The following is a 57,671-nucleotide window of genomic DNA, read 5'->3' as shown; positions in this document are numbered from 1 at the left end:
ACGTAAACGACTCGGGAGGCCGGTGCGATTGCCTGGGCGATCTCGTGCGTGTTCGGGCTCGTCGGGATGCCGGTGCCGATATCGAGGAACTGGCGGATGCCGGCTTCCTGCGCCAGGAACCGGACGACGCGGTGCAGAAACCGGCGGTTCTCCAGAGCGGTGGTCCGGATCGCCGGGTAGATCTGCGCTACTGCGTCTCCGGAGGCGCGGTCGGCTTCGAAGTTGTCCTTGCCGCCGAGCCAGTAATCGTATCGACGGGCCGGGTGGGGTACCGAGGTATCGATCGGTGATGGTGGCGGGGGAGCAGTTCGACCATTGCTGTTCGGTTCGTCGTCCGTCTTCGACTGTCGCAAAGCAGCCTCCGTTGTCACGGTCTCCGAGGTCCGCCGCGGCCGTGACCGCTGCGTCGGAACGTGCGCGTGTCCTGGCCCGATCGGTGTGTGTCGGGTCATCGACTCCACGTGTGTCCCGGTGGACGCGGACGCTATGGGTCGTTGATCTTTCCGAGCTGTCGGCCGGAGCGCATTGACGACTGTACGAACTCGCTCGATACGTTGGGCGCCGGCGGAGGTGATCGTGTAGCGAGGTCGTTCGCGGCTGCTGCCCTCGGCCGTGATGAGGTGAGCTCGGCTGAGGCGCTCCAGACTCCGCGTCAATGCGCTGTCGCCGGGCCGCCGACCGCTCCACGCGGTCAGCTCGGCGCCCAGTTCGCTGTAGCGCAGTGGCGACTGTCGTTGCAGTGCGAACAGCACGCCGACATCCCAGATGTTACGTACCAGTTCTTCGGCGGTCTCGACGTCTCTGAAGTCCATGGGCCCCCCGTTTGCGCCTGCCGTACGTCGTATGCGCGTCCACTATCGTCGATCAGATATTGCCAAAGTACTCAACGTCGGCTATTCGGCTACGGCTCGTCAAGGTCAATTTCTGCTTGCGATTACGGCGGCCTCGCGGCTGTGAGTCAGTGAGGAGCGGGAGGTGATGTGATCACATCCGCGCTGCATGTAACGCTGCGTTGTTCCTTGGATTCTCGTGCTGCTGGACTTTATTGGTCATCATGGCGAATCGCGTTGAAGTTTCCGCTGTTCCATACGTCTCGTTCCGCGCAAAGTGACGCCCCGTGGTCCTGGGTAGGGACGCGGGCGTGAGCACTGTGCGTTACGTGCACGTGCAGCGCGCACCCGGCGCGCGCACGATGCGCGCCGTAACTGGTTGTAGCCGATCAACAACAATATGCGATATGACGGAAGCTGTGGGAGGTAGGGGATGTATGGGCGCTCATCACGGCCGTCGCGACGACGTCGGTCCACCGCACGCGAGAGACGCTGCTCCAAACGAACGGCTGGTCCGTGCAACCCCCGTCGGTGGAAGACGAAGGTGCAGGCATAGGCAAGCCGGCGGGTAGTCCGAAGCCGATCGGCTCCATTGCACATGCATCGAGCGGGCACGATGGCGGAATGGCCCGCCATCGCGACGCAGAACTGCGGTACCCGTACAGCGCGGTTGCAAGCGTACGAGCGTGGTGCCCACCGTCGTGTCTGGGAGGTTGACATGGTTCGCCGTCCGCGCCGTCCGAACGAATTGGTCGCGCTTTCGATGGTGGGACTGTGCACCTTGACTGCGTGTACCAGTAAGGATCCGTCTTCGACGCCTACGTCACCTGCGACGTCCAGTGCGCCGACGCCGACGCCGACCGTTGACCCGAGCGTCGCGCGGGCGGTGCAGTCGGCGATCGGGGCGTACAACGGTTACATCCGGTACTGGGCAATCGCATCGCAAGCGGCGGACCCGAACAACGCCGACCTGGCGCGCTACGTCGCCGACCCGCTGCTGAGCCTGACCCGTCACAACATTCAGCGGTTGCGCGACAACGGTCAGGTCCAGCTCGGCGCTCAGACGGCAACGATCATGAGTACGCAGGCTGATCTCGACGCTGCCCAGCCGTCCGTAACCATCCACGCGTGCCTCGACTACAGCGCCTTGAAGCTGGTCTACAAGTCGAACAGCAGCCCCGTGCCCAACAGCGCCATCAAGACCCCGAAGGTCTCCTCCATCGCAACAGTGTGGCGCTACCAGACCGGCCAGTGGCTGGTCAGCAAGGCTGAAAGCGCGACAGATCCATGCTAGCGGCTCGTATTCGTTCGGCCGTGGGCGTCATCGCGGCTCTCGTGGGAGCGCTGCTTGCAGGTGAAGGTGCAAGCGCCGCGGTGGCAGCGTATCCGGTCCTGTTGGCGCCTCCGGGAGGCAGCGGGGGCTGCGACACGAGCGTCGACCCATGGTGCTGGTCCGACGGTCAGGGGCCGGGCCAGGGTGGCGGGGAGGCCGGCGGTGGCGGGTCCGGGTGTACCTGGAACGGGCAGAAGATGCCATGCACCGACCCGCAATTCGGCACCTACACCGGGGGCGGCTGCTACTGGAAGGCCATGGTTCCGCCGCCGCTGGCTCCGCCGCCCGGCGGCCAGGACCCCGCGACCGGCGCTTGGGGTACCAAGACCTGCTATCAAAGTTCCGGCAGTGACTACGTCACGCAGGTCTACTCCTGGAATCCCAACCCGCCGGACGGCCCGACACCGGCGCAACTGGCGCAGCAGGCGCTGGCGAAGCTGCACCTGCGGGGGGCGCAGATCGGCATCGCTCCCCAGCCCGGTGGCAGCGGTGCTGTGGGCCTGCCGGTGTGGATGTGGACGGCCGTCACGCCGGAAACCTGGGGTCCGCAGTCGGCCAGCGCGAGCGGCGGGACGATCACCGTCACCATCACCGCGAAGGCATCGCGCATCGTCTGGAACATGGGCGACGGCAGCATCCCGACGACCTGCACCAACCCGGGCACACCGTACTCCGCGCATTACGGCAACACCGACTCGCCAACGTGTGGATACCGCTATACCGAGCCGTCGAGCACGACGACGCATCCGCACGCCAAGTACCAGATCAGTGCCACGACGTACTGGACGGTCACGTGGACCGGTGGCGGGCAGACCGGCGTGCTCAACCCGACAAGCCAGGCGCAGAGCAGCATCGAGATCGGCGAGATTGTGGCGGTACGCGAATGATGACCATCAACCGCAGCACTGTCGACGTGGCGAGCGCAGCACCGGCGGCTGGGACGGCATCGCTGGCACGTCTGCCTCGACGACGCAGTCTGGGCATGTGGGCGCTCGGCGTTGTCCTGGTGGTCCTCGGCTCCGTCGGAGCGTACGTGCTCGTCGTCCAGGGCGGCATGACCCATCCGTACCTGGCCGTGAGCCACAATGTGCCGTACGGCGCGGCCATCCACGACAGCGATCTCACCGTGATCAACGTCAATGCGGCCGTCGGTCTGAACCCTATTCCTGCGGCGCACCGTGCTGAGGTGGTCGGGCAGCACGCGGCGGTGGACCTGTATCCGGGCACGCTGCTGATCCGGGACCAGCTCACGAAGACGGCGATTCCGGCGCCCGGCCAACAGTTGGTTGGCATCGAGCTAAAACCCGGTCACCTGCCTGCACGGGCGCTGAAGCCGGGCGACGCGGTCGTGTTGGTGGTTGTCCCACCGACAGGGCTGGCCGGCGTACCAGACCCGCAAAGCACGGCGGCGGCGCAACCGTCCAGCATCCCCGCTACCGTGGCAGGGACCACAGCGCCGGCAACCAACGGCAACGTGCGGGTGGACGTGGCAGTGTCAACGACCGACGGATCCCTAGTGGCGGCGATGGCCGCGGCCGGCCGCATCGTGCTCGTCGTGACCACGAGGAACTGACGATGGCGCTCATCGCGGTGTGTTCAGCGAAAGGTTCGCCCGGCGCGACCACGACCGCGCTCGCGTTCACATTGAGCTGGCAACAACGTGTCCTGCTGGCCGAGTGCGACCCGGCCGGAGGTGACCTCGCGGCGGGGTTCCTGCGTGAGGTGGACCTCGACAGCCGGGGGCTGGATCGGCTGACCTCGACGCTGGCCAGGCAGCCGTTGACCGACGTCATGCTGTGGAACGAGCTGGTCGACCTGGCACCCGACGGGAACTCGGCCAGGACCAAGCTGCTGTTGCCCGGCTTGGCCGACCCGGCGCAGGCCGCGACCTGGGCCGAGCCGCAACGGCATGGCCAAGCAGCTGGCTGGGACCAACTCGCGGCGCGGTTGCCGCTGATCCGCGACGGCGCGGAGGAGTACGACATCATCGCCGACTGCGGTCGACTCGCGGCGGCCCACCCGGCGACCCCGCTCATCACGCGGGCCGATCTCGTCCTGTTGGTGCTGCACCCCACGCTCATCAGCGCCCGCGCAGCCTCCACGGCGCTCCAGCATCTGCTCCAGCCGGGCCGCCCACCAGTCGCCCTGATCACCGTTGGCGACGGTGACTACGGCACCAAGGAACTGGCATTGGAGCTGCGCACGCCGGTCGCCGCGGCGCTGCCCGACGATTCCAGAAGCGCCGAGGCCCTGAACCAGGGCAGAGCACCCCGCTATGGCCGGCTGCTTCGCGCGGCTGCCCAGGCCGAGTCCGCAGTCCGGCGGATGTACAACGAAGACAGCACTCGCTCCACCAAACCATCGGTGTTCGGCCGTCGCCGCGTCAGCGAGGAGGCCAGCGTTGTCCACTAACGCACGCCCCGGCTCCGGCAGCAGCAACGGCCACCACCCCGACCCGTCCGTGCTGGGCGCCGCCATCCGCGCCCAGATCAACAGCCGCTTCACCACACCGCCACCGCCACCGGCGCCACTCGAGGAACCGACGCTGCCACCACGCTCCATCGCGCCACTCGACGACCTCGTCGTCCGCGCTCTGCACGAACAGGCAGCGCAGCTGCTGGCGGCGGAGTTCCGCAGCAACACCGAGCAGAGCCCGGAGGACCGGCGCGCGGTCGGCGAAGACATCTCAGCACAGGTCGTGCGCGCCTACATCGACGCTCGCCGGCAGACCGGCGAGCGGATCACCGACGAGTACGAGCAGCGGCTCCTCGACACCGTCCTGGCCTACCTGTTCGGGTTGGGCCGTTTGCAAGCAGCCACCGACGATCCCGAGGTCGAGAACGTCATGGTGCTCGGCCATGACCGGGTGCGGATCGAGTACGCCGACGGGCGGGTCGAGACCGGCCCGCCTGCGGCCAGCAACGATCATGAGCTGCTGCAGATGATTCAGCGCATCGCGTCGGTTGGCCAGCGGAACGAGCGTGCCCTGACGGCGGCGAAGCCGACCCTGCACATGCGGCTGCCGAATGGTAACCGGCTCGCGGCGATGCACGTCGTGACGGCGGCACCGGTCATCGTGACCCGGCGGCACAGGACGAAGAAGGTCAACCTCGACGAGATGGTCGATCTGGTGGCCATCGACCCGGTGTTGCGGCAGTTCATGGCCGCGATCGTCCGCGCCAACCTCAACGTCATCATCGCCGGGCCGCCCGGTTCGGGAAAGACGACCTTGATGCGGGCCATGGCGACGCAGATCCCGCGCACCGAGTGGTTCGCCACGATGGAGTCCGAGCTCGAACTCGGCTTGCACGAGACTGGCGAGTTCGACTGGGTGGTGGCGGTCGAAGCGCGTGAAGGTCACGGCGACCTCGGGCCGGACGGGCGCCCGGCTGGTGAGGTTTCGCTGGCGCGGCTGTTCCCGGACATGCTGCGGCTGTCGATGCGGCGAGTCCTGGTCGGTGAAGTCCGCGCGGACGAGATCGTGCCGATGTTCGACGCGATGAACACCATGCGGGGCTCCATGTGCACGCTGCACGTCCGTCACGCCGACGGTGTGCTGCTGCGCCTGGCCGAGCTGCTGATGCGCTACGGCGCCGCCGACTCCCTGACTGGCGCCTGGCTCACGGTGGTCAACGCGTTGGACTACATCATCTACTGCGACGTCATCGATGAACGACCGCTCGGCGGACAACAGCACCGATTCGTCAGCCACGTCATCGAAGTCATCGGCATGGGTGACGGCGCGAAACCCACCACCCAGGCCATCTTTGGCCCAGGACCCGACGGGCGGGCACGACCCAAGGTCCACCCGCAGCGCACTCGCGCTGACCTGCTACGCACCGGCTTCGACCTCGCTTGGCTCAACCAGACCGACGGCATGTGGACACAGCCGCTGCGCACCATCACCGGCGGTGGCATATGAGCCCCGGAGCTCTCGCAGCGTTGTCGACGGCACTGCTGCTCGCCGGCATGGTCGTGATCGTCGTCGCGGCGGTAGGAACGCACCAACCTGCCCGGCGTCCTTCCGCAACGGTCGGCAGACTCAAGGCCGTGCTCGGGTTCGGGCTCACTCCCCGAGAGCGGAACTCCCGACAACTCCTGATCGGGCTGGCAATCGGCGCGACCGTCGCGGTCTGGCTCTACACGGGGTGGCCGGTTGGCGGGTTGACTGCTGGAGCCGCTGTGTGGCTTACCCCGCTGCTGTACAGCGTCGGCGCCCGGGAACGGGAAATGATCGAAGCGCTGGAAGGACTGGAGATCTGGACCCGTCGGCTGAAGAATCTCGTCCACACTGGACACGGCCTGATCTCGGGGATCATCAACAGTGCTCGGACCGCCCCCGAGCCGATCGCCGCCCAGGTCGCCGAACTCGCCGCTGACCTGCAAGCCGGCACCGACCCCGAACGCGCGCTGGAACGGTTCGCCGACAGGCTGGACGACTTCCGGGCCGACGAGGTGATCACTTCGCTGATGTTGCACGTCAGCGACCGCGGTCAGCGCCTGTCCGACGTGCTCGAATCGATCGCCACCGCAGCTGCCGACGAGGTCGCGATGCGTCGAGACATCGCTGCAGACCGGGCCGAACCTCGGTTCGTAGCGAGGTTCATGACCACGCTTACGTTTCCTCGTCCTGGCCGTGCTGTTCCTCAGTGCCGCCTACGCGAAGCCGTACGGGATGCTCGTCGGGCAGCTCGTGCTGGCCGCCAACATGCTGGTCCTCGCCGGGCTGCTCGCCTGGGTGCGGGTGCTGACCCGGCCGACTCGACACGGTCGTTTCCTGGTCCCGGCCGCGCAACGTCCCAATCCGGCACCTCCGTACAAGCCAACTCCGTCAGTTCGGCTGGAACGGACGGCCGCACGATGAACATCCGAGTCCTCCATGCACTGCTGGCCGGGGCCTTGGTCGGTCTTGGCATCCTGGTCATCGTCCGGGCAACTCGACCCGCTGCGCCTGCCCTCGGGCCGGCGTTGCGGCAGCTGCGCGCACCCAGCGCCGACGACCGCGGACCCACGATCCACGCTCCGGGGCCACTGGGCGTGCTGGTCAACCGGCTACGCATCCCCACGGCCGAGCTTGCCTTGATTGGGTACAGCCCTGAGCGGTACCTCACCGAAAAGCTGGTGTATCCGTTCATCGGCCTGCTGTTCCCGCCGATGCTCTCGCTGATTCTTGCGCTGTCCGGCGTACACCTGGGATTTGTCATCCCCGCCGCCGTCGGTCTGCTGTTCGCCGTGGTGTTCTTCGTCCTGGTCGACGTCTCCGTCCGCCAGAAGGCGGCGGAGGCCCGCGAGGAGTTCAGCCGGCACGTCGCGGTCTACCTCGACCTCGTCGCCCTGGAATTGGCCGCCTCACGCGGGCCGTCGGAAGCCCTCGAAGCCGCAGCTGCCCACGGCGGCTGGGTCTGCGAGCGCATCCGCGAGTCTCTGCGCGTGTCCCGCCTCCGGCTCGAACCACCGTGGGAAGGGCTCAAGGACGTCGCCGCCCAGATCGGTGTGCCCGACCTTGGCGAGGTAGGCGACATCATGACCCTGGCCGGTGATGAGGGTGCGCAGGTCTACGACACCCTGCGCAGCCGCGCGAAGTCCCTCAACGCTGCCCTGCTGGCGAAGGACAAGGCACGCGCGAAGACCGCCACCACGGTGCTGTACATGCCCACCAGCCTGATGGTCCTCGTCCTGTTCGTCGCCGGCGCATACCCGTTCCTGTACCGGCTCGTCACGACCTGAATAGCTCCGCCGTCACGCGACGGGGGGAGAGGGGAGAACGATGATGCGGATCGCACCAACAACTCTCATGCTGCGTCGCCGCTGGCGCGCCGCACGCGCCGATGACCGGGGCGCGACCTCGATCGAATGGGCCATGTTCGCGCTGCTGGCCTTGCTCATAGCCGGACTCGTGGTCGGCGCCATCACCCTGGCAATCAACAACCGGCTCCCCGGAATCCAGTAGATGAAGTCGGCAAACCCAACAGCGGCTGTCGCTGCGCAAGCACTCCGCCGGGAGAAACCGCGTCTCCGGCGGGGCCGCCGCGACGACCGCGGCTCAGGTTCCATCGAGTTCGTGATCACCGCCACGGCGGTGCTCGCCATCGTCTTCCTGGCCATCCAGGCCGCCAACTACTTCTACGCGCGGTCCATTGCCATGGCCGCCGCTCAAGAAGCCGTGAACGCGCAACGGGCCTACAACGCCGCCCCCGGCGTTGGACAGGCCAAAGCGTTGGAGTTCATCGCCTCGACCGGCGACAGCCTGTCAGACGTGACGATCACGGTCACCAGCGACGGCCGCAGCGTGCAGGCGACCGTTGACGGACGCTGCCTGTCGATCGTGCCCGGCTTCTGCGCCGTTGTCGGCGTCCATGCGACCGTCCACGGCACCGTCGAGCGGGTGACCAGTCCATGACCGCACGACGCAACCAGCAGCCGCTCGGCGGCGACGGAGGCTCCGCAGCGATCGAGGCGGCGATACTGGCACCGGCCCTCCTCATGCTCGTCGGTCTGGCCATCGCAGGCGGGCGCATCCAAGTGGCCGGCGGTGCGATCGAGGGTGCAGCGCACGACGCTGCCCGTGCCGCGTCGATCGCCCGGACCGAAGGTCAGGCCCGCGCCGACGCGTACAGCGCGGCCAGCGCCACCCTCGACCAGCAGGGACTGCACTGCTCACAGCTCACCGTCGTCGTCGACACCAGCGGCTTTGCCGTACCAGTCGGTCAGCCGGCCACCGTCGCCGCTTCCATCACCTGCGTCGTCGTCTTCAGCGACATCGTCGTCGACGGTCTCCCCGGCTCGAAAACGATCAACGCGACGTTCGTCAGTACCCTCGACACCTTCCGGACCCGCACATGATCACGCGTCCGCGGCCAGGCAACTGCCGGCGAAACGACGAAGGCCGCATCGCCCTGTTGGCACTCGTGCTTGCCTTCGCCGTTCTCATGATGATCGGGCTCTCCGTTGACGGCGGCGGCAAGATCCGGGCGATGCAGCGGGCCGACAACATCGCCAGCGAAGCGGCCCGCGCCGCCGGGCAGGCGATCCTGGCACCGCAAGCCATCCAAGGCGGCGACAAAGTCATCGACCCGGCCGCGGCAGTGGCCGCCGCGCAGACCTATCTCGCCGCCGCTGGAGTCACAGGCGTCGTCGACGTCGGCCCGGACCGCAAACACGTCGCCGTCACCGTCACGATCACCTACACCACCCTGTTCCTCGGCCTGATCGGCATCAACACGCTCACCGCGACCGGGCACGCCACGGTCGTGCTGGTCGCCACCTAACAGCACCCGAGAATGCCGAGCCCAGGACAGGAGCAGACCGTGCCAGGCAACATCACCCGGAAGCGACGGCGGGGGCACCGCGACCGTCGCATCGTGGCCGGCCTTGCTGCGCTGACGGCTCTCGCCGGCTTCATCGTCGTCGTACCGCTGGCGCTGCTGGCCGCATGGCGCTTCCTCGGGCCGCCGCTGCCGTCCGTCCACGACCTCACTGCCCCCGACGACGGCACCGTGTTCGTCCGCACGTTGTGCCTCGTCGGATGGCTCGGCTGGGCACTGTTCACCTGGTCGGTGTTCGCCGAAGTCATGGCCCAATGGCGCGGCTGGCAGATTCCCCTCTGGAGCTGGCAACGCCGCACCGCCGCCAGCCTTGTCACCGCCGTCACGATGATGTTCAACTCCCCGGCACTGGCCGCGACCGCAGCCCCCATCGCGACACCGCCCGCGGTCGTCTCAGTCCCCCCGGCCGCCACAGACAACGGCGTCGTCGACAGCACCACCATCACCGGCAATCTGGAAACGGCGAGCCGGTACGTCGACCATGTGGTCCAGCCAGGCGAGCAGATGCCGACCCTCGCCGAGCGCTATCTCGGCGACCGGTACCAGTGGCGGAGCATCGCTGAGGCCACCTACGGCGTCCCGCAACCCGGTGGACAGGTCCTCAAGCCGGGCGACACTCGCATCTATCCAGGATGGACCGTCCGAATCCCCACCCGCACTGCGGCTCCGGTCGCGATGGTGCCGGTCGCATTGAGCACGTCGACGACGCCAAGCGCCCTGCCGGTGTACGAAGTACGCCAAGGCGACTGGCTCTGGTACATCGCTGAGCGCTTCCTGGGCGACCCGGACCGCTACACCGAGATCGCGGCACTCAATTCCGACCTCATCATCGACACCTCCGGCGTCCGGGGCCCGGACCACATCGAGCGCGGCTGGCGACTCAACCTCCCGGCGGATGCCCATGACCGTGGTCCCATCGCCCACGCCACCGGCACCCTGACGGCTTCGCAGCCCGCCCCACCGGCAACCCAACCCGGCGATCCCGGCACCGCCTCGGGCGGCTCCGGGTCCGATCCGTCGACCACGATCTCGCCGCCGGCCACCGCTCCCAGCACCACGGCGATCCCGTCGGCCAGCGCTACAGCTGCACCGAGCGCGTCGGCGAGCGCGAGCGCGGGTCCAGCGACGAGTCCAAGGCCGAGCACCGCCACCACGACCGCGGAACCAGGACAGGCCCCAGCGGGCACCGGCCAACCCACTGTATCCACACCAACCGGCGACGCCGCGGCACCAGAACAGACCGACGATGCCGGACTGTTCGACACCGTCCTGCGCGTCGGTGCGCCACTCGTCGGCGCTGCCCTGCTGGCCACCCTCACATTGCGTACGCTCGGCCGCCGCCGGCACCGTCAGCAGCAACACCGTCCTGTCGGACGCCGCCTGCCTGAACCGGTCAGCCCCACAACGGAGACACACATGCGCGTCGTAGCCGAGCCGGCCGCGGTGGACCGCCTGGATCACGCGCTGCGCGCCCTGGCAGCGCAGCTCGCCGGCCGCGCCACCGACCAGATGCCCGACATCGTCGGCGCCTGGCTCCACGGCACCACCGTGAACCTGCTCCTCACCAGCCCGAACGCGGACGCACCGCACCCATGGACCAGCGAGGGCCTGTCCTGGACACTTCCCGGTGACGCGCCCCTGCCGGGCTGCGACGGCCAGCTCGCACCGCTGCCGGTCCTCGCCGCGGTCGGCTCCCGCCCAGGCATGCACCTGCTGCTGGACCTCGAACGCCTCGGGCTCCTGACCATCACCGGTGATCCTGCCGCCAGCGGCAACCTGCTGCGATACCTCGCCGCCGAACTCGCCCTCAACAGCTGGAGCGACCACGTCGACATCCACATCGCCGGGTTTGACGGCGAGGAAACCGGCGAGCTGTTGGCACTGAGCAGCGACCGCCTGACTGCCGCGCCCAGCATCTCAGCCGCCATCGAACGCATCCGGCGCCGCGCTGGACAAGTCGTACAGTCACTCGACCACCTCGACGCCGGCGACCCGATGGCCGGACGCATCGCCGACGTCGCCGCTGACGCCTGGATGCCGCAAGTCCTCCTGGTCAAGAACCCGGCCGCGGACGACATCACTGCGCTGGAGACACTCGGCAACGACCTGTCGGCCATCGGCCGGTGCGCCGTCGCGGTTGCCGTCGTCAGCAGCGCCGCTATCGGACGCTGGCCGGTCGCAGTTGCCGCCGACGGTGCGCTGACCATCGCGTTCCTCGGTATGGACGGCGAGGATGGCGTCAGCGCCGCCCAGCTGCCGCGGACCGAACTGAGCCCGCTTGCAGACCTGCTCACCACCGCCCGCCGTGGCATCCCCAGGCCCGGCCAGAGCGACGCTGCTGAGGAGTGGCCGCCGGTACCTCCGGCCCCCGAGACCGAACCGTGGGCACGCGGCACCGACGCCACCGGGGGACTGATCGACCTCGACAACGGCACGGAACACGAACAGGATGACGAATCAGATCCTGCAGACGACGACGCCCCCGAGCCGGACGACGTCCCGGCCACTGACGACGAAGACCTTCAGCCTGAAGCACACGCCACTTCCGACCCCGACACCACCAGTGGCAGCTCAGCGGCGCCCTCGAGTGACAAACCAGTCGGTGTACCAGCCGTGGTCGCGCTCGTCGGACCGCCGCCAAACCGTAAACGAATCAGCGGGCCCGTTCGGGGCCACCGCCACCAGGATCCCACCCTTGACGCGGACCTGCGCGCCTGGACCGACGCCGATCCCACCCGGCCTCGCATCGCCATCCTCGGCCCAGTCACCGTCGAAGCCCCGGGACAACTTCCCGATGAACGCCTGCGGTTCTACGCCGAGATCATCACGTACCTCGCAGTCCGAGGACAGCGCGGCGTCACCACCGACCAATTCGACGATGCGATCTGGCCCGATCAACAGGTCAAGGCCAACACCCGCCGTGTCGCCGTCGCGCGAGCACGCCGCTGGCTCGGTGAAACACCCGACGGTGAACCTTGGCTGCCCGACGCAACCGCCGACCGACGGTACCGACTCCGCGACGGCTACCTCCTTGACTGGACGCTCTTCCGGCGGCTCCGTAGCCGTAGCGAGAGCCGCGGCCCCGCCGGCGTCGGCGACCTGCGCAACGCCCTTGCCCTCGTCCGAGGTGAGCCCTTGGCCGGGGCCGACATTGCCTACTCCTCAGTCGCCCGCAACCCGTTCGTGTGGCTACCGACCTCCGAAATCCAGCCCCACCACCTCACCGCCGCCATTGTGGACACCTCCCACCGCCTCGTCGAACTGAGCCTCGCCGGCGGAGACATCCCAGGTGCTCGATGGGCCGTCGAACAGGCCTGGCTCGCCGACCTCCAGCGAGCCAACGACATCATGTGGCGAGACCTCATCCGCGTCGCCGCAGCTGAAGGCAACTCCGCGGAACTCGACCACCTGCTTGAAGAACTTATGACCGCCCGCGATGCGGAGATCCCCGAAGACCTCGACAAGGAGACCTATCGCCTGCTGTGCGACGTCATGCCCGAACGCATGCGCGCAGGTGTGCGGTAGTCAACATGCTGCCCCTTCGGCGTAGCAGTCGCTGCGGTCACCTTTCGATCGAGGCGTTTGCGCACGCTCGTCGGGCTGGTGGGCGCAACCGGCTCGCGTGCTCCCGGCGATCAGGAGTCAGCCGAAGCACACCCGATTCGGCGGATGCAACCAGCATCCTCTCCGGTCCCGAGTCACTGACCACCTGATTTCGCCCTGGTCAATCTAGCGAGTCGCGCGGGAGTGCCGCCGACGGCCCGGCTGGGTCTGCCACACACGACAGGTGCTCGTGAATTCTGTTGTGAGATTCCCCGGGCTACTCGGCTAGATGCACGTGCCGATGCTGCAGAACGATCTACGCTGAAGCTCATGCCACAGCGCACGTACGGTGAGATCCCAGGGTTCCCAGCCGGCTCAACCTTCAAGAATCGCGCTGACCTGGCCGAGACAGGCGTCCACCGCCCACTCCAGGGCGGCATCTGCGGCGGTAGAGACGGGGCAGAGTCGATCGTCGTGTCTGGCGGCTACGTCGATGACGAGGACCACGGCAGCGAGCTCATCTACACCGGCCAAGGCGGCAACGACCCGACCACCAAACGCCAGATCGCCGATCAGACCTTGACGTTGGGCAACGCTGGCTTGGCCCGCAACCAACTCGACGGCAACCCTGTACGGGTGATTCGTGGCGCCGGCGGCGACACAGCGCATTCCCCTGCTGCCGGGTTGCGGTACGACGGCCTGTTCCGTGTTGTGGACCATTGGCACGAGACAGGCAAGGACGGCTTTCGGATCTGGCGGTTCCGGCTGGTCTCGCTCGAGAGCACAGACTTGCCGCCCGATGTCTCGATCGCGACAACGGAAGTGGAGGTCGCGACCGGCCCGGCTGAGCGGGTGCAGACGGTCATTCAGCGCCTGGTACGCAGCACGGCCGTTGCGAACGGGGTGAAGCAGAAGCACAACTTCCGCTGTCAGATCTGCGGAACGCAGCTGTCGACCCCCGCGGGCCTGTATGCCGAAGCCGCCCACATCCGTGCTCTCGGCAAGCCGCACCTCGGCCCTGACGTAATGAGTAATGTCCTGTGTCTCTGCCCCAATCACCATGTCCTATTCGATGCTGGCGCCATCTACGTCGACGGCCGCGGCATCGTCCGAGAAACCCTGACACACGAGGAACTCGGCAAGCTGACCACACTACCTGGCCACGTTGTCGACCCGGTGCAGTTGGCGTACCACCGCGAGGTACACGCGTAGCTCGACGCCTGACGGCCCAATCAGCTGAGCCGCGATCGCTGATCAGCCGCGTGAACGTGCGTGCGTCTTCACGGCGCCCCGCGAGCGGGCCGCTGCACTCCGCCGCGGCCATTACGAACTCGGACTCGACGCCCCGCGCGAGCTCCGCGTCGCCGCAGCGTTCACCGAGCTCGCCGCCGCCTGGAGACTGGCAGCTCTAACGCAAGGCGCCCTGCAGTCGGCGAACGCTGCAGCGCCCCGCTGCGCCTGGCCACTCTTGGCAACGCGGCGGCGCTGCTCGCGCGGCGGGCCGGTTCGCCTGACGCCATCGACCTGGCGATCGACCTTGCCCGCACCGCAGCCAATGCGTTGCCGGCCGGGCATCTCGCACGCGGAATGACGGAGGCGAACGCAGTGTCGCGTCGCGCATGCGGTACACAGAGCTGGGTAGGTCTGCCGACCTCGACGAGGCTCTCCGGACGGGGCGGCTTGCGGTCGACGGGGCCGCCGAACCGCTGTACCAGGCGGCACACCAATCGAACATGACTATCGCACAGCGGCTGCGCGGCGAGCGTACCGACGCGCCACAGGAGCTCGAGGAGGCGATGACGTTGTGTACCGCTGCCCTCGGCGCCGTGCCGGCCTGCCATCCGCACCAGGCGCCAATCTGGTCCATCTCACGGTGCTGTACCGCCAACTCGACGGGCAGCGGGTCCGGTTGGAGGGGTTGGGACGGTTGGCGGCTACCGGAAGGTCATGTGTACCGTCAGTCCGTGTCCGAGCCACGTCCCAACATGACGAGTTGGTGGTCCGACGAGCCCATCGGTCGGCCGTCCGATGATCGGTTTGGCCGTCAGGGGTTCATCGCTCATGCCGTTGAACTGGTGCAGCAGATCGGCACTCAGCCCAGCAGTACCGTGATTGGACTTGTCGGACCTTGGGGCAGTGGCAAGACGAGCTCGATGCACCTGATCGTTGCCGGTCTGCCAGAAGGCATTTGGCGCGTCACGTGGATCAATCCGTGGGCGCTGTCGGGGGCCGACGCAGTGATCACAGAACTGCTTGGTGCGATCCGGGCTGCCCTTCCGGCCGGTGGTCCCGCTGATCGGGCCAAAGCGGCGCTTGCCCGGTACGGGAAGTATGCAGTGCCTGCCCTGGGTCTCATCCCGCTCGTCGGCGGACCAGTGAAGGACGCGGCTACGCACGCGATCGGTCAGGCTGGCGGCGACGGGACTCTCGGCGAACGGCTGAAGGAGGCGGAGGCAGCGCTGCGTGCACTCCACCAGCCCGTGCTAGTGGTCCTGGACGATCTCGATCGGCTTCAACCAGACCAGCTGCTCACTGTCTTCAGGGCGGTTCGGGTCCTCGGGCGGCTGCCGTACGTGCACTACCTGGCAGCGTATGACCACCAGACGGTCATCGATGTACTGTGTGCGACGCCCGTCGCGAGCGGGCGAGTCGACCGGGCAGTCGCGTTCCTGGAGAAGGTCGTCAACCTGCCACTTGACCAACCACCGTTTCGTTCCGAACACGCGCAGGATCTCCTTGCCGCCGGCATCAGCGGTGCGCTGGCCGCCGCAAGTGCGACGGTCACCGAGGAAGTGGCGGTGCGTCTGGGGCGCGAGCAGGATGCAATCCTGAGGCTGTTGACGGAGCCACGTGCCTTGTCGCGGCTGGTCGCTCAGCTACGGATTTACCTGTCGTTGATTGGCGCTGCTGAAGTCGACGTTGTCGACTTCCTGGCGCTCACGCACCTGCGGCTGACCCACCCAGTGCTGTATCGAGCGCTATCGGTCGACAGGCTTGAACTCACCACAGCACCGGACCGCGAGGTGGCTGATCAGCTGGAACGGAAGTACAGCGCCGCCAGCCTTCGGGACCAGTTCCACGTGCCCGCTGCGCATTCAGAACTCATCGAAGTGATGCTCTGGCGGCTTTTTCCCATTCTGGACAGCGAGACACGCCTGGGGCATGACGGCGGTAGGGGGCGGAAGCGAAAGCGGGACCGCCGGGCCAGCGACCCGGATCATGTGGAACGGTACTTTGCTCTGTCTGCGATTGCCGGTGACTTCTCCATGGCATCGCTGACCGCAGCGCTTGACGAGCTACGGCGCGGGGTTTCTGGACCTGCCAGCCGTGAGCTTGCCTCGGTATTGATGCCCAACCATGCTGATCGAACGTCGGTTGCCGCCGCAGTGAGCGCGCTACGTCGTGCTGAGACGCTGACCGATGATGTGCTCCCCGTCGAGGCCGGCCGAGTTCTGCCGTTTCTGGTGGCGCGCCTGCCCGCGCTTCGCGAGCCCCTGCCCGCGAACGGTGGAACGGAGCGGGCCGCCGTCGCCTGGCTCGCCCAGCTGATGGCACGAGCCGACCAGCCCGCACCGGACGATCTGGTCGCCGCGTTCTGCACCGGCCCGCAAGAACCGACTCTCCTGACTCTGCTGATTCGAGCGCTTCAGCCTGGCCTGGCCACACTCGACGCAGCGGGGTGGTATGGCGCTATGGTGCTTTCCGCAACCCATGCAGCGTGGGAGCGGGTGCTCGCCAACGTAAGCCTCAGCGACGAAGCTCTGTCGGAACCGGTCGCTGCGCTCATCCAGTGGATCGAGGACGTTTGGGGCGCAGACGAGGTGAACCGGCTGTTGGCGCAGGCCATCGATGATGGCCGCCCGATGTCGGCAGTAGCCGCCCGATTAGTCGAAGTCGGTACGACATTCCCAACCAATCAATCTACGATGGTCGATTTTGATGCCGGCGGGTTCATTCAGCGACTCGGCTATGAGCGTGTCGTTGGCTCTCGGTTGGACCTTGGTGAGGCGGCTGAGCCAGCCGGTGCCGCGCTCGACGAGGACGACGTCAGCTGGCGAAACCGACGACGGCTGGCCGCTCGGCAGATTCTTCACGTGCTCGAAACGGAGGAGCGAGACCCCGCTGCTTTGCTACCACTCGCTCCGGATCTCGAAGCTGGTCCATTTCGAAACGCGAATACAAACCTTCTCTCGAGCGTGAACCCGCCTCCTGAGGCGGTCGTGCAAGTACGCTTCGTCCTGCCGGCGGGCCATGACCGGCTGCTACCTGACCAACGAGAGGACCTGCTTGCGACGGCTCTAGCAGGCAGCCCGCTCGCCTCCTGGCTGGAACACGAGACGTCAAGCGGGTCGATACCCTGGCGCGTTACCGACGGCAACGCCTACGGATTCACCGAACTTACGTGGGATCCGGGCTCTGGTGCCGCACCCTTCGTTGTCAAGGCGCAGGTCAACTCGATGCTCACCATCGCGGTCGGTCTCCTCGCCCATGACCCGCCGCCTACGCTGCAGACGCTATACATGCTGCTGTCTGCGATGTTGCAATCCTCCGATACGGCGGCTGACATCGGGCGACGACTAGGTGGGACAATTGCGAGAGATTGGTCTGTAGACACTGAGGTCACGCTTTCCGCGCGCGACGACCTCGATAAGGTCTTCAGCCTCGGTCAGATCACCCGGTACGGCAGGGCGCAACGAACGCAGCACACCAAGACGTTGGCAATTGGAGTCGGCAACGTGCCGCCGGCAGACGCCACCGCAGCTGTGCTGAACCAATGGCTGTCCGATGCCCGTTACCGCGGCTACGCGCCAACGCTCTACAGCCTTTGGCGGCCGCGGCCAGCCAATCCTACCGACCCTCAGCCTGAACCTCACTCGTGAGGGAGCTATCAGAGCGGGCGCGGTGGCGAAGAAAGTTGGGCCCGGAGCTACCGGCCAGGGTGGATGGCAAGCGGCCATTCCCTTGCTGAGCCAACCCGCCTGATCTGCCCGGATGACATTTTCGGCAGGTACAGGCACCTGCTCCACGCCCTATACGAGTTCGAACAGTTCTACAACGGACACCGCCCACACCAGGGCATCGCGAACGCCCGCCCGCTCCGCTCGCCACCCACACCGATCACCGATCCAGAACAGATCAGCCTCCTCGACATACGAAGACGCGATCACCTCGGCAGCATCCTCCACGAGTATCAACATGCCGCCTGAACTGCACGGATGAGGTTTTCGGCAAGGGGCAACCTTGACCATCGCTCGATTGAATGAGGTCGCTGCGACCGACGTGTGACTGCGGTTAGCAGAAATTACCGATGCGCATAGACATCTGCTGCTTAATTGCACAAACAGTGCCTCGCCGTGTCAAATTGTACCGGGTAGGAGGTGCCGTTACTTACAGTCCCAATTCGATCGGGGGACGACCATCACAACTAATAGTCACTGTCACAGTTACCCAGGCGACTCGATCGTCCTTGTAGTTGAACTCGGGATGCGCCAACATTACGGCGCTGGCGACGATCTGCCTTCGATCTGGGCTGACCTTTGTCCTGATGGAGATCTTGTCGGGGTAGATTGCGTTCGGGCGACCGGCATGGGCTTCGTGTGTGGTATCCCCTTGATCCTTAAACGATAGGGCGAGGCCCTCTCCAGTGACGCGGGCGGGATCGAACTTGTTGTAGTGATTTTCAATGATCCGTATCGACAGTCCGTCCTTGCTTGCCGCAGGTTCCTCACCCAGTAGTCGGGTGCCCACCCCCCAGGACACCGCATGGTCGTGCCATCGACACTGAACGTAACGGTTGGGCGCGTCCCACTCGAAGTCACCACTCCACCCACCCTGAATGACAACATGGGCAGAGCCTCCGTAGACGGAGCCTTTGGCGTTGAAACGATCGACCAATGGTCGCGGCTTCGGCAGAGTCGGGAGCGGGGGCAGGGGTGGCTCGACCTTCGTCGCGCCGTTCCATCTGAGCCTGGGTACGGGCAAAGCTGAAGGCATCCCATTGGTCTGGGCGGAACGCTGGCTCGGCGCAAGCTCAGGGTAGGGAGCCGACGACGCGGCAACCGTCTCCGCCCCGGTGTCAGTCACAGCCTCGGAGGAGCAACCGAGAACGAAGACAATGATCAAGGCGAGCGACGTCACAATCGTCCGTTGGCGCATGGCCTTCCATTCAATGCTCGAAGTCGCTGTTCGGGAATCGTCTTACAGGTCAGTTCGCCTTACACACGTCGGGCTCTTCGTCAATTTGACGTCAAGGGATTCTTGACAGTAAGTCGCGCCGCACAAGGTGCACTGATGCTTCACCGCGTCAGGGCTATGCACGCAAGCTCCTCCTTGATCGGTGCCAAGTCGAATGGGGGCAAGTAGCCGTAGCTTTGCACTACTTCCCTCGGCGAGGAATACTCCGTTTGACCATTAAATTCGCCCCATGTCGCAACAATGGCGTCAAAAATACTCGTAGCTCATGTCGGCGCTGGCTGGAAGCGGCGTGGCGATCCGGGTGCCAGCGGCACGCCATCGACGAAGGCTCTGGTCCTGGCGAATGAGACCAGTCGCAGCAACCAGCTACTGCGCCCGCGTGATGGCGCGACCAGCGCGGGCCTGCGCCCCGGACTGGTGGGGGAGTCTCACGCCGGCAGTGGCCCACGCTCCCGCGGTGAGGCCGCTGCAGTCCCAGGCATTCGGGCCCGAAGCGTTCCACACATACCGTTCGTCGACTTGCGCGAGGGTGAAGCGGGCCTCGGCGTGGCGGCGGCACCCCCGCCATCTCGTTCGCGCAGCAACGGCTGGCCGTTTGCCGCTCTTGTCGGACCGGTTGGTGCTCCCGATCCGCGAACGCGCCACATACGGTGGCTGCCGTGACATGGCGACTGCTGCCCGTGCTGCAATCCAACCACGATGATCGTGCGGTGGCGCTGTTGCGGGACTACTACCGCCGGGACGAGGGTCGCCCGCTTGGTGTTGCCTATACCGGCGCTCGGTTCGACGACTGGGACTCCACCGGCACCAGGGCGCAGACCGGTTCACCGCGGACGATCTCGTCGCGCTGCGTTTCCTCAGTATCAAGATCACCGCTGATGCCGTCGGCGCGTTGCTGTGTGACCGGGCTGAGGAGTTCAACGACCTGCTCGAGCACGTCGGCCCGGACCGCGACCTGGCCGACGTCCTGGAAACCGAACTGGCGGGCGGATCGCAGTGGCCGGCGTGGCGGCTGCACGAACGGCTTTGCACGATCGACGGCGTCGACTGGGTCACCGCCGGCAAGCTCCTGGCCCGCAAACGACCCCGGCTGATCCCGATGTACGACAGCGTCGTGCGTGAGGTCGTCGGAAGTCCGGCCGAGTTCTGGCCGGCACTGCACCAGACGCTGAGGGTGGACGGTGCGGCGCTGCACCACCGGCTGCTGCGGCTGCGCGCCGCCGCCAGTCTGCCTCCGTCGATCTCAACGCTGCGCGTGTTTGATGTTCTGGCCTGGATGAGCGGCCAGTCCGACCGGTCCTCCCGTTGACACCCGTCGGCTCAGGGCGCGAAACCGTCGAGGTGCGCTGGAATGCCGCCTTCAGCGTTACCTTGCTGACTGGACAGGCGAGATCATCATGTAGCAGGAGGACAAGGGGCGGCGATGAAGAGAGCGATCAACGCTGGCAACCTCGGTGCGTGGTTGATCAAGTGTGACCCGCTGGTGTGGGACTTCTCCGGGTTCGTCGACGATGGCAACGATCTCATCGACGAGACGTGGTCGCTGCATCAGAACTATCGCAGCGACATGATGCAGCCCGGCGACCGGATACTGTTCTGGCTGTCTGGGACGCAGTCGAGGTTCCCGAGAGGGATCTGGGGCGCGGGCTACGTCACGGGCGAGGCCGGCGACGTGGCGGGCTTCGCCGATGACGAGGACGAATTCGGGTACTGGCTCGACGAGGACGCCCGACTGGCCGTCAGGTACTGCGTGCCGGTGTACATCCCGCTCCGACTGGACGCACCGGTGACCGATGCCCGCCTGCGCGCGGCGGGCATCGACGATCTCGAAGTGCAGCGCATGCGGAGCGGCAGCAACCCATCATGGGTGTCGGTGGACCAGCTTGCGAAGCTCGAGGGGTTGCTCGGGCCATGGCCGGAGCCGCCGGGGCCGTTCGCTGAGATCACGGTGACGAATCGGGGTGCCGGCTTCGGCGATCCGTTGCAGAACCTGGCGGTCGAGGACGCTGCGATGGACGCAGCCGTTCGAACGTATGAAGACGAAGGCTGGAACGTCGAGGACGTCAGCAGGGAGAATCTCGGTTGGGATCTCTCCTGTACGCAGCCTGACGGCAGGACCGCGAAGATCGAAGTCAAAGGCGTCAGCGGGAGCCGGCCCACGGTGTTGGTTACCGCCAACGAGATACGCGCCGCCACCAACGAGCACGATTGGGTGCTGCTGGTGGTCACGCACGCGCTCAGCGCCCGCTGCGAGATCACCGAATTCAGTCGCGAGCAGGCTGTGGCGGCCGCGACGCCGTACGTATTCCGGGCAGACCTGAGCAACCTGCTGTCCGCAGAAGTCCCGCCAAGGTCGTAGGAAGGACGGTATTGATGGTGGTGAACGCGATGTAGCCTCGGTCCTATGACCGACAACCAGGGTCCGTTGCATTGAGCGTTGCCCCGGTCGGGCAGGCTCGGACCGTGAAGCTCTCGAGCCGTCGGCGTCCGTTCCTGTGAATGCGTCACGGGGTGGCACCTGACGTGGAGCGGGTGCCCGGGTCGGTGCTGGGTCCCGGCCCGGTCGCCAGCAGCGCCACTACGGCCGCGCCGGCGAGTGCAGTCGCGGCCGTGGTCAGCCCGGCGATCACGACCGTACCGACCGGCGCGACGAGCGCCCGTGCGCTGCGGACGTTGCGGACCCTGTCCCACGAGTACCCGGCCGCCCGGGCGAGCCATCGTTCCCACAGCAGGCTCAGCACTCCAAAGAACATGACGAGCTGACCGAGCCGGATCAGCAGCGCGAGAAGCACCTCACGCCCGGACGCCGGGGTGAGCACCGACGACTCCGCGCCCGACCGGCCGGACAGGTCGAAGATCGGCAACAGTTCGACGCCAAGCAGCGCCACGACGAACGCGGCCGCCTTCGTGACCGGGCCGTCGCCGCGCAGCAGCGGGTACAGAAAGCCGAACAACAGCGCGTAGACGAACCAACGGGCCATGTGAGCGAAAAGCTCGACGAGGTCGGCAACGGTCCGCTCCCGCATCGCCGCCGCACCACTGTCCGGAGCCGCGAGCGCGAACAGCTCGTATCCGACCAGCAGCGCCGCGACCGGGGTGGCGTACGAGACCGCGCGTACGGCGTTGCGCCACGGAGTCGCGCCGCCGCCGGTGCACAGCGCGTCGAGGGAGGTGATGGCATGCGACGGGACCGGCAGCTGGGCCACATTGTCGAGGGCGTGCTGCGCGTCGTCGTACTCCCGCAGCTGCACCTCCGGCGTGCCGAGCCGGGCGCGGGTCTTGCGGTACAGGTCGTGCGCGCTCGCCTCAGCGAGGCGCCGACGGGTCTCCGCCCCGACGAGCTTGCGGTGCCGCTTGGCGTCGACATCGGCGAGCCGGACGGCCCGGCCTCGCCTGGCGGCGGGCACCGCCCACAGCCAGGCCAGCCACAGCCAGCCGGTGGCGGGTAGATGCAGCCAGCTGAACGGGAACGGGTCAGTGGTGGCGAACAGCAGCAGCACCAGGGTGGCCGTCAGCACCATGGGGGAGCCGAGCGCCGCACCTGCCCTGCCAGTACGGCGCAGGAAGACGATCACGCCGACACCGGCACCGACCGCGAGCAGCCTGGCGATCTGCGGCAGGACGTACTCGCCTCCGCCGTAAAACGTCAGGAATCTGCGAGGATCGACGAAGAGCTCGACCACCGGCATAGTCACCACGCCGCAGGACAGCGTGGCGGCGAGCCGGAGCCAGGCCGATCGAGCCTGGCTCATCGCCACGACGGCGAACGCGGCGATGAGGTTCGCCGCCAGCAGAACCACCGTGAATGGCAGGTCGAAAAGCCGTTCGACCAAGCCGAGCGCCATCGCGATGCCCGCTGTCCAGACCACGGCCGTGAAGGCCCGGTTCCTGTCACCGCCGACCAGGGCGATGCCTGCCCGGGCAACGCCGGCGGCAAGGGCCATGAGCAGCAGCAACAGCAACCACTGAGCCACCCCCACGGCAAACCCGGCCAGCACTGCGAGAGTGGCGAGCACCGCACCGCCGCCGGTGCGGGCGGCGTGCACCGGGGGTCGCCGCAGTGCTGGAGCCAGACCGGCGATCACGATCAACACGACCAGGCCGGCGGACGTGCCGACACCGAACGGCAGGTAGTGCGATCCCACCGATGCCAGTGCCGCGACCACCCCGAGCGTCATGCCGAGCAGGCCAGCGATCCGCGCTGCGTCGGCGGTCCGCGCCGCGTCGGCGAAGCACGATAACCAAGGCCGCGCCCTCGCCAACAACAGGAACGGCGCGGTGGTGACGAGGAACCACACCAGCCACTGCCGCCAGACACCGACATCGCTGTCAACGAGCTCGCTAAGCCTTGCGTCCGCCGCCTCGCTCGGCGCGGGCACGTCGTTGGCAAGCGTTATCGACACCGGTTGCGGCTGGCCGGCGAAGTACGCGAACCGTGGTTGCTGCGCCACCGGCTCCGGAACCAGATGACTGATCACCACATCGTCGGTTCGGACGGTGAGCCATCTGTCCACATGATCTGCCGCGAGATTCTCGATGCTGGGCTCGTCGCCCAAGAACAGCCTGGGCGAGTTAGTGCCGACGTAACCGAAGTGGAGCTTCGCCGTGTCGCCGCCATCGGACCGCTCAACCGTCACGGGCGTGTTGACCGGCCCGTACGCCAAGAATCGACCCAGGTCCTGGCCGTCCACTTTTCCCTGGTTCACCAGGGACAGCAGTGGATCCTCCGCCCATACTCGCAGTTCGTACGACACCCGGATGTCGAGCCGCTCGGCCCGGCCACTGATCGCGACGTCCATGACCAGCTCACGCCACGGCTGCTCCTGATCCCGCGCCCACTGCGGGACCTCGTACGAGCCCAGCCGCGACGCGAACAGCACCACCGGTTCGGCGTTGACGACGACATGCCCCAGCCAGCTCAGCGCGGCAAGACCGAAGACGAGCAGCAATACCCCGAGCCTCGGCGGCTTCATCACGCGAAACTATGCACAACGCGCCGATCGGTCATCAATCTGCCGGGTCAAGTCAGCCGCCGGACGGCCGGGTAGCGTCGGGCCTTAAGGCTTAACACGGTCGTGGTGCTCGGCCAGTAGGCGCCCACTACCTCGGCCAGAGCTGCTGCAGCGCGCCGGGCGCAAGGCCGTTCCGCCTTCGACCACGCCAGCCGCTTCACACCCGCAGGCCTGGTCAGGATCCTCCGCCAGTGCGTCGCAGAGACGGCCGGCGTTCTTGCTCTGGTCGCCGTTCACGGCGATGGTTTCAGCAGGGCGGGTCGAACGGGATCCCTGGCACGTGCTGGCTCCACTCGGCCTGGGTGACCGGGGTTCCAGCGGTGGCGCATACCCAGGACGCCACACGCGCCGGTGCTGTGTCCCAGAGCCGGGTCTCCGGATCGGCGCCGCCGGCGGCGAGGGTGCGGCCGTCGGGGCTGAAGGCGACCGTGTAGGTCGAGTCGTTGGCGCGCGTCAGGACCGCGAACACGGTGGGGCGGGATCGGTCGGTGACGTTCCACAGCCAGACGGTGCCGTCGGTGGAGGCGGCGGCGAGGGTGTGGCCGTCGGGGTTGAAGGTCACCCAGAACACGTTGCTGGTCGGCCCGGTCAACGGGGTGCCGAGGGGTGCTGGACGGCGGGGGTCGGCCACGTTCCAGAGTCGGACGGTGCGGTCTGCGCTGCCGACCGCGAGGGTCAGGCCGTCGGGGCTGAACGCCACGCCGTACACGTAGCCCGCGAAGCCGTTGAGGGGTCCGCCGAGTTGGTGTGGGTCGGTGGGGTCGGTGAGGTCCCACAGCCGGGCGGTGTTGTCCGACGTGGCGACCGCGAGGATCGTGCCGCCGAGCCGGAAGGCCAGCGCGAAGATCAGACCGCCGGTGTCGTTGATGGTGCCGAGCGGCACCGGCCGGTTGGGGTCTCGGACGTTCCAGAGGTGCACCTGCGAGTCGTCGCCACCGGTTGCCAGCATCGTGCCGTCCGGACTGAACGCAGCTGTCTCCACGAGTTTGGTGGGGCCGGTGAGGACAGCGGCGAGGACGGGCTCGGCCGGGCGGCTGACGTCCCAGAGCTGGACCTCGCCGGTGCGGGTGCCGACGGCGAGCAGGCGACCGTCGGGGCGGATCACCGCCGTGCCGGCGAAGGCGGGGTGCCCGGGCGGGCTGGTGAGCGGAGGACCGAGCGCCGCGGGCCGCTGGGGATCGTGGACGTCCCACAGGCGGACGGTCCGGTCGCGGCTGGCGACGGCGAGTTCGCCGGAGTCGGCGGTGAAGGACACGTTGAACACATTGTCGGTGCTGCCGATGAGCATCGGCCCGGGCAGCGACCAGAGCCGGACCATCGCGTCGGTGCCTCCGGTGGCCAAAGTGTGCCCGTCGGCGCCGAACGTCAGCGCGGTGACCGGCGCCGGGTGCGGGAGCGTGGCCGTGCGCCGCCCGCTGGTGACGTTCCACATGACCACGTTCTTGTCGGAGGTCCCAGCGGCGACGGTGGCGCCATCGGGGCTGAATGCCACCGCGTTGACCCAACTGGTGGGTCCGGTGAACGGGTCGCCGCGGGTGGTCGGGTGGACCGGGTCCGAGAGGTCCCAGAGGCGCACGGTGTCATCGGCACTGCCGCTGGCGAGCGTGCGTCCGTCAGGGCTGAAGGCGACGCTGTACACCTTCAGACTGTGACCGGCGAGCGGCGCACCGACGGGCGTGACCTCGGTCGGGTCGGTGATCCGCCAGAGGCGGACCAGGGCGTCGGCGCTCCCGGCCGCGAGGATGTGCCCGTCAGGGCTGAACGCGACGGACTGTACGGCGTCGGTGGGTCCGGTGAGGGTGGGCAGTGGTTGCCGGTCCGACATGTCCCAGCGCCAGATGGCGTGGTCGGCGCTGCCAGCGGCGAGCACGTGCCCGTCAGGACTGAACGCGAGCGAATAGACCGTCGAGGCGGGACCGGTCAGCGGCGACCCGACCGGGACCGGATGTACCGGATCGATGATGTTCCACAGCCGGATCTGCTTGTCCGCACCGCCGGCGGCGAGCCAGCGCCCATCGGGGCTGATCGCGACGGCGAAGACCGCGAGACCGCCATCAGCCAGCGGCGGCCCGAGAGGGCGCTCCGTCGCCAGCCGCCAGAGCCGCACGGTGCCGTCGACGCCGCCCGCGGCGAGCAGGGTGTGGTCCGGGCTGACGGCGACTGCCTGGACCGCGTTGGTGAATCCGCCCAGTCGGGTCACGGCGGGTCCGGCGGACGCGTCAAGGAGACTGGACCGCGCCTCGACGGTGGGCGAGATCCGATAGGCGGCGAGGCTCAGCTGCATGGCCAGCGACGGGTCGCGGCTGCGGAGCCGGTCGGCGCGTCCGGCGACGAGCCGGGAGACCGCCTGGTTGCGCTGATCGAGTGCGGCCTGCCGGGCGGCGTTGGCGGTGGCGCGTTGGTCGAGGCCGAAGACTGCGAGCGCCATGGTGACGAGCGCGAGGACGGTGAGCGCGGCGATCAGCTGCCGGGCCTGGCGCACCCGCCGGCGCGATTGCCGTGTGCTGGCATCGAGGAACTCGCGAACGACGTCGGACAGCTCCTCGGGATGCTCGGCGGTCCACGCTCGGGCGGCAGCCAGCCGGGTGCCCTGGTAGAGCACCGCCGGATCGGCGTTCTCGCGCCGCCACGTGGTCGCGGCGACGGCGAGTTGCTGGCCCACGACCAGGGTGGCGCGGTCGGTGTCCAGCCACGTCCGTAGGGTCGGCCAGGCGCCGAGCAGCGCGTCGTGGCTGATCCGCAGGGTCTCGGTGTCCGCGGTGATCAGGCGCGTGGCGATGAACCGGTCCAGGATGTTCTCGAGGTCGACGGCGTCGTCGCTGAACTCGGCCATCAGGTCGGGCCAGGCGACCTGGCGGCGGGTGTCCACCGTGTCCACGCCGATGTGAATCAGTCGCAGGAACAGCCGGCGGGCCAGCCGCTGCTGGCGTTCGTCGAGTGTGCGGTGGACCTCGGCGGCGGTTTCCGCGACGGCTCCGCGGATGCCGCCGATGGCCCGGTAGCCGGCGCAGGTCAGTGGGCCGCCCTGGGCATGGCGCCAGGTCGCGTAGAGCGCATGCGACAGCAGCGGCAGCACGCCGTCCTGCAGGTGCGACCGCTCGTCGACCAGAAGCTCGACGAGCTCGTCCTCGATCGCCACACCGGCCTTGCGGGCCGGCTCGACGATCGCGGCCCGGACCTCGGCCTCGTGCATCGGCCCGACGGTGAACTGTCCCGCCTGCACCGCCGCGAGCAGCTCGGCGTACCGCAGGGCCGGACCGTAGAAGTCGGCGCGGAGGCCCAGCACCACCACCGTGTCGGATGCCGCGAGCGCGGCGATGAGCTCGCGCTGCGCCGGCTCCGGGACATCGCCGGTGAACAGCTCCTCGAACTGGTCGATCACCACAGTCGACCCGGTGCCGAGCAGCGTCACCAGCTCGGTGAGTGGCTGGGCGGCGGGCGTGGTCAGCACCACGTCCGGAAGCGTCGGGACGAGGCCGGCGCGCAGCAACGACGACTTCCCGGCGCCGGAGGCGCCGACGACCATCAGGATGCCGCCGCCCTGGGCACGTAACGCGAGCACCCGGTCCACCAGCTGCGTGGTGAGGCGTTCCCGACCGAAGAACCAGTCGGCGTCCTCGGGCTGGAAGCTGGCAAGTCCCCGGTAGGGCTCGTAGCCCGCGGCGCGGACCGCGGGACGGTGCCGTGCCCGATGCCAAGCCGCGAGCCACGGCGCCACCTCCGTCTCGCCGCACACCGACAGCACCCGCACGAGGAGGTCCTGGGACGACAGCGACGGTAGCCCGCGGCCGGCGAACCAGTCCCCGATGGTGCTGTGGGCGCGGTCCGCGCCAGCCTTCGCGGCGACCTGCCGGACGGTGAGCGCCGCGCGTTCGCGTATCCGGGTCAGCTCACGGGCGAAATCAGCGCGGGTTTGGACGTCGGCAGGATCTGACACATCAACCACGACCTCACAAACGGGGGACATGGACGCGCGGAAAGCATAGCAACTGATCAATTGAATTTTGCCGATCAGCAAATAGTGACGCATAGCGGGCAATCGACCGATGACCCCTTGACCTGGCCCCATCCCCAGCGATCAATAAACCATCAACATGAACTTCCGTACAGGTCCGTACAAGGCCAGAAATCCGCCATGAGCAGCGCTGATGGGTGTCCCGCCCGTACGGATCCGTCCGGATTGAACCGTGACCACTTCCCGGTGAACCCGAAGTCGTCGACGGTGTGGGGACACATTCGCAGCGCACCGACATCGTGGTATCGGTGCATTCGAAAGGAGTCGGATATGCGTAGAACCGGGAACGTGCTCCGCCGGGCGGCTGTATCGGCAACGCTGGTCGCGGCGCTCGCCGGCGTCGGCGCGGTCGCGGTGGCCGAGCCCGCCTCGGCCGCGGTGGGCAGCTGCTGGTCGGGTATCGACAGCGGCACGAACAACTGGGCCTGGGGCTCGTGTTCCGGAGTGACCGGGAGCAGTCACTGGCGGCTGCACGTCTCCTGCACCTGGGGCAACACCGTGTATTCGAGTTGGTTCTACGGCAACGGCCGCACCGACGTGCAGTGCCCGTGGCCCGGGACGGTCCGCGCCACCCAGATCGACGCCATCGTGTGACAACCGGCACCGACGATGCTGGACGGCGGCCGGCTCCGTGAGCTGCTCGGCATGGACCGACCGCCGCCCAGCCGGGCATTCGGCTCGAACCAGGCCACCGGTCCAGGCTGCCTGTCTCATACGGTCAGTCGCACCGGGTAGCCCACGAACTTCGGGTCGCCGCGGTCCGGCATCCACTGTCGGCCGCGGCCGGCGGGCCGTCGACGCGGAGGGGGTCAGTTGCGTTGAGCGGTGTCTTGGTCGGGCAGGCTTGAACGGTGAAGTTCTTGATCCGACGGCGTCCAGTCCGGGCGGTCCTGGCCGGCTGGCACGCCCGGTTGCGGTTCCGGCGTTAGACCCGGGCGGTCAGGGAGCCCGGGATTCCAGGTGGTCGAACCCTTTGCACTGTTGCGTTTGTCAGGCCACGAGCTGCTCATCTTCGCCGGCGTCGGTGAGGTTTTGCTGTAGTTCGCGAAGCATCGAGGTGGCCAGCATGATCGCGACGATGGCGTTGGCGTCGTTGTACTGGGCGCTACTAACGGCGTGCGCGCTGGCGTGCCGGTTGAACGTCATCGGGATCGGGTCGCCCGGCCAGAACGAGGTGAGGGCCTTGACAAGCGGCCAGTAGGTGGCGGCCTGGCGGTAGTCGGCGATCGACGCGTCGGTGGTCTTCTTGACCTCGGTAACCGCCTTGCCGTAGGTGAACTTCTCCAGGTGGCTGAACGCGGCCCTCAGCGCGGTGTCGATGATGCCTGCGGCCAGGGACTGCGCCGCCCAGATGTGACCGCTGAGGAACGCGGCGTTCGCCCGATAGAGCGCGTCGCGCAGGCCGGTCAGTGTCGGATCGGTGACCTCATCCAGCACGGGCATGCAGTCGTTCAAGATCGAGATCTGGTGTTCGACGAGGACGGTCGGCCGCTTGGTCGGGTCAGCGTCATAGAGCGCCAGGATCACTTCGTGCCGGGGTACCCAGCAAACCGGATAGCCTGCCTGGGCGAGTTCTTCGATCACGTCGACGATCGGCCGGTCGGCCGGCCAGCCGCGCCAGTTGTCGGACTGTGCGATGACCGCGCGGACGAAGGTGTCGGAGAACGCGCCGAGCTGCACCAGCCTATCGCTGAGCGTCTTGGCCCAGTCAAGGTTGGCCAGCGAGTCGGTGATCATCTTGGAAACGTTCGCGAGGGACAGGAGTCCAGCTCCGAGAGTGCTGGCCATCTTGTTCGCATCGGGCAGGGCCGCCATTGCGGCCGTGACCGGCTTGAGAGCGTCTGGGGAGAGCGCGTTCGCGGCGAACGCGGCGTGGATCTCGTCCATGCGCTGGAGATGATCGAGGAGCGCCTGAGCTCCGGCCATCGCTGTCGGCATGTACTCGGCCGGGATCTCCCGATCGTCGTCATGGTCGTCCGGGTCGCCGACGGTCACAGCCACTGAAGTGCCTTTCTACGGTGAGCGAATGCCCGGTCACGATAGTCGTTCGAGCGGCTACGACGGCGGCATTTCCCCGGCCGTCCGTAGCCGGCTTGCCCGGGTCTACGGGTGACGGGCGAACGGGCCCGCGGTCGGGATACGCCGGTGGAGCCGCTTTTCTCGCTGTCATCGCCGAGCCCGTGCTACTGCGCGACCTTGGTGGCCCGGGAAGCAACGCCGCGATGCGCAAATCCGGATGTCGGCCGCGACGTGAACCACCGCCCACCCAACTGGTTCTGAGCCTGTGGGGCTCGTAAATCAGATTCGGCTACGCTGCCTGCGAGTATTCGTTGATCAACCCGCCCAGGATCGGGCGTCGGCGGACTCGAGCGGCGTTGAGGTCGACGACCTGCGCCGCCGGGTTCGGTGGTCGCTGGCCGAGTGATCTGTGTGGCCTGTGGCCGTTGTAATGCGTGGTGTACTCGGTCAGCACGCTCGTCAGGTGCCGTTCGCCGGCGATGAGGATCCGGTCGGTGCACTCGCGTCGTACCGTGCCGACCCAGCGCTCCGCGTAGGCGTTCGCCTGCGGCGCCTGGGGCGGTGTGCGAAGCACATCGATACCCGCGGCGGTGAACACGGCGTCGAACGCCGCGGTGAACTTCGCGTCCCGGTCACGTAGCAGGAACCGAAGCCCATCGGCCCGCTGATCGAGGCTCATGAGCAGATTCCTGGCCTGCTGGGTCACCCAGGCGCCGGTGGGGTGGGCGGTGACGCCGACGATGTGCACCTGGCGGGTGGCGAGTTCGACGAAGAACAGTACGTAGATCCGTCGCAGGAGCACGGTGTCGACGGTGAAGAAGTCGCAGGCCAGGATCGTGTGGGCCTGGGCGGTAAGGAACTGCGGCCAGGTTGGTCCGGTGCGGCGGGGTGCCGGGTCGACGCCGGCCTGGTGCAGGATCTTCCAGACCGTGCTGGCCGCGATTTGGTAGCCCAGGCAAGCCAGCTCACCTGCACGCGGCGGTGGCCCCAGGTTGGATTCTCCGCAGCCAGCCGCAGTACCAGCGCACGGAGCTCCCGGTCGATGGGTGGCCGGCCGGGCCGTGCGTGCGGATACGTCCAGTGCCGGGCGATCAGTTGCCGGTGCCAGCGCAGCAGCGTGGCTGGGGTGACGAAGAACGCGGACCATCGGGATCGGGGCAGCAGCCGGGACAGCGCCGCCAGCATCACCCGGTCGGCGGGCTGCAGGTCGGGGCGGTGCACCTGCTGGCGCAGGACCGCCACCTGATGCCGTAGCACGAGCAGTTCGACGTCTTTCGCGTCGCCGTCGCGGGCGAGCTGGGTGAGCATCTGCAGGATCTGGCGTAGGAGTAGGTACACCAGCGAAGCGGTCATGCCTCCATGGTGGCGCTCACGGCCGGGCGGACGTCGCGCCGAAACAGCACGTCACAGACCCGAACCGAATTTACGAGCCCCACAAGGTCGACACCCGCACCACCGAACTTGTCCTGGCCGCCCTTGATGCCTCCACCCTGGCCACCGACCCGCCGTCCCCGGAACCGCCGGTCGGCCACATCTTCCTGTCCTCCGTGACCGTTGCCGGGTTCCGCGGCGTCGGCCCCGCCAGGATCCTGCCGATCCGCCCCGGCCCCGGCCTGATCCTGGTCGTGGGCCGCAACGGCTCCGGCAAGTCGAGCTTCGCCGAGGTGATCGAGCTGCTCCTCACCGGCGACAGCGCCCGCTGGGCGGACCGCTCCAGCGTGTGGCGCACCGGCTGGCGCAACCTGCACCACCCCGACCCGTGCGGCATCGAAGCCGAACTCCGCGTCGACGGCACCACCACGCCGATGCGACTGCGCCGCTCCTGGACCGCCGGCGCCGGGCTCGCCGACGCCGACGTGGCCGGCGAACTCTCCGAGCTGCGCCGGCCGATGGAGCTCTACCGTCCGTTCCTCACGGCCGCCGAGGTCGGTCGGCTCGTCACGGGTACGCCATCCGCCCTGTTCGACGCCATCGACGCCATCCTCGGCCTCGACGTGCTGTCCACCGCCGACCAGCGACTGCACGCCGCGATCAAGCCACTCGAGGCGGCGGCCAAGCAGCACCGGGCCGACCGGACCCGGCTGCGCGATGCCTTGGCCGCGATCGACGACGACCGGGCGCGCAGGGCCGCCGCCGCTCTCGCCTCGGCGGACCTCGCGGCGATCCTGGACGAGCCGCTGTCCGGTGAGTTGATCGACCGGTACCGCCAGTGGGCCATCCTCCCACTGCCCGATCTCGGCGAGGTCGCGGCCCTGGCGGAGGAGCTCCGTGCGATGTCCGCCCAGGCCGGGGGCGCCGTCGACACCGCCGTGACGGTCCGCCTCGCCGAGCTGCTGCGGCTCGCGCTCGACCACCACGACTCGGCCCGCGCCGGCCCGTGCCCGGTCTGCCAGGTCGGCGCCCTCGACGACGACTGGCGCGCCTCCGCCGCCGCGACGCTCGAAGCCACGCGTGGCACCGCGCTCAGCGCGCAGCGGGCCACGACCCGGCGCGCAGAGCTGGTCCGCCGGGCCCGCGCCATCACCGCCAACCTGTCGCTGTCGCCAGCCCCGGACGGGCTGCCCGTCGAGCCGGCCCTTGCGGCGGCTTCGGCATTGCGCGCCGCACTGTCCGCTGGTGAGGACCTTGCCGTGCACCTGCTCACCTGGTACCCCCAGCTCGTGGCGGCCGTCGACGAGGTGCGCGCCGCGGCGGCCGAGTGGCTGGAGCGCCGCGACACGGGCTGGCAGCAGATCCTGCCCGACCTGCGACGCTGGGCGGATGCCGCGCGTGAGGTGCCGCAACAGGCGTCGGAACTCGCCGACCTCAAGGCCGCGCGGGCCTGGCTCAAGGACGCCGCGATCGTGCTGCGCAACCAGCGCCTGGCGCCGTTCGCCGCCCACGCCCAGCAGATCTGGGAAGAGCTGCGCCAGGAGAGCAACGTGCAACTCGGCACGATGAGCCTCGCCGGCACCGCCACCCGCCGCCGCATCGAGTTCCCGATCAGCGTCGACGGCGCCGACAACGGCACCGCCCTCGGCGTCATGAGCCAGGGCGAGATGCACGCCCTCGGCCTCGCGATGTTCCTGCCCCGGGCCTGCGCGTCGGAAAGCCTGTTCCGGTTCGTGGTCATCGACGACCCGGTGCAGAGCATGGATCCATCCAAGGTGGACGGTCTCGCCCGGGTACTGGCGGCGATCGCCACCGATCGTCATGTCGTCGTGTTCACCCACGACCCCCGGTTGTCCGACGCGGTCCGCCGCCTTGAGATCGACGCGGTCACCCTGCAGGTCGTGCGGGCCGAACAGTCCGTCGTGTCCATCAGGCCGACCGCCGACCCGGCGCTGCGATACCTCGACGACGCCAGGGCACTGGCCCGCTCGGAAGAGGTCGACGGCGACGTCCGGACCCCGGTCGTCGAGGAGCTGTGCCGCTCGGCGCTCGAGTACGCCTGCCAGCGGGTCGTGTGGCGGGTCCGGACGGCCCGGGGCGAGCGCCACGCGGACATCGAGGACGCACTGCAGCACGCGCAGAAGACGACGACACTGTTCGCCCTGGCGCTCTTCGACGACGCCGAGCGCGGCGGGGACGTCCTCGGCCGGCTCCGGAACGCGTACGGCGGCTGGGCCGTCAACGCGTACAACCTCAGCCGCAAGGCGGTGCACGGCGGCCATCCCGTCGCCGACCTGCCCGGTTTCGTCAGCGACACCCGCCGACTCGCCGAGGCCCTCCGGTGACGCCCGGCCGCTGCCTTGACGCCGCCGACGGCCTGCTACGCAGCGGACCGTCCGGCGTGTGGTGGCCCAAGGTGTGCGCGTGCCTGACCCGGCTGGCGTTGGAGCTCGCCATCGAGCAGTACTGGCTGACGACCAGCCCGCAGGTCGCGGCCTGCACCGAACAGCGGACGAGGATGCTGCGCCGCCGCTCCGGCCAGGACCTGGCCAGACGCGCCGCGTTCGCCTGGGGCGCCCTGTCCACCGCCACGCACCACCACTGCTACGACACCGCCCCGACCGCCGGCGAGCTCCGCCGCCTGCACACCGAGGTCGGAACGCTGGTGAAGCACCTGTCCAACACGGATCGGCGTGGCAACTGACAAACGCTGGACCTCGTTCCACTTCTTCCGCTGCGCCAAGGCCAGGTGTCGTAGTGCCATCGTGATCGCCGATTTACCCGAACGGGCAGGAACGGCATGACAAACGGTCGATCTTTCGATTGATCTAGCGCGGCAGGATGGGGGCGTCGTTGGCTGGTCTCCTCATCCCGGTCGGATCAAACACTGTAAATATTGAAGACCGGCGTGGTCGAAGCCGATGGGAAATTGTCAATTCCCATCGACCAGATCGAGCTTTGCCTGCAGGATGGAGCTGCTATGTCGCGCGCTGGAGAGTTCTTGGTCGAACGGGAACATTCCTGGCAGCCCGTGCTGCGAGGAGTCTCCCTTGTTGCCGAGGTGGAGGTGCCGGACGACGACGTGTTCCAGGCGCTCTCCTGCCTGGGTCGCGTCTACCGCGACACCGACGATTCCTACCGTGAACGCCTGCTCCGCCGGTATCCGGCCATCGTGGCCATGGGGCTTGCCAGGGTGGGCGCCGTGCACTACGAGCATGGCGCATTCTGGCCGGGCGTCTGGCGGGAGGCGGGCATCGCCTACACCGACCAGAGCGATCAGCAACGGTGGGGTGAGCAGTTCCGCACCGCATTGAGCCGGTTCGGCCTGGCCCGGTTCCCGGGCCTTCCGCAGGTCAACGTCAGCGAGATCCTCATGCATGCGGGCGTGCCGGAATTCTGCCTGGGTGATCTGCTGGCACTGCTTGCCAAACATCATGCTCGAAATCCCGGCCTGGACGCGCGACAGTTCATGGAATGGGCGTTCGCTCCAGGTTTCCAGTCGCGTCTCAACGTGGTCGACAAGCCGGTGCGGCGGTTTCTTGAATTCGGTGGCGACTACGCCGAGGATTTCGTCGACCGCTGCATCGACCTGCTGGTGCAACTTGCGCAGCCGGCCTTCGATCCCGATGGGATCCATCTGCCGGCCCGGGTCATTGCGCGGGCCACCGAGCTGGCGCAGTCCGGCCTGCTCGAATTGGGCGGGTTGCGTCGCGCCCGGGCATCCGCCGCGCGCGAGCATCCCCGGCTGTTGCTGGAGCCCTTTGGTCGGGGGCTGTTGATCTGGCTGCCGGCGGTTGAGGATGCCCTGGACGGCGTGGCCTCCTGGCAGCTGCGCTTCGACGGCGAACCGCAAGAGGTCGTGAGCCGGTCGCCATGGCCCGGGGGACGGCAGACCGCCCCGGCTACCGGGGTCCCGGTGAACCAGCCGGTGCGTGAGGTTTCGGTCGAACTGGACGACGCCACCCGCCGAGACGTCATCAGCGTTGTCGACCCAGGCGACCCGTTGCTTGTGTTCACCGAGGACGGACGGCGCATCCCGTCGTCGGCGTCAATCACTCCCGAGCCGGTCTGGCTCCTGCATCCGATGGCGTCGGAGTTCGGCGATGTGGAGATGGAGTTCAACGGTCGCCCCGTCGTTGTCGAAGAGCAGTCGGCACCCTACGGCTGGGACGGGTGGCGGCTGCGCAAGGTCGACCTGAGTGATGTCCGCCAACTTCGACTCGGTGGAAGCGCCAAGTGGCGCACCGTCCAGGGACGACGACGCCCGCGACTGATGCTCACGCATCCCCTGGTCGGCGTTGCCACCGCACAGGACCTGCCGGTCCATGACACTCCGCCGAGGCTGACCCTCCCCGGGGAGACGGACGGGTCCGTGCGGTGGACCGTCCGCGTTCGCCGCCCGAACACTGCCCAGGACCTGACGACGCAGACCCACACCGTGACCGACGACCTCGTCGTCGACCCCTGGAAGGGCATCGCGCGTCCGGCCGTCGGCGCGTTCGAGGTCACGGTGCGCGGTCCCCTCGGGCGTGGCCTGTCGCAGACCGTCAACCTCGCGGAGGGTCTCACGGTCGTGTCCGAGCCCGCGGCCCGCGAACTGCGCGCATCCGGGCTGACCCCGTGCAGGATCCATCCCAGGACGATCCATGCGGGGCTGACCGTCACCCCGGTAACCATCGACCTGTCCCCACGCGAATCGAGCGCGCAGATCGAGGTTTCCGGCCCGGACGGAAACCAGGTGCTCGTCGTCACCCCGCCGCACATGGCGGTGCGGCTCTTCAGCCCGGGCCAACGCCCGGAGTGGTCGCTGCGACCACTGCGCCTGGACATCGAAACGCTCGGCGAAGGGGAGCTGCAGGTGCGACTGCCCACACCCGCCTTCATCGAACTCGTGGTCCGGGTGGGCACGGCAGATCTCCAGACGATTCGCCCGCTGGGCGGTGGCCGGCCGGATGTCGCCCGGTTCGCGCTCGCCCGCATCATCGACACGGTCACGGAACACGGCAGCGCGCGCCTGGACCTGATGGTCAAGGGCGTGAGGATGCCGGCTGCCACGTGCGCACCGCGGCAACTGGCCACCCAGATCGACGTGGACGGTGGCCGGCTGATGATCACTGCGCCGGTGGTGGCCGCGGATCTGACGGCCGGCGTCTACCAGACGCTTGCCCCTTGGCGGAAACCGTTCGTCAGCGCTGTGAGCGCCGACGGCACCACCGCGCCCCTTCCGGACGAGGTGGTCGGTGCGGGGCCGCTCCTGGTGAAGCTGCGGATCGAGGATCCCTGGCTCGCCGAGCCGTGGCCTGACTGGCCCACGAGCGACAACAGGTTCGCACTGGACGGGCGCCCGCTCGTGGTCAGCGGATCGGACACCCCAGAGACCACGCTGTCCAGGTTCCTCGCCGGCGAACAGGTCGACCTTGCCGACGTCGACGCGGCCCAACAGGCCCTGCACGCCTTCACCCTCGCCAAACCGCTCCGCGCAGCCGGCGTTGCGGTGGACGTCCGGTACGGGATGGGCAGAGTCCTCGCACGGGACCCCGCCTCGACCCTCCGGGCAATGCTTGCCGCGAGGCTCTCGCCGAGCTCGCTGGTCGCGCCGCTGGTCCACTCCGGACTCTGTGCGCTGCCGCCCGTGCCGTATCTCAATCCCGACGAGGAACTGGCCCTGTGGTCGGCCGGCCCGGTCGCGGCGATGCTGGCGTCAGCCCATCAATGGCGTCATCAGGCGGCCCCCACGGACCTACTGGACAGGCTGACGAGCATCTGCGGTGATGTCGCCGCCGACATCCTCGCCGGCAAGGACGACCCATTCGCTCCTGTCGGACGGTTCGAGGGCGCGGATCAACTGGCCGCCATGCCACCCGAGCAGTTGGACCGACTGTGGCGCGCCGCACGCGTCGTGCCCGGCGGACTGCTGGACGCCGACGAGCGGCTGGTCGCCGCTCGCGAGCTGTTCGACGCACGGCTGCACAGCACGGTGCGTAGTGTCGCCGTCCGGGCCGACCGGCTGCTCCGCGAGCTGCGGCCGGTGATCAACGAGGACGGCGGATCCCGGTGTCTCGCGGCAGTCCGGGCCCGTCGTGCCGGCGACGGATGGACCGCCCTGTCAGAGCTCTCCATCGCCTTCGCCCTCGCGGCCCGGCTGGCCGGTCACGGCCATCGCACGGCGCACGGGTTCATGTCGACCCACTACGGGATCTACTCGGCATTGGCCAGGCGCGCCCCACGGCTGACCTCCGTTGACCTGGTACTCGCGGAACTACTGATCGCAGGAGCCTGAGCATGACGACGACGGTTGACCCCCTCGCGACGACGAGTGCCATTCGCGACGCCTATCAGCGTTACCTGCACACCCTGCTCGAACCTCGGGACCCTCAGCTGGCCGCCGCGCTCAACCAGGCGATCCAACGCGAGATCACCGAAGGTGTCGTCAAGGGTCCGCTGCTGGAGGCATCGCCGCCGTACGCGACCGGCGCCACCCTCCGTGAGCTCGTCGACGAGGGCGTCCTGCACCAGAGGTTCACCGATCTGGGCTCCGGCGTTCCGCTGGACCGCCCGCTGTACCGGCATCAGGAGTCGGCGATCCGCAAGGTCGAGGCCGCCCGCAACCTGGTCGTGGCCACCGGTACCGGCTCCGGAAAGACCGAGAGCTTCCTGCTGCCGATCCTCAACGCGTTGATCACCGAGCGGGCCGAGGGCAAGCTCCAGCCGGGGGTCCGTGCCCTGCTGCTGTATCCGATGAACGCGCTCGCCAACGACCAGATGAAGCGCCTGCGCAGCCTGCTGCACAAGATGCCGGACATCACCTTCGGCCGGTACACGGGAGACACCAAGGAATCCGACCGGCAGGCGCGGGAATCCTTCGAGCAGCAGAATCCGGACGAGCCGTTGCTGCCGAACGAGCTGCTCAGCCGGGAAGCGATGCGCCGCACACCGCCGCACCTGCTGCTGACCAACTACGCCATGCTGGAATACCTGCTGCTCCGACCGCTGGACATGGACCTGTTCGAAGGAGAGCACGGCGGCAACTGGCGGTTCATCGTGGTCGACGAGGCCCACGTCTACGACGGCGCCCGCGGGGCGGAACTGGCGATGTTGTTGCGGCGGCTCCGCGACCGGGTATCCGGGGACCGTCCGCTGCGGTGCATCGCCACCAGCGCCACCGTCGGCGACAAGCCCGCAGAGGTGGCACGGTTTGCGCAGGCCCTGTTCGACGCGCCGTTCACCTGGGACCCTGCCGACCCATCGCAACAGGACGTCGTCACCTCGACGCGGGTCCAACGACCGGTCGGGACTGAGTGGGGACCGCTGACCGACGCGGACTACCGGACGCTTCTGGCCGCGGACGACCCCCAGCAGATCCTGGCCCGGGCACACGCCGCCGGACTGACCGGCACCGACGCCGGCGATGCCCTCGCCCACGAGCAGCGTGTCCGGCGCCTTCGCGCGCTGCTGGCAGTCGGACCGACACCGCTGACCACGGTCGCCGCCGACCTCTTCGCCGACGCCGCGGACCCAATGGCCGCGACCACGGATCTGGTCGCCCTGGCCAACAAGACGCTGCACCACGACGGAGAACCGGTCCTCTCGGCCCGCTACCACCTGTTCGCCCGAGCCACCGAAGGCGCCTTCACCTGCCTCGGCGAGCACGGGCCACACGTCAGCCTCACCAACCACGAACGCTGCCGCGACTGCGGCGACGCCGCGTTCGAATTCGGCTCCTGCAAGCGCTGTGGAGCCGTCTACCTCTCCGGCGTCATCCAGCGACTCGGCACCGAGGCCATCTTCCGGTCCCGCCGCTCGGGCGACGGCAAGCGCGTCTGGCTCTGCCTGGACGAGTCGGCCGGTGGTGCGGACGAGGACGACGAGACCTTGGACGACCCGAACGTCCTCGATGACCGGGACGGGTCGCTCTGCACCACCTGCGGTGCGTACGTCCACGGTCGCCGCAGCTCCTGCGTCAGAGCCGCATGCGCGGGTGCGCGCATGCGCGCCGTCCGGGTGCTGAACCAGAACGCCGGTGAGCTCACCGGATGCCTGGGATGCGGAGGCCGCGCGGCGGGACTGGTGCGATTGTTCGAAAGCGGCAACGACGCCGCCGTCTCGGTGCTGGCCACCGCGATGTATCAGGCGCTACCGGCGGCCACCGATCCGGTCCAGGCGGGGCTGCCCGGCGAGGGTAGGAAGCTGCTGCTGTTCAGCGACAGCAGGCAGGCCGCGGCGTACTTCGCGCCGTATCTGCAGGACTCGTACGCCAAGCTCCAGCACCGCCGGCTGATCTTCGCCGGCGCGACGGACGCCTTCGCCACCGACACGGACGTGCGGCTGGAAGATGTCGTCTTCCGCGCGGCCAAGGTCGCCGACCGGTTCGGGGTCTTCGAGCGCAAGCAATCCCGGCAGACGAAAGAGCGGCAACTGGCGCTCTGGCTGCAACACGAAATCCTCAGCCTCGACGAACGCAACTCCCTTGAGGGAACCGGGCTGCTGCGGTGGGGCCTGCTCCGGGACGCCCACTGGCCGGCGCCCAAGCCGCTCCTGCAGCTCGGACTCGACTCCGACGAAGTGTGGCATCTCATCGAGGAGCTGCTGCGTACCATCCGCATGCAAGGAGCGGTGAGCGCACCGGACGAGGTCGATCCCAGAGATGAGCTGTTCGATCCTCGCCGTGGTCCGATCTATCTCCGCAGCGAGGGGCCGGAGCCGAAGCGCAAGGTGATCAGCTGGACGCCGGCCAAGGGCCGCAACCGTCGGCTGGACTACCTCCAACGTGTGCTGCAGAAGCTGGGATACGCCGGTGATGCGAAAGCCGTCCTGCAAGACATCTGGCAGTTCCTCGTCAAAGGACCCGCGAAGGATTGGCTTCTCAAAAGCTCGGAACCTCGGCTTGGCACCGTCTACCAACTGGACCACACCGAGATCACGTGTATCCCCACGGCGGAGGGCGGGTCACTCTGGCAGTGCTCGCTGTGCAGAAGGACGGCGCCCGTCAGCGTGCTGGGCGTCTGCCCGACGATGAACTGCACGGGTGAACTCCATCCATGGCTGCTCCCTCGGGTCGTGGACGACATCGACCACTATCGGGCGCTGTACCGCGCGATGACCGCGGTGCCGTTGTCGGTGCTGGAGCACACGGCGCAGTGGACCAGCGAGAAGGCCGCCGAGATCCAGCAGCAGTTCATCCGTGGCGAGGTGAACGCGCTGTCCTGCTCGACCACCTTCGAGCTCGGCGTCGACGTCGGCGAACTGCAGGCGGTCGTGCTGCGCAACATGCCCCCGACCACCGCGAACTACGTCCAACGCGCGGGCCGGGCGGGACGCCGGGCCGACTCCGCCGCGCTCGTGCTGACCTACGCCCAGCGCCGCTCCCACGACCTCGTCCGTTTCCGGCATCCGGAGCGGATGGTCGCCGGCGAGGTCCGCCCACCGCGGCTCCCGCTGAACAACGAACGCATCGACCGTCGCCACGCCCACTCGGTCGCCCTCGCGGCGTTCTTCCGGCACTGCTTCCAACTGGACGGCACGGTGTGGCGTACCGCCGGCGACTTCTTCCTCCCAGGCCCGGACGGCGTGACCCCGTCGACGTTGGTCGGCACGTTCCTCGCTCCGGTGCCACAGAGCATCACCGCATCACTGCGCAAGATCCTGCCCGCAGAGGTCCAAAACGAGATCGGCATCGACACCGGCGACTGGGTCCATGCCCTGACCGACCTGCTGGAATCCACCCGGCGCGAGGTCGAGCAGGACGTGGAGATCTACGAACTCAAACGTCAGGAGGCCTTCGCCGCCAATGACGACAAGCGGGTCAGCCGCTACGGACGCGTGCTCAACACGGTCAAACGACGAGACCTGCTCGGCCTGCTCGCCAACCGCAACGTGCTGCCGAAGTACGGCTTCCCCGTCGACAGCGTCGAGCTCAAACTCACCTTCGCCGACTCGCAGGTGGCCACCCAACTGGAGCTGTCCCGCGATCTCGGCGTGGCCATCTACGAGTACGCACCCGGCGCCGAGGTCGTCGCCGGCGGCTACGTGTGGCGCTCCGCCGGCGTCTACCGGCTGCCCGACCGGGAACTGGAGCAGCGCCACTACGCCGCCTGCGCCACCTGCGGCCACTACCGGGAGGCGATCGACCCCCTCGACCAGGTGTGCCCCTCCTGCGACGCCCCCTTGCAGGGCGCCCGCCACCGCTACGCCGTGCCCATCTACGGATTCGTCGCGGCCAGCAGCGGCCAGCGCCGCCCCGGCGCCCGCCCGCCGCAACGGGCCTGGCACGGCAGCACCTACGTCGTCTCCCCGGGCGCCGAGGTCGACGAGCGGGTACACCCGGTCATCGGCGGCAAGATCACGGCCAGGGCCGGCGCCCGCGGCGAACTGGTCGCCATCAGCGACGGCGTCGCCGGCCGCGGCTTCCGGATCTGCTCCCGCTGCGGGTTCGGCGAGTCTGTCGCCACCGGTCGGTCCAATCAACACGACAGCCCGATCACCAAACAGCCCTGTCGCGGGACCTTCGAAACCCTCTCGCTGGGCCACAAGTACCAGACGGACGTCCTCGAACTCGTCATCCAGAGCCCGGTCACCGTCGGTGCCGATGAAGCGGTCTGGTGGTCGATGCTCTACGCACTGGTCGAAGGCGCGGCGGAAGAGCTCGAAATCTCCCGCGACGACATCGACGGCACCCTGTTTCCCACCGGCTTCGGACAGACCGCGCTCATGCTCTTCGACACCGTCCCCGGCGGCGCCGGTCACGTGCGTCAGATCGCCAAGAACCTCCCACAGGTGCTGCAACGAGGGCTGCGCCGCGTCGCGAACTGCGAATGCGGCGAGGAGACCAGCTGCTACCGCTGCCTGCGGGTCTTCCGCAACGAACGCCACCACGACCAGCTCCGCCGCGGCTCGGCGGCCGACGTCCTCGGACGACTCATCGGCCGCCCGGCAACCAGCTCTGCCGGCGTGCCCCGCATCAGCCTGACAAATCTCGACCCCATCCGGACCCTTAGCCGCCGGTTCCTCCTCGAGGAGATGCTGGACGAGGTCTTCGAGCCGGTCTCGACGGGCCAGATCGACCTGTACGAGGGCCGCATCGTCCTTGTCCGGTGCGCGGGCAAGGCACTGGTTGGACGGCTATGGCTGCGCCGGGACGACGCGGGCATCACCGAGGTCGGCGTACAGCCTCTTACCGGTGACGCACTCCATGCGCCGCCCGCTGACGTCGAACTCTTCGGCGTCGCCGTGTAGGAACGGCTGCAGGTCACTTCGGAATCGGGACGATGCGGGCTGGGATGCCGTACTCCTTGCAGAGGCTCCGTTGCATTGAGCGTTGGCAAGATCGAGGCAAGCTTGAGCGGTGAAGTCATCGATCTGTCCTGGCCTGTGGCTGCCTGCGACGTCGGCGTTCGCCGGGTTCCGGTTCCCGCCGGAGGTGATCGTGGTCGCGGTACGCTGGTATCTGCGGTTCAACCTCTCTTACCGCGACGTCGAGGAGTTGCTGGTCGAGCGCGGCGTGGAGGTCGACCACGTCTCGGTCTACCGGTGGGTGCAGCGGTTCACGCCGCTGTTCGCCGATGCGGCCCGGTTCTGCCGCCATTCACCAGGCGATATGTGGCACGTCGACGAGACCTACGTCAGGGTCAACGGGGTCTGGCGGTACGTGTACCGGGCGGTCGACCAGTACGGGCAGGTCATCGACGTGCTGGTCTCGGCCCGCCGGGACGCCGACGCGACCCGGCGGTTCTTCCGACGGGCGCTGTCGGTATTGAAGGTGACCCCCAGCGAGGTGGTCACCGACGCCGCCGCGGTCTACCCCGCCGTGCTGGATGAGCTGATTCCGTCCGCATGGCACCACGTCGAGCGGTACGCCAATAATCCGATCGAGGCTGATCACAGTCGGCTGAAGCAACGGCTGAGACCGATGCGCGGCCTACGAACGGATAAGACAGCGCAGGTGATCATCGCCGGACACACCTTCATGCAGAACCTGCGCCGCAGCCACTACGAACTCGCCGTCGATGCCTCGCCGGTTACGCGAGTCGCCGCAGCGTTCGCCGAACTCGCCCACGCGATCTGACCACGGACCCGACACGGGTTCAACGCGTCCGCCGATCCCACAACGCAACGGCGCCGACCGGCTGGGTACGGCCGGTGACACCGCGCCGTCACGCATGCAGGGGAGATCGACTGTGTCGCCGGTGACGGCATAGTGTGCTCCCATGCCGATCTTCACCGACGACCGGCGTGAGCGGCAACGCACCGCGCTCCGTACTCGCCCTCAACGATCGAGGTCTTCACCACCTCGGCCTCGACGACGCCAGAACCTGCGGGCCTTGGCTCCGTTGTTCGACCAGCCGCCCGGCGCTGGCGGTCTTCAGGTGCGAGGGCACCGTCGGTGGATTCGACCCCGAGTTTCCCACATGAATGGCAGTCGCGTTCGCAGAGGATTGAGATGTCAGCTATGAAGTTCGTTCCAATCAAGGTTGAGGTGGATGAGATCTCGCTGTCGTTGCTGGGATGGGAGGCGGTGAACCTTCAGGCCCGTCTCATGACTGAACATCTCGGGCCGCACTCTTACCTCAACATGGTGACTGCAGCAGGAGAACTGCGGTTCCACCCGGATGACTGGCGGGATCGCTACAACGCCACCAACTTGTCGATGAGCGAGTACCTCCCGCCTCTCGTCTGGCAACTGCGCTCTGCGGCGCACGGGCCGCTCATGAGCTACCAGACGTTGGGGCTGGGACGGAAGGCAAAGGAACTGCGCGCCCCAAAGATGATCTCCGAGAGCACGGACAAATGGGAGTCAACTGTCCGTCCCAACCCTGACGACCAGTCCATCTGGGTCACCGCAATGGACTGGGACGAGATCGACGGGTGGCACTCCCGACCGTCCTCACGGTGGGCGGACCTGCCGGTCGAGGTTCTCGATCAGACCACGAAACGCGGTATTCGCACCGAGACTCGGGAACTGACCGCGCGGATTCGGGCCAACGTGGACCTCGAGGTATCTCTTCGTGCCCAGTTCGCCTTAGGCAGCGCCGATGAACTCTTGGCGGCCGCCATCGATTCCGATGACTACTTTGGGGACCTGTCCGCTCCGATCGCAGAGCAGGAGGACTTCGTCGTGCAGGCTCCGGACGTCACTGTGTGCACCTATGACGAGGTGGGCTTCCTGCTGGAGAACCGCACGTTGTCCAACTACCGGTGGGTAACGGTGCACAAAGGCGGCAGTGTGCCGAGACGGGGGCCATCCCTGGTGGCCGTCGTGACGGCGAAACTGGATGACCTCGCTGGTGCCCCGGCGCGCGTGGTGGTCCGAGTGACGGATCCCGTGGCATGAGCACGCTGGTCGACGCGGTGCAGCAACTGCGGACGCAGCTGCTGCGTGAGCATGAGCAGGCGCCGGGACTGTTCGGAGAGATTGCCAGGATCGAAGCGTTGCTGGCAGAGACGTATCGCAACCGCGTCCTGTATGAGTTCCTGCAGAACTCCGACGACGCCGGCGCGACCGTCGTCACGGTGGACCTCAGACTGCCGGGCACCGTGCATTGGCGCAACAATGGCCGTCCTTTCGATGCTGCTGACGTGGAGGCGCTGTGCCGCAGCGCCAGCTCCACGAAACATCGAGATGGCGGAAGCATCGGATACCGCGGCATTGGATTCAAGGCCGTGGCTGCGGTGGCCGCCGAGGTTACCGTGGCGTCCAACGGGGTGGCGCTGACCTTCGACCGGGCCGCGGCAGCCGGCGTGCTGGGCGTCTCCGATGCTGCCCAGGTCCCATTGCTGCGAATACCGGCGAACGTGAAGCCATCGACAATTATTGATGGAGCTGCGTTCACCCTCGGGCTCAGTAACGCGGGGGAGGCGACCCAGTTGGCGTTGGACCCGATTGCGCTGCCCTTTCTGCGGCATCTGCGACAGGTTACGGTCCTTCGGCCATCGGGCGAGCAGCGACTGGTATGCCGGGTGGAAGGCGACATGGTTCGGCTGGTCCTGGATGGCGTCGAGGCGACGTTCCACCGACTCGCCGAGGGCGACACCGTTGTGCTGGTGCCGGCCGACGTTCACGCCGAACGTCTCACTGGAGTCCGTGGTCGGCTGGCATGTTTCCTACCGTTGGAAGATGAGTTGGCCATCCCCATCGTAGCCTCGGGCGACATCCTTACAGATCCTTCTCGGACGCACGCGGTCGTGTCGGACACGGCTACCCAGGCTGTGCTGCGTCAGATGGGCCGTCTGGTCGCAACTGCCCTGAGGGACGGTCCCAGCGCGGTCCGGGACCGTCTCTGGGAACTGCTGATGCAAGGGGAGGACCTTCGGACGGTCGCAATCGGTGGCGATGGCTCGGCAGCGGCTGCCATGCTGACCGCTATCAGCGAGGAACTGGCGAGGAGACCGCTGCCCTTCGCCTTCAGTGAAGTGCCTTTGGCGCCAGGCGACCTTCCCGCGGTATTCCCCCACGGCGCACCTCCGGCGATCTACGCAGAGCAGTACGCATCGCAGGCGCGCGCGCTGCGCACTGTACTCGGTGCGCAGACGCTCCGGATCGAGGACCTGCTGGAGCGCGTCGACAACGACCAATTGACGGAGGGCACGCGACGCAACCTTGCCGCACGTGTGGTGGACATTGCACGTGCACAGGGGAGAGCACTGACGCCGCGGGAACAGGGCCTGGTGGGCAAGAATGAGAACGAAACGACGCTTTCCGCCGTCGCCGAAAAGGGATCGGCTGTGCCCCAGTGGGGAAACCAGGCCATCTCATTCTCCGGTGCCATCCAACGGTGGCGGGCTGCTGAGATCGCCGTCTTGGAGTTTCTGAACGCCCTAGGATGGCACCTCAAGGACGTGAGTCGCCAGAACCTGGGCTACGACCTCGACGGCACGATGCCTGACGGGACCCTCGTCCACCTTGAGGTCAAGAAGGTCGACGGCCGGGACAGCCGCTTCGCGCTTACCAACAATGAGATGGCCGTCATGATCAGCGGCTCCGCTCGATACCTGCTCGCCATCGTGATCGGGGACGAATCCGCTTCCCAACTGGCTCTGCTGGACCCGCTCAAGGACAACATGCCGCGGGAGCGGGTCTGCCGTCGCTGGGACTGGGAGTACACCGACTGGAGCCGATTCGCCCAGATTCTCGCGTAGCCGTGCGTCGCATCCGCGCGAACGACGACCTCTTCGCCCTTGCGGCCAGATGGTCAGTGGCCGCGAGGGCCGTGGTGGCGGCACGACCGTTGGCACTGCACCTCGATCGTGGTTTGCGCAGTTCAGCGGCCAGACGACTCTGCGTCTGTCGCGGCGGGGGTGCAACGCCGGTCCCCGTGTGGGTGACGGCGTGCCGGGCGTCAAGGAGGCGTTCGAGGAGGTGTACGACGCCGCTGGCGGCGCGTCCTTTCTCGGCCTGCCCAGTGCGGACGCGTACGAGTTCGGACCCGGCGTCGTGCAGCACCTGCGCGGTGCCTGCTGCGGCCATCCCGCGGTGATCTGTGCGGTTTCGGGTTGGTCTGCGGTGGTCATCACCGCGGACTTGTGGAACGGGATCGCGCAGGTCGGTGCCGGGCGGCGGGGTGCACGGCGCCGGCTTCCCGGTCCATACGGCCGGAGGCGATCAGTGCTACGTCGGCCCTGCAGTCGATCAGGTGCCGACCGGGCGGATCCTGGCGCGGAGGCTGCGAGTGCCGAGAACCTCATCCGTGCAGCTCAGCGTGTGTATGGCGGGTTGATGGGGGTGCTCAGTGACGGCAGGAGCTGAACACGTTCAATGCGTTTTCGACACAAACGTGAACGCGTTCGACTCCAGCTGCGCAGCGGCGCTCGTTCGAGCTGCCCATAACTACCGGCGCACCCACCGGTGAGCAGGGTGACGATCACGGCGACCACGCTAAGGGTTCTCAAGCCGATGAGACGATACGGCAGCAGTCAGGTTCCGCGGCGGTGAGCAGGACCCGCTGCGGCTCCTCGGTGACCTGTACCTTGTCCACGCGGTCACACGACGCGAACTGGATCATCACCAGGAGGTCGTGGCTGTCGGCGCCGGCCCGGGCACTGCTGATCGGGACCCGGCCACCACCGGTGTCCGTCACGACCTGCCAGGCCACGACAGCACCGACGATCACCGCGACAACCCCGACGGCGAACCAGATTACGGACCGGCGACTCATGTCAGCAGCCCGCCATTACTGCGTTTGCAGCGCGCCGGGAAGGCCGTAGTACGCATCCCAGATGTCGGTGAACACGTTCCTGCACGGGTCCTCCAACTCGCCGGAGTAGTTGCCATCCACGCCGACAACGGCTCGTCGATGGCGTCCAAGCCGGTGGCGTTCCTGCTCGCCGATCTGGGCGTGACGAAGTCGCATTCCCGGCCGCATACGAGCAATGACAACCCGTTCAGCGAGTCGCAGTTCCGGACCTTGAAGTACCGCCCCGAATTCCCGGCGACGTTCGCGAACCTGCTCGACGCGAGGGCGTTCTGCCAACGGTTCTTCGGCTGGTACAACACCGAGCATCGGCCAGTGTCGCCTGGCACACCCCGCACAACGTCCATTATGGACACGCCGGGGAGGTTCATGCGGTCCGCGCGGAGGTGTTGGACGCCGCCTACGTCCGCAACCCTCGAACGGTTCGTCCGCAAGCACCCCGAACCAGCCGTCTTGCCCACCGCCGCATGGATCAACAAGCCCGCCGAGTAAGACGACGCAGACAGGCCGGCCAACTCAACGAAAACCTACCAACCCGCCTCAAAAATCTTGACACGCGCCGTAGAAGCCCTGTCGGGTGGCCCCTCTTGGCCCTCCCGAAGTGTTTGGCTGACCGGTGACGCGGCCGGTACCATGAGCCCCAAGGGTCGAGAAACAGCATAAGGAGAACCAATGGCCGGCAGCCGGACCTGTTCATGGTGTGGGACTGAAGGCCATGACAAGAGGTCGTGCCCCGTCCAGGGAAACGCAGGGACGTGCAGCGTCTGCGGCTTCCACGGGCACGACAAGCGGAACTGCCCCCGCAAGTAGGCTACGACCGGCCAATGTGACCAGCCGGTTCAACCGGCTCGCTGTGGAGGCGGGGGTCCGTGCGATCGGCCCGCACCAGGCCCGGCACCTGTTCGCCTCCAGCCTGCTCGATTCCGGGTACGGCATCCCTGAGGTGGCGGAGCGGCTCGGTCACGATCCTGGAACGTTGATGCGCTACTACGCCCTGGTCAACGCGGCGCGCCGCCGGCAAACCGCCGACCATATCGTCGAGCTGGTCGCACCCGAGGAAGCCGGCCAGTTCCTCGACCCGGCGGGCGACCTCCTGACGGCCGGCACCGACACGCTCGATGCCGAACACCTGTCGTCGTCAGGACAATACGGTCGGCATCGCGGGTGGCCGGGTTGAGAGCCGGTGTGGACGCGGCATCACGAACGGCACTTGATTGGAGTGCGCTAACAACGCGCTCACAGCGGAGATCAACTCCAGGCGGACACGGAAGCATGACGCAACATAGGCCAACACTCAGCCGTGTTAATATGGGCAGGTCACTTGGATGTGAGAACACCGGCCGACACGAGCCGACACTCCACAGTGGAACCGTTCCGATGCTGGGGGTCAAGGGGTCGTGGGTTCGAATCCCGCCGTCCCGACTTTACTAAAGGCCAGCTCAGCTGGCCTTTTCTGTTGACCGTGACGAATCTTCTGATCGTGTCATGACACGCGCTTTGCCCGTACGACCGTACGGTTTGCGACGTCGACGGCCGCCCGGCGTGCTCGCTGAACTCCTCGCTGTTGCGTTGAGCGGAGTCAAGGGGTCTGTGAGGGCCTGTCGGTGCTTGCCGTGAGAGTGTGGTTGAGCAGGCGTTTTGTAAGTCGTCGGCGATCGTGGCGTCACGTGATCGACACCTTGACTCAGGATTGCACCCCGTCCAATTCAAGTGTCCACTGTGGATGACCGTGACACATCTCTGACACGAACGCCCGTACGGTGATCTTCCCGAGGGTATGCTCCGCTCGGCGGCGGGCGGGCGTTGGGCATTCGGTGTGGCAGTTGCCCCGCCGGGCCGAGGTCGATGCTGTGTGAGCCGCAGGCGGCACTGTGCGTCCCCGATCCAAGCGGAGGTCCTCGCCTTGGAGGATGACAGCTCATCCAGCAAGTTCTCGACATCTGCCAGGTCATCGACGTGCTCGTCTCCGCCCGCCGCGCCGCCGAGGCAGCACGACGGTTCTTCCGGCGGGCGCTGGCCACCCTGAAGGTGCGACCCACCGAGATGGTCACTGACGCAGCGTCGGTGTACCCGGCGGTCCTCGATGAGCTGGTTCCGTGGGCGTGGCACCATGTCGAACGGCATGCCGACAACCGGGTCGAGGCCGATCATAGTCAGCTGAAACAGTGGCTCAGACCGATGCGCGGGCTGCGGACCGACCGGACCGCACAGACAATCATCGCCGGACACACCTCTTCATGCAGAACCTAATGGCCGCGGCCATTTACGAACTCGGACTCGACGCTCCGCGCGGGCTCCGCGTCGGTGCAGCGTTCACCGAGCTCGCCGCCGCCATCTGAAGACTGGCCGCGCTCACGCATACGCGCCCTCCAGTCGGCGAACGCAACAGCGGCCGTTCGGCTCGGTTCAGCGCCGTTCGGGGAGCCGTTGCGCTCCCGCTCTGCTCCCTCAGCGAGACGTGGTTAGCCGCCGAACGCCTTGGCATGGCTCGGCGCGGTGAAGTTCACCGCGGGCACGCCGGCGAGGGCGCCCTTGAGCGTGTATGCGACCGCGTTGTTGATGACCGGGTGCGACATCGTCTTGTTGGTCTGCGGGTTGTCGGGATCGGTGACGATGCCGGCGACCGCGAGCTGTTTGGCCATCACGACGAACGTCGCGCTCTTCTCGCTGTCGGTGGTACCGGTCTTGCCAGCGACGGGCCGGTCGACCTGGCCGTGGACGCCGGCGGCCGTACCACCGTCGGGGCAGGCGTTGAACGCGGACTGGTCGCCGACCGGGCAGCGGGCCATGTCCACGGCGGCGCGGGCCACGTCCGGGTCGACGACCTGCCTGCACTGCGGGCTCCCGGCGTCGATCTTGTTGCCGTTGAAGTCCCGGATCTCGACGATCGGGGTCGGGGCGCAGAACTTGCCGTCAGCGGCCAGGGTGGCATAGGCGTTGGCGAGGTCCAGTGGGGTCGTGTCCGACACGCCCAGCGTGAAGGCGCCCCACTGGTGGGCGTCAGCCGCCAGCTTGGCGTCGTTCGAGGACCGGAACTGGATGCCCAGCCGCTGCGCCACGTCGACCACCTTCTCGGCGCCGACCTTCTGCTGCAGCGGCACGAAGTACGTGTTCAGCGACATGCCGAAGCTCTGCCACATGTTGAAGTCGCCGGCCTGGTCACCCGAGTTCTTCGGGCAGTAGTGCGCCCCGTTGCAGGCGGTGGGGCTGCTGGGGTCGACCGGATAGTCGGACACGAACTGTTTCTGGACGTTTTCGGTATGCGACAGCGGCAGACCTGCCTCCAGCGCGGCGACCGCGGAGAACATCTTGAACGACGATCCGGCCTGGTAGCCGAGGATCTCCGGGCCGCCGGTGATGAGCGGGACCGTCGTGTTGGGATAGTTGCCCTTCTGTCCCTTCTTCGCCGGGTTGGTACTGGCCCCGTTGTGGGTCTGGTCGTTGCTGAAGTTGCGGTTCGTCGCGAGGGCCTGCACCCGCCCGGTACCCGGCTCGATCGCGGCGAGCATGGCCGCATCGGAGTCGCCGAGCTTGACGGAGTTGCCGGCGCCCGGCTGGTTCTGGGCGTACTTGAACGTGGCAGCCTGGGCCTGCACGCTCATCGAGCTGACGATGGTGTAGCCGCCGGAGCGAAGTTTGTTCTGCCGCTCGTACGCGTCGGCGCCGAACGCCGGCTGCTCGAGCCACCACCGGCGCAGGTAGTCGCACATGAAGCCGGCGCCGAGGTCGGCGCGCTGGACGGCCTCGCAGCCCTCGGGGGTCCGCCTGCCGACGATCGTGAGCTCGGCGGCCGCCGCCTCGTCGGCCTGCTGCCCGGTGATGTAGCCCATCGTCACCATCTGGTCGAGCACGTACTTCTGCCGGTCCAGCGCGCGTGGCAGGCCCTCGGCCGTGGCCGGGTCGTTGGTCGTCGGGGCTTTCACCAGGCCGGCGATCAGCGCGGCCTCCGGCAGCGTGAGGTCCTTCGGGTCCTTGTTGAAGTAGACGTGCGACGCGGCGAAGATGCCGTACGCGCCGTGGCCGTAGGACGAGATGTTCAGGTACCGCTCCAGGATCTGCGCTTTGGAGAGTTTCTTCTCCAGCGCGACCGCGAGCTTCATCTCGCGCACCTTGCGGGCCGGCGTCTTGTCGGTGGCCTCCACGACCTCCTGCGGCGTGCGCGCAGTGTAGGCGGAGACCTGCCGCACGTATTGCATCGTCAGCGTCGAGGCGCCCTGCTGATCGCCGCCGTTCTGGTTGTTCACGAACGCGCGGGCCACACCCTTCGCGTCCACCCCGTGGTGCTGGTAGAACCGGGTGTCCTCGGCGGCCACGATCGCCTGCGCCATGACCGGCGCGACGTCGGTGATCGGCACGTCCCGCCGGTTCTCGTCGTACATCATCGCCAGCAGCGTCTTGCCGTCGCTGGCGTAGACGTACGAGATCTGCGGCGCCGGCAGCACGTCGAACGTGGTCGGCAGACTCTCGAAGTGGTCGGCGCCGGACTTGGCGGCCAGGCCCGACACGGCCAGCGCCGGGAACGTCGCAGCGGCCACCACCACGCCGGCGAGCAGTCCACACAGCAGCAGCGACGAAACGGCGGACAGCACACTACGGCCACGCAAACGCATACAGATACCCCAGGGTTTCGCCGGCTATGCAGTCCCAATCGCTTCAAGCCCTACCCAACCTGATGCTTTGCGACACGTGACACTTTGCACATGGATCGGCAATAACTGTCCATTGTGGACCGTATCGGTCGCCGCAGGCGTGTCAGCGGGGCTGGGGACCGCGCAGCCGTCGGGTCCACAGCCAGCCGCCGGCCAGAGCAGCACCACGACGACCGTGCCGAGCACCAGCCGCAGGACCGATCCGGAACGCCGATCGCTCGAGTCGGCTCGGCCGCCGGAGCGGGGGAGGCGGCAGCCGGGGTCGGGCTGGCGGTCCGGGGGAACTCGGGCTCACGGAGGTGCGGCGCTGGTGGGTGCGGGCACCGCGGAGCGCGAGGGTGCGTGCGAACGCGACGGTGCGGGGGAGCCGTACGGTGCGGTCCCCCTCGCAACGTGGAGGCCAGAACTCGAGGGATAGAGGTTCATGGCTGAACGAGACATCGGTTCGAATATGTCCACCGCCAGCAGTTCCGCACCCGCACCGAGGCCCGGCTGAAGATCGCCACCTGGATCCGGAACTTGTGCCAGAGCCCAGTAGTTGGGCGCCGTGCATTGAGCGTTGGCAAGATCGAGGCAGACTTGAGCGATAAAGTCATCGATCAGGCCTGATCGGTGGCGGCCTGCGAAGTCGGCGTTCGCCGGGTTCCGGTTCCCGGCGGAGGTCATCGTCGTCGCGGTGCGCTGAACGCTCGAGGTGCTGCGGAAGGTCGTCGCCGGTCGATTCGGCAATCAGGCGGAGGCGGCGCAGGCGCAGCTCTTCTGGCACCGACCCCTTTACTCGGCCGGCGTATGCCGGAGGCGACCTGGGAGAATGTGCTTGAGCACGTCGCTGGGGCCTCCGACCGACGAACTGGTCGTGCGAGAGCGCATCGACGCGGCGCTGGCCGCAGGCGAACTCCGCGGCCCGGACGGCGTGATCACCCGCTGGCGGTTCCACAGCAGTCACGGCAGCGACGTCACCATCGAGGAGACCGACCCCGCCGAACGACTGATTCACGGCTGGCCCCTCTGCGGGTGTGCGGCGGTTCTGGGGGCATCGTCCCGATCGTTCGGGGCTGGGTCGCCTACCACCGCACGGCGGTGTCCAGCGTGGACCCGTGAACATTTCGATGAGTGCCGGACTCCCGGGGGCGTGTCGTCAGGACGTCGCCGACCCGGTCGCCAACTGCCTGGTCTGCTGTGCCGCCCATTGGGCGGCCGCCGCGGCGACGGGGATCGTCGGGTCCACCAACCATGCGGCCTCGAGGCCGTAGCAGAAAGCGATGATTTCCATTGCCTTGAGCTGCGGGTCGATGTCATCGTGCATCTCGCCGCGCTCTTGTGCGGACCGCAGGGTCGCTGTCACGCGGTCGATCGTTGTCCGGTAGCCGTCGACCAGCCGTGGGTGGAGGTCGGTGTCGGGGCTGACGTTTTCGCCGAGGACGACGGTGTTCATGCCGAGCAGGCTGGCCACCTTGCCGTCGTGCTGGCTGGGCCAGCTGGCCATGTGCTTGGCGATGATGTCGACGATCTTGATGCCGGGGTCGGGTCCGTCGCCCCACAGCCACTGCTCGGAGAAGGCCAGGTGGCGATCCATGACGGCGTTGAGCAGGGCCTCCTTGCTGCGGAAGTGATAGAGCAGCCCGGTCTGTGACACGCCGGCCTCGGCCGCGATGTCGGCGAGGCTGGTGCCGCGCGCTCCGTTGCGGGCGATGAATCGTACGGCGACGTCGACGATGCGGTCCCGTGTCTCGAGGCCCTTCGCTGAGGTCTTGGGCTTCTGGGCAGGGGACACGGTTGATCTCCTCGCGATGGTCGGGACGGTCATCGCCAAGCATAGACAACCGACTGAGTATTCGGTAACTTCTGCGAAACAGACTGAGTGCTCAGTCTTAACTGTGGCGAGAGGCGCGATCGCATGAGTGCAGCTTTCCGGCGGGGAACCCCGGTCGTCCGTGAGGAGGACACTGCGCTGCGGCCGCACGAGCAGGTTCAGGCCTTCCTGGACAGCTCCGGATCATCACCCGACCCGTGGGCCGCCGACATCGCGGCCGTGCGGGCGGACGCACGTGCGAAGGTCCTGGCCGTGACCGGCGAGCCGGCGCCGGTGGCCTCTGTCGAGTCGGTCGACGCGAACGGCGTACCGGCTCGGCTCTATCTGCCCACGGGTGCGGAACGGGAGGTGCTGGTCTGGGCGCACGGCGGCGGCTGGATGCACGGAGACCTCGACACCGCCGAGGGTGTCGCCCGGGCACTCTCGAACCGGGCCGGGTGCGGGGTCCTGTCCATCGACTACCGGCTCGCGCCCGAGTACCCGTTTCCAGCCGGCTTCGACGACACGTGGACGGCCGTCACCTGGGCACGCCACAACTTCGGCAGCGTGGCTGTCGGTGGGGACAGCTCGGGCGGAAACCTCGCCGCGGCTGCCGCGCTCAAAGCGCGTGATGAAGGCGTTCGGTTGGCCGCCCAACTCCTCGTCTACCCGGTACTCGACAGCGTCGAGAACACCGACTACAAGGTCGCGTTCCGGCGGCGGTACGAGACCTTCGCGGGCCAGTCGGGTTTCGGCTCCAACAGCTACCGTCGGCTCCAGCACATCTGGGCGACGTACGTCCCCGACCCAGCACACCGCAAGGCGTCGTATGTATCCCCGCTGCACGCTGAATCTGTGCGCGGTGTCGCGCCTGCGACGATCATCACGGCCGAACACGATTTCCTCCGCCGCGAGGCCGAGGACTATGCCCGGCGTCTGGAGGCGGCCGACGTGCCGGTCGAGCTGACCGAGTACGCGGGGCAGATCCATGGCTTCTTCGAGATGTTCGCCGTGATGACCGACGCGCATCACGCCGTTGGCAAGGCTGGCGACGCCGTACGCCGCGCGTTCCAGTCAACCCACACCATCGAGCCTTAAGGACTTCTCGTGCGATCGCTGACCCATTACTGCGGAACCCTCCGGGCCGCCGGCGTCGCCGCGGCGGCTGCCCTGCTGCTCGCCGCCTGCGCACCCGGCGGCAACTCCGAAGCCGGCCCGGCGCCGTCCAAGCCGGTCTCCACCGGTATCGGCAGCGAACCGGTCACCCTGAAGCTGCTCGTCACCAGCGGCGTCGACGTCCCGTTCTACACCGCTCTCGGCAAGCTGTTCCACGCCAAGCACAGCAACGTGACCGTCAAGGTGGAGAGCCAGGACTACGCCGCCTTGACCACGACCATCGCGCGCACTCTCGCCGGGAACAACGTGCCCGACCTCGTCCGCGTGCCGCAGCTCGGCAACCTGACCAAGGACCACCTGCTGATCAGCCTCGACCCGTATGCGCAGGCGTACGGGTGGAACGAGTGGCCGCAGTCGCAGTTCGCCTCCACCCGTGTCGCGGCGGACGGCAGACAGCGGGGGACAGGCTCGTTGTACGCTGCGGGCGCTGGTTTTGGCCTGACCGGGGTGTATTACAACAAGGCGCTTGCGCAGCGGATCGGTATGGCGCGGCCACCGGCGACTGTCGCCGAGTTCGAGCAGTTGCTCGCCAAGGCGAAGGACGCCAGGCTGCAGCCGATCATGATCAACGGCAAGGACGGCGGCAGCGTCTATCCGCTGCAGAACCTGGTGATGTCCTACGCCGGTGACGCGCGAGCCGTCCAGGACTGGAACTACGCCAAACCCGGCGCGAGTATCGACACCGCGGCGACGGTCAAGGCCGCCACGACATTGCAACGCTGGGGACAGGCGGGATACCTGCCGGCCGACGTGAACGACATCGACCAGACCCGGGCCCCGGCCGAGTTCATCAAGGGCAACGGCGTGTTCTTCCCGAGCGGCAACTGGCAGGCTCCGGGACTCGACAAGACCGGACCCGGTCAGTTCGGGTTTTTCCTGTTCCCGCCCGGCGTTGCCGGTGGGCCGTCGTACGCGATGACCGCCGTCGCCAACCTGGGGATCCCGGCGAAGTCACCCAACGCAGACGTGGCGGCCGCGTTCCTGGACTTCGTGCAGACGGACCAGCAGGCGCGGCAGGAGACGGTCACCCTCGGCGGGCTGGTGCCGGCCGGCCCGTCGGACGCGCCGGCTCCGACCGCGCCCGAGGGGTCGGCGGTCGCCGCCACCGTCAGCGCGTTCCAGGAGTTGCTGAAGGGCGACGGGCTGGTCGGCTTCATGGCTGATGCGACGGCTTCGATCCACGTCAACAGCCTCATCCCGCAGACGCAGCTGCTGCTGGCCGGCAAGACGACGCCCGAGGCGTTCGCGGCCAAGGTGCAGTCCGACTACGAGCGCGATCTCGGGCGATGATCGCGGCGAGCCGACCCAGGGGTGATGCGGTGCTGTCCGTCTCGACCCCGGAGGCGATGCGGCAGGATTCGGCTATGACCGACCCGTCGAGCGTTCCTGCGGCACCACAACCCGCCGCACGGCGCCCATCCGCACTCCGGCGGCGGAGCTGGAGCGCGCTCCTCTGGGTTGCGCCAGCGTTCGGCATGTACGGCGTTTTCGTGCTGTTCCCGATGCTCCAGTCCGTGCAGTACTCGTTCTACGACTGGGATGGCATCGGGCCGGCGACGCCTGCCGGACTGGACAACTGGAAAGCGATCTTCACCCAGCCGGAGCTACTGCAGTCCGTGGTGCACGCGTTCGTCCTCGTCGTGTTCTACACGGTCCTGCCGGTCGGGCTCGGTCTGGTCGCCGCGTCGCTCATCCGCGAACTGAAGCCCAGCGCGTTCAGCACCACCGCCCGGGTCGTACTGTTCATCCCCCAGGTGCTTCCGCTGGTCGCGGCCGGTATCGCGTGGACGTGGATGTACTCCTCGGACGGCCTGGTCAATCAGGTCTTGCGCGCAGTCGGCCTCGATCAGTACACACGGGCCTGGCTCGGTGACTTCACGTTCGCTCTGCCCGCGGTCGGTGTGATCGGAGTCTGGGTCATGCTCGGCTTCTGCACGGTGCTGCTGCTGGCGGGCATCGGCAAGATCGACCCGGCGCTGTACGAGGCGGCCCGGCTGGACGGGGCCGGGCGGGTCAGTGAGTTCTTCGCCGTGACGCTGCCCGGGTTGCGGCGCGAACTCGTCGTGTGCACGACGTTCACGATCATCGCCGCCCTGGCGAGCTTCGACGTCGTCCAGATCGCGACGCAAGGCGGTCCCGGCTACCAGACGATGGTGCCCGGCGTGCAGATCTACCGGTTGACGTTCCTGCAGCAGCACGTCGGCCAGGCCTCGGCGCTCGCGGTGTT

At 67.7% G+C, this 57,671-nt stretch carries 38 protein-coding genes and 2 pseudogenes (1 of these 40 running past the window's edge); 30 read left to right on the top strand and 10 right to left on the bottom strand.

Annotation, left to right across the window (positions count from 1 at the left end; all coding sequences use genetic code 11):
• Positions 1–812, bottom strand: the 5' portion of a protein-coding gene (locus ABD332_RS54470; RefSeq protein WP_344514071.1) for an SAM-dependent methyltransferase. Its footprint begins 493 nt before the window's first position; the window shows 812 of its 1,305 coding nt (coding positions 1–812); it begins with the start codon at positions 810–812; its stop codon lies off the left edge, out of view.
• 736 nt (positions 813–1,548) lie between these two features.
• On the opposite strand from ABD332_RS54470, the gene ABD332_RS54465 reads away from it, so the two are divergent.
• From ABD332_RS54465 to ABD332_RS54400, 14 genes and pseudogenes are all read left to right on the top strand, one after another.
• Positions 1,549–2,124: a hypothetical protein gene (locus ABD332_RS54465; protein ID WP_344514069.1), complete on the top strand. Its 576-nt coding sequence runs from the start codon at positions 1,549–1,551 to the stop codon at positions 2,122–2,124.
• A gap of 236 nt (positions 2,125–2,360) precedes the next feature.
• Positions 2,361–3,050: a hypothetical protein gene (locus ABD332_RS54460; protein WP_344514067.1), complete on the top strand. Its 690-nt coding sequence runs from the start codon at positions 2,361–2,363 to the stop codon at positions 3,048–3,050.
• Positions 3,047–3,736 (top strand): SAF domain-containing protein, encoded by a 690-nt coding sequence (locus tag ABD332_RS54455; RefSeq protein WP_344514065.1) that lies wholly within the window; start codon positions 3,047–3,049, stop codon positions 3,734–3,736. The genes ABD332_RS54460 and ABD332_RS54455 overlap by 4 nt, the downstream gene beginning before the upstream one ends.
• Before the next feature lie 2 nt (positions 3,737–3,738).
• On the top strand, positions 3,739–4,575 hold the full coding sequence (locus tag ABD332_RS54450; protein WP_344514063.1) for a CpaE/TadZ family protein: 837 nt from the start codon (positions 3,739–3,741) through the stop codon (positions 4,573–4,575).
• Positions 4,576–4,624: 49 nt separating this feature from the next.
• Positions 4,625–6,085, top strand: coding sequence for a TadA family conjugal transfer-associated ATPase (locus ABD332_RS54445; RefSeq protein ID WP_344514061.1), 1,461 nt, complete (start codon positions 4,625–4,627; stop codon positions 6,083–6,085).
• Between the two features lie 20 nt (positions 6,086–6,105).
• Positions 6,106–7,890 (top strand): type II secretion system F family protein, encoded by a 1,785-nt coding sequence (locus ABD332_RS54440; protein WP_344514059.1) that lies wholly within the window; start codon positions 6,106–6,108, stop codon positions 7,888–7,890.
• Positions 7,891–7,930: 40 nt separating this feature from the next.
• Positions 7,931–8,113, top strand: coding sequence for a hypothetical protein (locus ABD332_RS54435; RefSeq protein ID WP_344514057.1), 183 nt, complete (start codon positions 7,931–7,933; stop codon positions 8,111–8,113).
• The gene (locus ABD332_RS54430) at positions 8,114–8,563 is read left to right on the top strand and encodes a TadE family protein (protein WP_344514055.1); all 450 of its coding nucleotides are present in this window, start codon (positions 8,114–8,116) and stop codon (positions 8,561–8,563) included. It begins immediately after the preceding gene.
• Complete coding sequence (locus tag ABD332_RS54425; protein WP_344514053.1) at positions 8,560–9,006, top strand: TadE/TadG family type IV pilus assembly protein; 447 nt, start codon at positions 8,560–8,562, stop codon at positions 9,004–9,006. Before ABD332_RS54430 ends, ABD332_RS54425 begins: the two co-directional genes overlap by 4 nt.
• Positions 9,003–9,431 carry a pilus assembly protein TadG-related protein gene (locus ABD332_RS54420; protein WP_344514051.1) on the top strand — a complete coding sequence of 143 codons (429 nt, stop codon included), beginning with the start codon at positions 9,003–9,005 and terminating at the stop codon, positions 9,429–9,431. Before ABD332_RS54425 ends, ABD332_RS54420 begins: the two co-directional genes overlap by 4 nt.
• Positions 9,432–9,470: 39 nt before the next feature.
• Positions 9,471–13,013: a LysM peptidoglycan-binding domain-containing protein gene (locus ABD332_RS54415; RefSeq protein ID WP_344514049.1), complete on the top strand. Its 3,543-nt coding sequence runs from the start codon at positions 9,471–9,473 to the stop codon at positions 13,011–13,013.
• A gap of 348 nt (positions 13,014–13,361) precedes the next feature.
• Positions 13,362–14,243, top strand: a complete 882-nt coding sequence (locus ABD332_RS54410; protein ID WP_344514047.1) for a YDG/SRA domain-containing protein — start codon at positions 13,362–13,364, stop codon at positions 14,241–14,243.
• A 97-nt stretch (positions 14,244–14,340) separates the two neighbouring features.
• Positions 14,341–14,424: pseudogene (locus ABD332_RS54405) on the top strand (IS6 family transposase); the annotation flags it as partial.
• 571 nt (positions 14,425–14,995) lie between these two features.
• Positions 14,996–17,911: a P-loop NTPase fold protein gene (locus tag ABD332_RS54400; RefSeq protein WP_344514045.1), complete on the top strand. Its 2,916-nt coding sequence runs from the start codon at positions 14,996–14,998 to the stop codon at positions 17,909–17,911.
• A 508-nt stretch (positions 17,912–18,419) separates the two neighbouring features.
• Here ABD332_RS54400 and ABD332_RS54395 read toward each other — a convergent pair.
• Positions 18,420–19,187 carry a hypothetical protein gene (locus ABD332_RS54395; RefSeq protein WP_344514043.1) on the bottom strand — a complete coding sequence of 256 codons (768 nt, stop codon included), beginning with the start codon at positions 19,185–19,187 and terminating at the stop codon, positions 18,420–18,422.
• 405 nt (positions 19,188–19,592) lie between these two features.
• Positions 19,593–19,892 carry an NlpC/P60 family protein gene (locus ABD332_RS60350; RefSeq protein WP_425552449.1) on the bottom strand — a complete coding sequence of 100 codons (300 nt, stop codon included), beginning with the start codon at positions 19,890–19,892 and terminating at the stop codon, positions 19,593–19,595.
• 124 nt (positions 19,893–20,016) lie between these two features.
• On the opposite strand from ABD332_RS60350, the gene ABD332_RS54390 reads away from it, so the two are divergent.
• Positions 20,017–20,535, top strand: coding sequence for a DUF6308 family protein (locus ABD332_RS54390; RefSeq protein WP_344514087.1), 519 nt, complete (start codon positions 20,017–20,019; stop codon positions 20,533–20,535).
• 114 nt (positions 20,536–20,649) lie between these two features.
• Positions 20,650–21,585, top strand: coding sequence for a protein NO VEIN domain-containing protein (locus ABD332_RS54385; RefSeq protein WP_344514041.1), 936 nt, complete (start codon positions 20,650–20,652; stop codon positions 21,583–21,585).
• Positions 21,586–21,730: 145 nt separating this feature from the next.
• On the opposite strand, the gene ABD332_RS54380 is transcribed toward ABD332_RS54385, so the two are convergent.
• Both ABD332_RS54380 and ABD332_RS54375 read right to left on the bottom strand, forming a co-directional pair.
• Positions 21,731–24,025, bottom strand: a complete 2,295-nt coding sequence (locus ABD332_RS54380; protein ID WP_344514039.1) for a hypothetical protein — start codon at positions 24,023–24,025, stop codon at positions 21,731–21,733.
• Positions 24,026–24,485: 460 nt separating this feature from the next.
• On the bottom strand, positions 24,486–28,175 hold the full coding sequence (locus tag ABD332_RS54375; RefSeq protein WP_344514037.1) for an nSTAND1 domain-containing NTPase: 3,690 nt from the start codon (positions 28,173–28,175) through the stop codon (positions 24,486–24,488).
• A 348-nt stretch (positions 28,176–28,523) separates the two neighbouring features.
• Here ABD332_RS54375 and ABD332_RS54370 point away from each other — a divergent pair, with 348 nt between their 5' ends.
• The gene (locus ABD332_RS54370; RefSeq protein WP_344514035.1) at positions 28,524–28,847 is read left to right on the top strand and encodes a hypothetical protein; all 324 of its coding nucleotides are present in this window, start codon (positions 28,524–28,526) and stop codon (positions 28,845–28,847) included.
• A 396-nt stretch (positions 28,848–29,243) separates the two neighbouring features.
• Here the strand turns inward: ABD332_RS54370 and ABD332_RS54365 are convergent, their stop codons facing one another.
• The gene (locus tag ABD332_RS54365) at positions 29,244–30,248 is read right to left on the bottom strand and encodes a hypothetical protein (protein ID WP_344514033.1); all 1,005 of its coding nucleotides are present in this window, start codon (positions 30,246–30,248) and stop codon (positions 29,244–29,246) included.
• 313 nt (positions 30,249–30,561) lie between these two features.
• A complete protein-coding gene (locus ABD332_RS54360; protein WP_344514031.1) occupies positions 30,562–31,419 on the bottom strand; it encodes an integrase core domain-containing protein in 858 nt (285 codons plus the stop codon).
• A 400-nt stretch (positions 31,420–31,819) separates the two neighbouring features.
• Between ABD332_RS54360 and ABD332_RS54355 the strand changes: the two genes are divergently transcribed.
• The 7 genes from ABD332_RS54355 (at position 31,820) to ABD332_RS54325 (ending at position 46,775) form a co-directional block, all read left to right on the top strand.
• Entirely contained in the window at positions 31,820–33,988 is a 2,169-nt protein-coding gene (locus ABD332_RS54355) for an AAA family ATPase (RefSeq protein ID WP_344514029.1), read from the top strand.
• On the top strand, positions 33,985–34,347 hold the full coding sequence (locus tag ABD332_RS54350) for a hypothetical protein (RefSeq protein WP_344514027.1): 363 nt from the start codon (positions 33,985–33,987) through the stop codon (positions 34,345–34,347). The genes ABD332_RS54355 and ABD332_RS54350 overlap by 4 nt, the downstream gene beginning before the upstream one ends.
• A gap of 192 nt (positions 34,348–34,539) precedes the next feature.
• A complete protein-coding gene (locus tag ABD332_RS54345; protein WP_344514025.1) occupies positions 34,540–37,923 on the top strand; it encodes a hypothetical protein in 3,384 nt (1,127 codons plus the stop codon).
• A 2-nt stretch (positions 37,924–37,925) separates the two neighbouring features.
• Complete coding sequence (locus ABD332_RS54340) at positions 37,926–42,875, top strand: DEAD/DEAH box helicase (protein ID WP_344514023.1); 4,950 nt, start codon at positions 37,926–37,928, stop codon at positions 42,873–42,875.
• Positions 42,876–43,014: 139 nt separating this feature from the next.
• The gene (locus ABD332_RS54335) at positions 43,015–43,704 is read left to right on the top strand and encodes an IS6 family transposase (RefSeq protein ID WP_344514085.1); all 690 of its coding nucleotides are present in this window, start codon (positions 43,015–43,017) and stop codon (positions 43,702–43,704) included.
• Between the two features lie 384 nt (positions 43,705–44,088).
• Positions 44,089–44,970, top strand: coding sequence for a hypothetical protein (locus ABD332_RS54330; protein ID WP_344514021.1), 882 nt, complete (start codon positions 44,089–44,091; stop codon positions 44,968–44,970).
• Positions 44,967–46,775: a protein NO VEIN domain-containing protein gene (locus tag ABD332_RS54325; protein WP_344514019.1), complete on the top strand. Its 1,809-nt coding sequence runs from the start codon at positions 44,967–44,969 to the stop codon at positions 46,773–46,775. The genes ABD332_RS54330 and ABD332_RS54325 overlap by 4 nt, the downstream gene beginning before the upstream one ends.
• Positions 46,776–47,521: 746 nt before the next feature.
• Here the strand turns inward: ABD332_RS54325 and ABD332_RS54320 are convergent.
• Complete coding sequence (locus tag ABD332_RS54320; protein ID WP_344514091.1) at positions 47,522–47,791, bottom strand: hypothetical protein; 270 nt, start codon at positions 47,789–47,791, stop codon at positions 47,522–47,524.
• A 102-nt stretch (positions 47,792–47,893) separates the two neighbouring features.
• Between ABD332_RS54320 and ABD332_RS54315 the strand changes: the two are divergent.
• The 3 genes and pseudogenes from ABD332_RS54315 to ABD332_RS54305 form a co-directional block, all read left to right on the top strand.
• Positions 47,894–48,319: pseudogene (locus ABD332_RS54315) on the top strand (integrase core domain-containing protein); the annotation flags it as partial.
• 223 nt (positions 48,320–48,542) lie between these two features.
• Positions 48,543–49,004, top strand: a complete 462-nt coding sequence (locus ABD332_RS54310) for a tyrosine-type recombinase/integrase (RefSeq protein WP_344514083.1) — start codon at positions 48,543–48,545, stop codon at positions 49,002–49,004.
• A 779-nt stretch (positions 49,005–49,783) separates the two neighbouring features.
• Positions 49,784–50,077, top strand: coding sequence for a DDE-type integrase/transposase/recombinase (locus ABD332_RS54305; RefSeq protein WP_344514017.1), 294 nt, complete (start codon positions 49,784–49,786; stop codon positions 50,075–50,077).
• A 212-nt stretch (positions 50,078–50,289) separates the two neighbouring features.
• On the opposite strand, the gene ABD332_RS54300 is transcribed toward ABD332_RS54305, so the two are convergent.
• Positions 50,290–52,437, bottom strand: coding sequence for a transglycosylase domain-containing protein (locus tag ABD332_RS54300; protein ID WP_344514015.1), 2,148 nt, complete (start codon positions 52,435–52,437; stop codon positions 50,290–50,292).
• Between the two features lie 1,177 nt (positions 52,438–53,614).
• A complete protein-coding gene (locus ABD332_RS54295; RefSeq protein WP_344514013.1) occupies positions 53,615–54,283 on the bottom strand; it encodes a TetR/AcrR family transcriptional regulator in 669 nt (222 codons plus the stop codon).
• Positions 54,284–54,373: 90 nt separating this feature from the next.
• Here ABD332_RS54295 and ABD332_RS54290 point away from each other — a divergent pair, with 90 nt between their 5' ends.
• The 3 genes from ABD332_RS54290 to ABD332_RS54280 form a co-directional block, all read left to right on the top strand.
• Positions 54,374–55,366, top strand: a complete 993-nt coding sequence (locus ABD332_RS54290) for an alpha/beta hydrolase (RefSeq protein ID WP_344514011.1) — start codon at positions 54,374–54,376, stop codon at positions 55,364–55,366.
• A 9-nt stretch (positions 55,367–55,375) separates the two neighbouring features.
• A complete protein-coding gene (locus tag ABD332_RS54285; protein WP_344514009.1) occupies positions 55,376–56,734 on the top strand; it encodes an ABC transporter substrate-binding protein in 1,359 nt (452 codons plus the stop codon).
• A gap of 185 nt (positions 56,735–56,919) precedes the next feature.
• A partial coding sequence (locus ABD332_RS54280; protein ID WP_344514007.1) for a carbohydrate ABC transporter permease occupies positions 56,920–57,671 on the top strand: 752 nt, incomplete at its 3' end.

The organism is Dactylosporangium maewongense (genome assembly GCF_039531485.1).
Lineage (GTDB): Bacteria > Actinomycetota > Actinomycetes > Mycobacteriales > Micromonosporaceae > Dactylosporangium > Dactylosporangium maewongense.
Note: the sequence above shows the minus strand (reverse complement) of the source record. Positions and strands in the feature narration are given on the sequence as shown.

Excerpts from the sequence above, each read along its gene's own strand:
- ABD332_RS54465 (WP_344514069.1), top strand. The coding sequence starts at position 1,549 with ATGGTTCGCCGTCCGCGCCGTCCGAACGAATTGGTCGCGCTTTCGATG.
- ABD332_RS54460 (WP_344514067.1), top strand. The coding sequence starts at position 2,361 with ATGCCATGCACCGACCCGCAATTCGGCACCTACACCGGGGGCGGCTGC.
- ABD332_RS54455 (WP_344514065.1), top strand. The coding sequence starts at position 3,047 with ATGATGACCATCAACCGCAGCACTGTCGACGTGGCGAGCGCAGCACCG.
- ABD332_RS54450 (WP_344514063.1), top strand. The coding sequence starts at position 3,739 with ATGGCGCTCATCGCGGTGTGTTCAGCGAAAGGTTCGCCCGGCGCGACC.
- ABD332_RS54435 (WP_344514057.1), top strand. The coding sequence starts at position 7,931 with ATGATGCGGATCGCACCAACAACTCTCATGCTGCGTCGCCGCTGGCGC.
- ABD332_RS54430 (WP_344514055.1), top strand. The coding sequence starts at position 8,114 with ATGAAGTCGGCAAACCCAACAGCGGCTGTCGCTGCGCAAGCACTCCGC.
- ABD332_RS54425 (WP_344514053.1), top strand. The coding sequence starts at position 8,560 with ATGACCGCACGACGCAACCAGCAGCCGCTCGGCGGCGACGGAGGCTCC.
- ABD332_RS54420 (WP_344514051.1), top strand. The coding sequence starts at position 9,003 with ATGATCACGCGTCCGCGGCCAGGCAACTGCCGGCGAAACGACGAAGGC.
- ABD332_RS54410 (WP_344514047.1), top strand. The coding sequence starts at position 13,362 with ATGCCACAGCGCACGTACGGTGAGATCCCAGGGTTCCCAGCCGGCTCA.
- ABD332_RS54395 (WP_344514043.1), bottom strand. The coding sequence starts at position 19,187 with ATGCGCCAACGGACGATTGTGACGTCGCTCGCCTTGATCATTGTCTTC.
- ABD332_RS60350 (WP_425552449.1), bottom strand. The coding sequence starts at position 19,892 with ATGTCACGGCAGCCACCGTATGTGGCGCGTTCGCGGATCGGGAGCACC.
- ABD332_RS54385 (WP_344514041.1), top strand. The coding sequence starts at position 20,650 with ATGAAGAGAGCGATCAACGCTGGCAACCTCGGTGCGTGGTTGATCAAG.
- ABD332_RS54380 (WP_344514039.1), bottom strand. The coding sequence starts at position 24,025 with ATGGACGTCGCGATCAGTGGCCGGGCCGAGCGGCTCGACATCCGGGTG.
- ABD332_RS54370 (WP_344514035.1), top strand. The coding sequence starts at position 28,524 with ATGCGTAGAACCGGGAACGTGCTCCGCCGGGCGGCTGTATCGGCAACG.
- ABD332_RS54360 (WP_344514031.1), bottom strand. The coding sequence starts at position 31,419 with ATGGTCCGCGTTCTTCGTCACCCCAGCCACGCTGCTGCGCTGGCACCG.
- ABD332_RS54340 (WP_344514023.1), top strand. The coding sequence starts at position 37,926 with ATGACGACGACGGTTGACCCCCTCGCGACGACGAGTGCCATTCGCGAC.
- ABD332_RS54330 (WP_344514021.1), top strand. The coding sequence starts at position 44,089 with ATGAAGTTCGTTCCAATCAAGGTTGAGGTGGATGAGATCTCGCTGTCG.
- ABD332_RS54325 (WP_344514019.1), top strand. The coding sequence starts at position 44,967 with ATGAGCACGCTGGTCGACGCGGTGCAGCAACTGCGGACGCAGCTGCTG.
- ABD332_RS54320 (WP_344514091.1), bottom strand. The coding sequence starts at position 47,791 with ATGAGTCGCCGGTCCGTAATCTGGTTCGCCGTCGGGGTTGTCGCGGTG.
- ABD332_RS54310 (WP_344514083.1), top strand. The coding sequence starts at position 48,543 with ATGACAAGAGGTCGTGCCCCGTCCAGGGAAACGCAGGGACGTGCAGCG.
- ABD332_RS54300 (WP_344514015.1), bottom strand. The coding sequence starts at position 52,437 with ATGCGTTTGCGTGGCCGTAGTGTGCTGTCCGCCGTTTCGTCGCTGCTG.
- ABD332_RS54295 (WP_344514013.1), bottom strand. The coding sequence starts at position 54,283 with ATGACCGTCCCGACCATCGCGAGGAGATCAACCGTGTCCCCTGCCCAG.
- ABD332_RS54290 (WP_344514011.1), top strand. The coding sequence starts at position 54,374 with ATGAGTGCAGCTTTCCGGCGGGGAACCCCGGTCGTCCGTGAGGAGGAC.